Origin of the sequence: Pseudomonas sp. NFACC37-1, from assembly GCF_900101575.1 — a bacterium.
Lineage (GTDB): Bacteria > Pseudomonadota > Gammaproteobacteria > Pseudomonadales > Pseudomonadaceae > Aquipseudomonas > Aquipseudomonas fluorescens_AA.
In genome coordinates, this window is the sequence record NZ_FMUZ01000008.1 from 56,186 (window position 1) to 111,832 (window position 55,647).

Annotated in this window: 55 protein-coding genes (2 of these 55 only partly in view); 34 read left to right on the forward strand and 21 right to left on the reverse strand. The window is 60.4% G+C overall.

The annotated features are described in order from the left end of the window. From prlC to BLP82_RS11835, 3 genes are all read left to right on the forward strand, one after another. Positions 1 to 638, forward strand: partial view of an oligopeptidase A gene (gene prlC, locus BLP82_RS11825; RefSeq protein WP_162491244.1) — the 3' portion only. Its footprint begins 1,441 nt before the window's first position; the window shows 638 of its 2,079 coding nt (coding positions 1,442-2,079); its start codon lies off the left edge, out of view; the stop codon is at positions 636 to 638. Then, on the forward strand, positions 635 to 913 hold the full coding sequence (locus BLP82_RS11830; protein WP_092167698.1) for a YheV family putative zinc ribbon protein: 279 nt from the start codon (positions 635 to 637) through the stop codon (positions 911 to 913). The genes prlC and BLP82_RS11830 overlap by 4 nt, the downstream gene beginning before the upstream one ends. Positions 914 to 1,029: 116 nt before the next feature. Next, positions 1,030 to 3,081, forward strand: coding sequence for a M3 family metallopeptidase (locus BLP82_RS11835; protein WP_092167701.1), 2,052 nt, complete (start codon positions 1,030 to 1,032; stop codon positions 3,079 to 3,081). On the opposite strand, the gene BLP82_RS11840 is transcribed toward BLP82_RS11835, so the two are convergent. Continuing rightward, a complete protein-coding gene (locus BLP82_RS11840; protein ID WP_092167704.1) occupies positions 3,023 to 3,703 on the reverse strand; it encodes a phosphatase domain-containing protein in 681 nt (226 codons plus the stop codon). The genes BLP82_RS11835 and BLP82_RS11840 overlap by 59 nt on opposite strands. Positions 3,704 to 3,885: 182 nt before the next feature. On the opposite strand from BLP82_RS11840, the gene BLP82_RS11845 reads away from it, so the two are divergent. From BLP82_RS11845 to BLP82_RS11855, 3 genes are all read left to right on the forward strand, one after another. Next, positions 3,886 to 4,944, forward strand: a complete 1,059-nt coding sequence (locus BLP82_RS11845) for a PA0069 family radical SAM protein (RefSeq protein ID WP_092167706.1) — start codon at positions 3,886 to 3,888, stop codon at positions 4,942 to 4,944. A gap of 205 nt (positions 4,945 to 5,149) precedes the next feature. Beyond that, on the forward strand, positions 5,150 to 5,881 hold the full coding sequence (locus BLP82_RS11850; RefSeq protein WP_060739823.1) for a carbonic anhydrase: 732 nt from the start codon (positions 5,150 to 5,152) through the stop codon (positions 5,879 to 5,881). Positions 5,882 to 5,973: 92 nt separating this feature from the next. Next, complete coding sequence (locus tag BLP82_RS11855; RefSeq protein WP_092167709.1) at positions 5,974 to 7,503, forward strand: SulP family inorganic anion transporter; 1,530 nt, start codon at positions 5,974 to 5,976, stop codon at positions 7,501 to 7,503. Positions 7,504 to 7,624: 121 nt separating this feature from the next. On the opposite strand, the gene BLP82_RS11860 is transcribed toward BLP82_RS11855, so the two are convergent. Then, positions 7,625 to 8,275: a hypothetical protein gene (locus tag BLP82_RS11860; protein WP_092167711.1), complete on the reverse strand. Its 651-nt coding sequence runs from the start codon at positions 8,273 to 8,275 to the stop codon at positions 7,625 to 7,627. 374 nt (positions 8,276 to 8,649) lie between these two features. On the opposite strand from BLP82_RS11860, the gene coxB reads away from it, so the two are divergent. The 4 genes from coxB to BLP82_RS11880 all read left to right on the forward strand — a co-directional run bounded on the left by coxB (position 8,650) and on the right by BLP82_RS11880 (position 13,047). Then, positions 8,650 to 9,777, forward strand: coding sequence for a cytochrome c oxidase subunit II (gene coxB, locus BLP82_RS11865; protein ID WP_092167714.1), 1,128 nt, complete (start codon positions 8,650 to 8,652; stop codon positions 9,775 to 9,777). A gap of 82 nt (positions 9,778 to 9,859) precedes the next feature. After that, positions 9,860 to 11,452 carry a cytochrome c oxidase subunit I gene (gene ctaD, locus BLP82_RS11870; protein ID WP_092167716.1) on the forward strand — a complete coding sequence of 531 codons (1,593 nt, stop codon included), beginning with the start codon at positions 9,860 to 9,862 and terminating at the stop codon, positions 11,450 to 11,452. A 131-nt stretch (positions 11,453 to 11,583) separates the two neighbouring features. Then, the gene (locus tag BLP82_RS11875) at positions 11,584 to 12,135 is read left to right on the forward strand and encodes a cytochrome c oxidase assembly protein (protein WP_092167719.1); all 552 of its coding nucleotides are present in this window, start codon (positions 11,584 to 11,586) and stop codon (positions 12,133 to 12,135) included. 24 nt (positions 12,136 to 12,159) lie between these two features. Next, positions 12,160 to 13,047 carry a cytochrome c oxidase subunit 3 gene (locus BLP82_RS11880; RefSeq protein WP_092167722.1) on the forward strand — a complete coding sequence of 296 codons (888 nt, stop codon included), beginning with the start codon at positions 12,160 to 12,162 and terminating at the stop codon, positions 13,045 to 13,047. Between the two features lie 8 nt (positions 13,048 to 13,055). Here the strand turns inward: BLP82_RS11880 and BLP82_RS11885 are convergent, their stop codons facing one another. Then, the gene (locus BLP82_RS11885; protein WP_014335867.1) at positions 13,056 to 13,259 is read right to left on the reverse strand and encodes a twin transmembrane helix small protein; all 204 of its coding nucleotides are present in this window, start codon (positions 13,257 to 13,259) and stop codon (positions 13,056 to 13,058) included. Between the two features lie 70 nt (positions 13,260 to 13,329). Here BLP82_RS11885 and BLP82_RS11890 point away from each other — a divergent pair, with 70 nt between their 5' ends. The 6 genes from BLP82_RS11890 (at position 13,330) to BLP82_RS11915 (ending at position 18,348) form a co-directional block, all read left to right on the forward strand. Next, on the forward strand, positions 13,330 to 14,067 hold the full coding sequence (locus tag BLP82_RS11890) for an SURF1 family protein (RefSeq protein WP_092167724.1): 738 nt from the start codon (positions 13,330 to 13,332) through the stop codon (positions 14,065 to 14,067). Further along, on the forward strand, positions 14,033 to 14,626 hold the full coding sequence (locus BLP82_RS11895) for a hypothetical protein (RefSeq protein WP_092168001.1): 594 nt from the start codon (positions 14,033 to 14,035) through the stop codon (positions 14,624 to 14,626). Before BLP82_RS11890 ends, BLP82_RS11895 begins: the two co-directional genes overlap by 35 nt. 10 nt (positions 14,627 to 14,636) lie before the next feature. After that, positions 14,637 to 15,716 (forward strand): COX15/CtaA family protein, encoded by a 1,080-nt coding sequence (locus tag BLP82_RS11900; RefSeq protein ID WP_092167727.1) that lies wholly within the window; start codon positions 14,637 to 14,639, stop codon positions 15,714 to 15,716. Continuing rightward, positions 15,704 to 16,603, forward strand: coding sequence for a heme o synthase (gene cyoE / locus BLP82_RS11905; protein WP_072347596.1), 900 nt, complete (start codon positions 15,704 to 15,706; stop codon positions 16,601 to 16,603). Before BLP82_RS11900 ends, cyoE begins: the two co-directional genes overlap by 13 nt. Beyond that, positions 16,600 to 17,235 (forward strand): SCO family protein, encoded by a 636-nt coding sequence (locus BLP82_RS11910; RefSeq protein WP_092167730.1) that lies wholly within the window; start codon positions 16,600 to 16,602, stop codon positions 17,233 to 17,235. The genes cyoE and BLP82_RS11910 overlap by 4 nt, the downstream gene beginning before the upstream one ends. 750 nt (positions 17,236 to 17,985) lie before the next feature. Then, on the forward strand, positions 17,986 to 18,348 hold the full coding sequence (locus BLP82_RS11915) for a DUF6124 family protein (protein ID WP_092167732.1): 363 nt from the start codon (positions 17,986 to 17,988) through the stop codon (positions 18,346 to 18,348). Positions 18,349 to 18,613: 265 nt separating this feature from the next. Here BLP82_RS11915 and BLP82_RS11920 read toward each other — a convergent pair whose 3' ends face one another. The 4 genes from BLP82_RS11920 to BLP82_RS11935 all read right to left on the reverse strand — a co-directional run bounded on the left by BLP82_RS11920 (position 18,614) and on the right by BLP82_RS11935 (position 23,859). Then, entirely contained in the window at positions 18,614 to 20,941 is a 2,328-nt protein-coding gene (locus tag BLP82_RS11920; protein ID WP_092167735.1) for an ATP-binding protein, read from the reverse strand. Beyond that, entirely contained in the window at positions 20,916 to 21,590 is a 675-nt protein-coding gene (locus BLP82_RS11925; RefSeq protein WP_092167738.1) for an ABC-three component system middle component 1, read from the reverse strand. Before BLP82_RS11925 ends, BLP82_RS11920 begins: the two co-directional genes overlap by 26 nt. Then, entirely contained in the window at positions 21,583 to 22,806 is a 1,224-nt protein-coding gene (locus BLP82_RS11930) for an ABC-three component system protein (RefSeq protein ID WP_092167740.1), read from the reverse strand. The genes BLP82_RS11925 and BLP82_RS11930 overlap by 8 nt, the downstream gene beginning before the upstream one ends. A gap of 213 nt (positions 22,807 to 23,019) precedes the next feature. Beyond that, positions 23,020 to 23,859, reverse strand: coding sequence for an SDR family oxidoreductase (locus BLP82_RS11935; RefSeq protein ID WP_092167742.1), 840 nt, complete (start codon positions 23,857 to 23,859; stop codon positions 23,020 to 23,022). A gap of 86 nt (positions 23,860 to 23,945) precedes the next feature. Here BLP82_RS11935 and BLP82_RS11940 point away from each other — a divergent pair, with 86 nt between their 5' ends. The 3 genes from BLP82_RS11940 (at position 23,946) to BLP82_RS11950 (ending at position 26,329) form a co-directional block, all read left to right on the forward strand. Continuing rightward, positions 23,946 to 24,356 carry a winged helix-turn-helix transcriptional regulator gene (locus tag BLP82_RS11940; RefSeq protein ID WP_256576588.1) on the forward strand — a complete coding sequence of 137 codons (411 nt, stop codon included), beginning with the start codon at positions 23,946 to 23,948 and terminating at the stop codon, positions 24,354 to 24,356. A gap of 358 nt (positions 24,357 to 24,714) precedes the next feature. Continuing rightward, positions 24,715 to 25,863, forward strand: coding sequence for a helix-turn-helix domain-containing protein (locus tag BLP82_RS11945; RefSeq protein WP_092167744.1), 1,149 nt, complete (start codon positions 24,715 to 24,717; stop codon positions 25,861 to 25,863). Further along, positions 25,850 to 26,329, forward strand: a complete 480-nt coding sequence (locus BLP82_RS11950) for a DUF4411 family protein (RefSeq protein WP_092167746.1) — start codon at positions 25,850 to 25,852, stop codon at positions 26,327 to 26,329. Before BLP82_RS11945 ends, BLP82_RS11950 begins: the two co-directional genes overlap by 14 nt. A 66-nt stretch (positions 26,330 to 26,395) precedes the next feature. Here BLP82_RS11950 and BLP82_RS11955 read toward each other — a convergent pair whose 3' ends face one another. The 9 genes from BLP82_RS11955 to def form a co-directional block, all read right to left on the reverse strand. Beyond that, positions 26,396 to 26,638 (reverse strand): hypothetical protein, encoded by a 243-nt coding sequence (locus BLP82_RS11955; protein ID WP_256576589.1) that lies wholly within the window; start codon positions 26,636 to 26,638, stop codon positions 26,396 to 26,398. Beyond that, positions 26,616 to 26,909: an antibiotic biosynthesis monooxygenase family protein gene (locus tag BLP82_RS11960; protein WP_092167749.1), complete on the reverse strand. Its 294-nt coding sequence runs from the start codon at positions 26,907 to 26,909 to the stop codon at positions 26,616 to 26,618. The genes BLP82_RS11955 and BLP82_RS11960 overlap by 23 nt, the downstream gene beginning before the upstream one ends. A 31-nt stretch (positions 26,910 to 26,940) precedes the next feature. Next, complete coding sequence (locus tag BLP82_RS11965) at positions 26,941 to 27,915, reverse strand: zinc-dependent alcohol dehydrogenase family protein (RefSeq protein WP_092167751.1); 975 nt, start codon at positions 27,913 to 27,915, stop codon at positions 26,941 to 26,943. A gap of 64 nt (positions 27,916 to 27,979) precedes the next feature. Further along, on the reverse strand, positions 27,980 to 28,282 hold the full coding sequence (locus tag BLP82_RS11970; protein WP_003177098.1) for an ArsR/SmtB family transcription factor: 303 nt from the start codon (positions 28,280 to 28,282) through the stop codon (positions 27,980 to 27,982). Between the two features lie 129 nt (positions 28,283 to 28,411). Continuing rightward, complete coding sequence (locus tag BLP82_RS11975; protein WP_092167753.1) at positions 28,412 to 28,723, reverse strand: tetratricopeptide repeat protein; 312 nt, start codon at positions 28,721 to 28,723, stop codon at positions 28,412 to 28,414. A 141-nt stretch (positions 28,724 to 28,864) separates the two neighbouring features. Continuing rightward, entirely contained in the window at positions 28,865 to 30,238 is a 1,374-nt protein-coding gene (gene trkA, locus BLP82_RS11980) for a Trk system potassium transporter TrkA (RefSeq protein WP_060739847.1), read from the reverse strand. A gap of 24 nt (positions 30,239 to 30,262) precedes the next feature. Beyond that, the gene (gene rsmB / locus BLP82_RS11985) at positions 30,263 to 31,573 is read right to left on the reverse strand and encodes a 16S rRNA (cytosine(967)-C(5))-methyltransferase RsmB (RefSeq protein WP_092167756.1); all 1,311 of its coding nucleotides are present in this window, start codon (positions 31,571 to 31,573) and stop codon (positions 30,263 to 30,265) included. Further along, entirely contained in the window at positions 31,570 to 32,529 is a 960-nt protein-coding gene (fmt, locus tag BLP82_RS11990; RefSeq protein WP_092167758.1) for a methionyl-tRNA formyltransferase, read from the reverse strand. Before fmt ends, rsmB begins: the two co-directional genes overlap by 4 nt. A gap of 71 nt (positions 32,530 to 32,600) precedes the next feature. Continuing rightward, the gene (gene def / locus BLP82_RS11995; RefSeq protein ID WP_092167761.1) at positions 32,601 to 33,107 is read right to left on the reverse strand and encodes a peptide deformylase; all 507 of its coding nucleotides are present in this window, start codon (positions 33,105 to 33,107) and stop codon (positions 32,601 to 32,603) included. Between the two features lie 170 nt (positions 33,108 to 33,277). Here def and BLP82_RS12000 point away from each other — a divergent pair, with 170 nt between their 5' ends. The 3 genes from BLP82_RS12000 (at position 33,278) to BLP82_RS12010 (ending at position 36,097) form a co-directional block, all read left to right on the forward strand. Further along, positions 33,278 to 34,303 carry a LysM peptidoglycan-binding domain-containing protein gene (locus BLP82_RS12000; RefSeq protein WP_060739850.1) on the forward strand — a complete coding sequence of 342 codons (1,026 nt, stop codon included), beginning with the start codon at positions 33,278 to 33,280 and terminating at the stop codon, positions 34,301 to 34,303. Positions 34,304 to 34,383: 80 nt separating this feature from the next. Next, positions 34,384 to 35,478, forward strand: a complete 1,095-nt coding sequence (gene dprA, locus BLP82_RS12005; protein ID WP_092167764.1) for a DNA-processing protein DprA — start codon at positions 34,384 to 34,386, stop codon at positions 35,476 to 35,478. Positions 35,479 to 35,539: 61 nt separating this feature from the next. Then, positions 35,540 to 36,097, forward strand: a complete 558-nt coding sequence (locus tag BLP82_RS12010) for an L-threonylcarbamoyladenylate synthase type 1 TsaC (RefSeq protein WP_014335849.1) — start codon at positions 35,540 to 35,542, stop codon at positions 36,095 to 36,097. Positions 36,098 to 36,251: 154 nt separating this feature from the next. On the opposite strand, the gene BLP82_RS12015 is transcribed toward BLP82_RS12010, so the two are convergent. Continuing rightward, positions 36,252 to 37,229 carry an NADPH:quinone reductase gene (locus BLP82_RS12015; RefSeq protein WP_092167766.1) on the reverse strand — a complete coding sequence of 326 codons (978 nt, stop codon included), beginning with the start codon at positions 37,227 to 37,229 and terminating at the stop codon, positions 36,252 to 36,254. Between the two features lie 163 nt (positions 37,230 to 37,392). Here BLP82_RS12015 and hemF point away from each other — a divergent pair, with 163 nt between their 5' ends. Together hemF and aroE are read left to right on the forward strand one after the other, a co-directional pair. Continuing rightward, positions 37,393 to 38,307, forward strand: coding sequence for an oxygen-dependent coproporphyrinogen oxidase (gene hemF / locus BLP82_RS12020; protein WP_092167769.1), 915 nt, complete (start codon positions 37,393 to 37,395; stop codon positions 38,305 to 38,307). 13 nt (positions 38,308 to 38,320) lie between these two features. Further along, positions 38,321 to 39,142 carry a shikimate dehydrogenase gene (gene aroE / locus BLP82_RS12025; protein ID WP_092167772.1) on the forward strand — a complete coding sequence of 274 codons (822 nt, stop codon included), beginning with the start codon at positions 38,321 to 38,323 and terminating at the stop codon, positions 39,140 to 39,142. Between the two features lie 131 nt (positions 39,143 to 39,273). Here the strand turns inward: aroE and BLP82_RS12030 are convergent, their stop codons facing one another. From BLP82_RS12030 to betC, 3 genes are all read right to left on the reverse strand, one after another. After that, positions 39,274 to 40,842, reverse strand: coding sequence for a SulP family inorganic anion transporter (locus BLP82_RS12030; RefSeq protein ID WP_092167775.1), 1,569 nt, complete (start codon positions 40,840 to 40,842; stop codon positions 39,274 to 39,276). Positions 40,843 to 41,157: 315 nt separating this feature from the next. Next, positions 41,158 to 42,078: a choline ABC transporter substrate-binding protein gene (choX, locus tag BLP82_RS12035; RefSeq protein ID WP_092167778.1), complete on the reverse strand. Its 921-nt coding sequence runs from the start codon at positions 42,076 to 42,078 to the stop codon at positions 41,158 to 41,160. Between the two features lie 15 nt (positions 42,079 to 42,093). Then, the gene (gene betC, locus BLP82_RS12040) at positions 42,094 to 43,608 is read right to left on the reverse strand and encodes a choline-sulfatase (RefSeq protein ID WP_092167781.1); all 1,515 of its coding nucleotides are present in this window, start codon (positions 43,606 to 43,608) and stop codon (positions 42,094 to 42,096) included. 114 nt (positions 43,609 to 43,722) lie between these two features. Between betC and BLP82_RS12045 the strand changes: the two genes are divergently transcribed. Next, positions 43,723 to 44,673, forward strand: a complete 951-nt coding sequence (locus tag BLP82_RS12045; RefSeq protein WP_092167784.1) for a choline sulfate utilization transcriptional regulator — start codon at positions 43,723 to 43,725, stop codon at positions 44,671 to 44,673. An 84-nt stretch (positions 44,674 to 44,757) separates the two neighbouring features. On the opposite strand, the gene BLP82_RS12050 is transcribed toward BLP82_RS12045, so the two are convergent. Beyond that, entirely contained in the window at positions 44,758 to 45,417 is a 660-nt protein-coding gene (locus tag BLP82_RS12050) for an NAD(P)-dependent oxidoreductase (protein ID WP_092167788.1), read from the reverse strand. An 84-nt stretch (positions 45,418 to 45,501) separates the two neighbouring features. On the opposite strand from BLP82_RS12050, the gene BLP82_RS12055 reads away from it, so the two are divergent. From BLP82_RS12055 to BLP82_RS12095, 9 genes are all read left to right on the forward strand, one after another. Continuing rightward, positions 45,502 to 45,840: a DOPA 4,5-dioxygenase family protein gene (locus BLP82_RS12055; protein ID WP_092167792.1), complete on the forward strand. Its 339-nt coding sequence runs from the start codon at positions 45,502 to 45,504 to the stop codon at positions 45,838 to 45,840. 382 nt (positions 45,841 to 46,222) lie between these two features. Further along, positions 46,223 to 47,530 (forward strand): CitMHS family transporter, encoded by a 1,308-nt coding sequence (locus tag BLP82_RS12060; protein WP_092167797.1) that lies wholly within the window; start codon positions 46,223 to 46,225, stop codon positions 47,528 to 47,530. Positions 47,531 to 47,605: 75 nt separating this feature from the next. Continuing rightward, on the forward strand, positions 47,606 to 48,373 hold the full coding sequence (locus tag BLP82_RS12065; protein WP_060739863.1) for a TerC family protein: 768 nt from the start codon (positions 47,606 to 47,608) through the stop codon (positions 48,371 to 48,373). Positions 48,374 to 48,732: 359 nt separating this feature from the next. Beyond that, positions 48,733 to 50,391: a Na/Pi cotransporter family protein gene (locus BLP82_RS12070; RefSeq protein WP_092167802.1), complete on the forward strand. Its 1,659-nt coding sequence runs from the start codon at positions 48,733 to 48,735 to the stop codon at positions 50,389 to 50,391. A 202-nt stretch (positions 50,392 to 50,593) separates the two neighbouring features. Beyond that, on the forward strand, positions 50,594 to 51,976 hold the full coding sequence (locus BLP82_RS12075) for a M16 family metallopeptidase (protein WP_092167807.1): 1,383 nt from the start codon (positions 50,594 to 50,596) through the stop codon (positions 51,974 to 51,976). Between the two features lie 197 nt (positions 51,977 to 52,173). Beyond that, the gene (locus BLP82_RS12080) at positions 52,174 to 53,199 is read left to right on the forward strand and encodes a DUF5924 family protein (RefSeq protein WP_092167812.1); all 1,026 of its coding nucleotides are present in this window, start codon (positions 52,174 to 52,176) and stop codon (positions 53,197 to 53,199) included. Between the two features lie 52 nt (positions 53,200 to 53,251). After that, on the forward strand, positions 53,252 to 54,400 hold the full coding sequence (locus BLP82_RS12085) for an ABC transporter permease (protein WP_092167816.1): 1,149 nt from the start codon (positions 53,252 to 53,254) through the stop codon (positions 54,398 to 54,400). Next, positions 54,397 to 55,200 carry an ABC transporter ATP-binding protein gene (locus BLP82_RS12090; RefSeq protein WP_092167820.1) on the forward strand — a complete coding sequence of 268 codons (804 nt, stop codon included), beginning with the start codon at positions 54,397 to 54,399 and terminating at the stop codon, positions 55,198 to 55,200. Before BLP82_RS12085 ends, BLP82_RS12090 begins: the two co-directional genes overlap by 4 nt. Before the next feature lies 1 nt (position 55,201). Then, positions 55,202 to 55,647: the start of an MlaD family protein gene (locus tag BLP82_RS12095; RefSeq protein ID WP_092167824.1), read on the forward strand. It continues 493 nt past the right edge of the window; 446 of the gene's 939 nt are visible here — the first part of the coding sequence; its start codon is at positions 55,202 to 55,204; its stop codon lies beyond the right edge, outside the window.

Below are 55,647 nucleotides of genomic sequence, written 5' to 3' on the forward strand. Positions count from 1 at the left end.
TCGGCCATGGCCTGCACCACCTGCTGACCCGTGTCGAACACGCTGGCGTGTCCGGCATCAACGGCGTGGCCTGGGATGCGGTGGAACTGCCGAGCCAGTTCATGGAGAACTGGTGCTGGGAGCCCGAAGGCCTGGCGCTGATTTCCGGCCACTACGAAACCGGCGAACCACTGCCCCAGGACCTGCTGGAAAAAATGCTCGCGGCAAAAAACTTCCAGTCTGGCCTGATGATGGTTCGCCAACTGGAGTTCTCGCTGTTCGACTTCGAGCTGCACGCCACCCACGGCGATGGCCGTAGCGTGCTGCAAGTGCTCGAAGGCGTGCGCGACGAGGTGTCGGTCATGCGCCCACCGGCCTACAACCGCTTCCCCAACAGCTTCGCCCACATCTTCGCCGGCGGGTACGCGGCGGGTTACTACAGCTACAAGTGGGCGGAAGTGCTATCGGCCGATGCCTTCTCCAAGTTCGAAGAGGACGGCGTGCTCAACGCCGACACCGGTCGCGCCTTCCGCGAGGCGATCCTGGCCCGTGGCGGCTCCCAGGAACCGATGGTGCTGTTCGTCGACTTCCGTGGCCGTGAGCCATCGATTGACGCACTCTTGCGCCATAGCGGCCTGAGTGAGGACGCGGCAGCATGAGTGAGGGGCCTGTGATTACCAAACGACGCTTCATCGCCGGGGCGGTCTGCCCGGCGTGCAGTGAGCCGGACAAGTTGATGATGTGGAACGAGGACGGCGTGCCGCACCGCGAATGCGTGGCCTGCGGTTATTCCGACACGCTCAACGAACAAGGCCTGTCGGTACCCAAGGAATTGGGCACCCGTGTGAACACCCCGGCGCTCAAGGTGCCGGACGCCAAGGTCCAGGCGGTGCAGTTTTTCCCCAACCCCAAGTTGAAGAAAAAGACCGACTGACATCTGCGGCATCACCTTCCGGGCCGCCCGGCCCGGAAGCGATACATATTTACCGCCGGGCCCGGGCCCTTCTTTTCCAGACTGTCCAGCCAGTACAGACTGACAGGAAGGTTCCCATGCTCGACGCTGACAATCCGCTGTTGCAGGCCTATGACCTGCCCCCGTTTGCCCACATCCAGGCCCGTCATTTCTCCCCGGCCCTCGACCGGATCCTGGTGGAAAGTCGCGCTCAAGTGGCCGACATCATCAAGACCCAGCCCCCCTTTCCCACCTGGGATGACCTGGTGCTGGCCATGGACGAAATCCATGGGCGCCTGGAGAATTTCGGCTACCTGCTGCATCTGCTGACCACGACTCGACCTGGGGCGGCCTGGGCGCAAGCTTCCCTGGAGTGCACTGAACGGCTGCATGACTTCCAGGTTGAACTCAAACAACACCCCACGCTGTTCACGCTTTACCAGCGCTTGGCAGACAGCCAGATCGCCGAACATTTCGCCCCGGCCCGCAAACGGGTCCTGAAAAAAATCCTCGGCCAGTTCCACCGGAACAGGTCGCCAGAGTACCTGTCGGCCGACCTGAATCTGTTGAAGTTGCGCATCGACGAACTCCAGGGGTTATTCCTGGAGAACCTGCACATGGCCAATCAGGCCTGGAGCAAGGCGTTTGACGATGAAGCCGCGCTGAGCGGCCTGCCGTCGCGCTTCAAACAACAGATGGCCCAGCGGGCACGCGATGCCGGGCGCACGGGATGGTTGCTGACGCTCAGCGAGGAATCGTTTGGCGTCGTCACTCAATACGCCGACAACCGCGCCCTCCGTCAGCACATGTACGAGGCCTACAGCACCCGCGCATCGGATCAGGGCCCCCAGGCAGGCCATTTCGACAACAGCGACATCCTCAGGCAGTTGTTGGAAGACCGTCATCGGTACGCCACCGCCCTGGGCTATGCGGATTTCGCTCAAATGGCGATCGAGAACGAGCAAGCCGTGTCCACCGAAGAAGTCCTGGCGTTCCTGCGGGCCCAACTCAAACGACAGCACGGCACTTTCGAGCGGGACGCGCGCCAGCTCAAGGCCTTTGCCACGCAACAGGGTTTCAACGAACTCCAGCCATGGGACTACCCCTACCTGGCGAATCAACTTCGCCAGCAGGCCGCGGGCCTTTCCAAGGAGGCGCTGAGCGTCTGGTTCCCCCTGGAATCCACCTTCGCACAAATATTGCTGATGGCGACGGAGCTGTTCGGGGTGAGCTTCGCCGAGCGACATGACGTGGCGACCTGGCACCCGGATGTGCGCCTTTTCGAAGTCAGCGAATGGGGAGCGGTCATTGGCTACCTCTATTTCGATCCGTTTGCGGATGCAAGTCGAGACGGTTACCCCAATACCACCACCCTGCGCAGCCGCCGCATCACCGCCGAGGGACGCCCCCGACACCCCATTGCGACGCTGCATGCCTGGCTACCGCGTAGCGTAGGGGCGGCCCCGGTCCTGCTCGATCATCTGCAACTGCGCATTCTTTTCCATGAGTTCGGTCATTGCCTGCAGCATGTCCTGACCCGTGCCGAGTACCGTGACCTGTCGGGCGTCTCTGGCCTGTCCCGCGACACCGCCGAGTTTGCCGGGGTGTTGTTCGAGCAATGGTGCTTCTCCAGGCAATGCCTGGTGCGGGTCTCCAGGCACTATCAAACCGGGGCGACGATGCCTGACAAGGTCGCCGGCCAACTGCTGGCCTTTGCCACCACCCAGGCCAGTTGGGAAACCGCCGTCCTGTTGCGCAACGCGTTATTCGATATGGAGCTGCACCGCACCCACGGCGATGGGCGAACCGTCCAGCAGGTGTTCGATCAAGCCAGTGCGCAGGTGGGGCATTTGCCGGTGTCCGCGAACGAGCGCTGGCCCAATGGCTTGGATTACCTGGTGACCGGCTATGGCGCGCGGATCTATGCCTATGCCTGGTCGAAGGCACTGGCCGCCAGTGTGTTCCAGCGATTCCAGCGTGACGGGCTGTTCAACCCGGCAACAGGGCGGGCACTGCGCGAAACCATTTTTGCCCCGGGCGACTTGCGACCGTTGTCCGAATCCATCGCCGCCTTTACCGGCACGCCGCCGATCAACGCCGCGGCAGCGCCACCTGGGGGTCGAGGTGCTGCGCCGGCGTCGTTGAATTGACCCAACTTTCCAGGGAGCAAAGGGCAAAGACGCTGGTGCTGCAATCGCCGTTCGCCAGCGCCGTGCGGAGTTTGTCGATGTCGGCCTGCATCATGTAGCGCACCCCGTCCTTGAAGTGATGACTGTCACCGAAGCCACCTTCGGTCATTTCGTTCAGGGCGTCTTCTTTGCTCCAGCCCTGGACCACCACCCGGTACATGGCGGCCACCAGCCCGGTGCGGTCCGAGCCGTGCTTGCAGTGCATCAGCACCGGCCCCTTGGCTTCGGCCGCCTGGACGGCGCGCAAGGCCCTGAGGATGTCGCTGTCATCGACGTGATTGGTGCGATAGGGCAACTGCACCTGCTCGATGCCGGGGGTGGACAGCCAGCGCTTGTCCGACTCCGGCAGGAAGGTGATGACCGTGCCGATCCTGAGCTTCGTCAGCAAGGGCACCGCCCCGCCGTCCGGCAGGGAGCTGCGGTAGAGCGTGGGGGACATCTGGTAGAGGTTGTAGTCCTTTTCCACCGGCTGCGCCCATTCAGTAGGCCTCGTCTCAGGGGAATCGGCCGCTTGGGCGGGCGCCTCGACCAACCCGGTGAGCAAGGCCAGGCAGAGCAACGAACGGGAGCAGAACTTGAGCATGCACGGACGACCGAAAGTGAAGAAACACGGGAGGCTCAGTCTCGTCTCGCTGCGGTTAAAAGCCTGTGAGGAGAACGTCAAAGCCGTGTGAACGCCGATCCGGTATTTGGGCTGCTGAATGGCACTGGCCTTAATCGAACACAGCGAATACTGTATGCGCATACAGCCTTCGGAGTATTCCCATGCCAGCCCCCCTTCCACCGCGCGGCCGCGGCACCGCGACCAACCCGCACAACCGCTTCGCCCCGAGTCGTTCGGTGGCCGAAGATGACGGCTGGTATCAGGAAGTCCCACAAACCCAGGGCACCGAAGTGCGCATCGAAACGGCGAAGACCATCATTACCCGCAACACCTCGTCCGATATCCCGTTCGACCGCTCGATCAACCCGTACCGAGGCTGCGAGCACGGCTGCATCTACTGCTATGCACGACCCAGCCATGCCTATTGGGACCTGTCGCCGGGGCTGGATTTCGAAACGAAGCTGATCGCCAAGACCAACGCCGCCGATGTGTTGGAAGAGCAATTGTCCCGGCGCGGCTATCAATGCGCACCGATCGCGCTGGGGTCCAACACCGATCCCTATCAGCCTATCGAACGCGAACAACGGATAACCCGCCGGATTCTCGAGGTGCTGCTGCGTTATCGGCATCCGGTGACCATCGTCACCAAGGGTTCGCTGATCCTGCGCGACCTGGACCTGCTGACCGAGCTGGCGCAACAACGCCTGGTGCACGTGATGATCAGCCTCACCACCCTGGACGATGAACTCAAGCGCATTCTCGAACCCCGCGCGGCAGCACCCAAGGCGCGGCTGCGGGCGATCAAGGTCATGCGCGAGGCGGGGATTGCCGTGGGGGTGTTGTGCGCACCGATGATCCCGATGATCAACGACAGAGAGATCGAGAGCCTGCTGGCCGAAGCCCACGCCGCCGGCGCGCAGAATGCCGCCTACGTCATGCTGCGCCTGCCGCTGGAAGTCGCGCCGCTGTTCGAGCAGTGGTTGCAGGCGCATTACCCGCAACGCGCCGCCCACGTGCTGAGCCTGGTGCGCCAGAGCCGCGGTGGTGAACTGTATGACAGCCGCTTCGGGGCGCGGATGCGCGGCGAAGGCCCGTTCGCCGACCTGCTGGCCCAGCGATTTGCCAAGGCACTCAAGCGCCTGGGACTGGACCGCCGCGACGGCTACAATCTTGACTGCGATGCCTTCTGTCCGCCGGGCCGACAGATGTCATTGATTTGATTAAAGTTGACCCTGTAACGGCTACTGGACATGAACTGCGCCAGCGTTTCGCCACCCCTGAAATCATTGTCCTAGAGCCTTCGATTTCAGTTTGAGTTAAGTTTCGGCCGCTACCTTGTTCAGCGAGTGACTGACAGGTCGAACACCCCGACCTGGACGTATTTTAACCAGCCACTGGCGTCATACCGTCAAAAGAGGATGAATCATGAGTGACAAGGATAAACAGCCGTTGGCTGCGTCGGCTTCAGCCCAACCCGAGGCGGAAACCGCCGATGCAGCGCTGCAGCATATTGTTGACGGCTTTTTGCATTTCCATCACGAGATCTTTCCGCAACAGGAAGAACTCTTCAAGAAACTCGCCACCGCCCAAGCGCCCCGGGCGATGTTCATCACCTGCGCCGATTCGCGCATCGTGCCCGAGTTGATCACCCATAGTTCCCCCGGCGACCTGTTCGTGACCCGTAACGTCGGCAACGTCGTGCCGCCTTACGGGCAGATGAACGGCGGCGTCTCCACCGCCATCGAATACGCCGTGCTGGCCCTCGGTGTGCAACACATCATTGTCTGTGGCCATTCCGACTGCGGCGCCATGCGTGCGGTGCTCAACCCCGACACCCTGGAAAAAATGCCCACGGTCAAGGCCTGGCTGCGCCACGCCGAAGTGGCCAAGACCATGGTCCATGACAACTGTCCGTGCGGCGACGAAAAACAGACCATGCCCATCCTCACCGAAGAGAATGTGATCGCGCAGCTGCAGCATTTGCGAACGCATCCCTCGGTAGCGTCGCGCATGGCCAGCGGTCAGTTGTTCATCCATGGCTGGGTGTACAACATCGAGACCAGCGAGATCAAAGCCTTTGACGCGGACCAAGGACGTTTCCTGCCGCTCGATGGCAGCCATCCGATACCGGTGGCGACGCCCAAAGCGCGCTTCTAACCACTCCTAATCATCCTTGCATGGTTCAAGCCTTACCGCTGTTTACGCGGTAGGGCCTCGCCATGCCTGAAGAAAACTTCGGGAGAGTCGCCATGCGTGCTGCTCAATTAAAAGCTGTACTGCCACGGGAGCTGTTGGCTTCGGTGGTTGTGTTTCTGGTGGCCCTGCCTTTGTGCATGGGCATCGCCATCGCCTCTGGCCTGCCGCCGGCCAAGGGCCTGATTACCGGCATCATCGGTGGTTTGGTGGTGGGTTTCCTGGCCGGCTCGAAGCTGCAAGTCAGCGGCCCGGCCGCCGGCTTAGCGGTGTTGGTCTTCGAACTGGTGCGCCAGCATGGCGTGGCAATGCTCGGGCCGATCCTGTTGCTGGCCGGTCTGCTGCAACTGTTGGCCGGGCGTTTTCGCCTGGGCTGCTGGTTCCGGGTCACCGCGCCGGCCGTGGTGTACGGCATGCTCGCGGGTATTGGCGTGCTGATCATACTGTCCCAGGTCCATGTGATGCTCGACGCCGCGCCCAAGCCCTCCGGGCTGGATAACCTGGCGGCGTTCCCGGCGGCAGTGGCCCAGGCCCTGCCGTCCTTCGGCTGGCAGGCGGGCCTGCTCGGTCTGTCGACGATTGCGGTGATGTGGCTGTGGGAAAAGTTTCGCCCCCACCGTCTGCGCTTCATTCCTGGCGCCTTGCTGGGTGTCGGCCTGGCGACCGTCGCCAGCCTGCTGCTGGCCTTGCAGGTCAAGCGGGTGGAAGTGCCGGAGAACATGGCCGAAGCCATTGATTGGCTGCGCCCGGCGGACCTGCTGAACCTGGCCGACCCCACACTGCTGATCGCCGCGTTCGCGGTGGCTTTCATCGCCAGCGCCGAAACCCTGCTGTCAGCGGCCGCTGTCGATCGCATGCACAGCGGTGAACGGGCGGACTTCGACCGGGAACTGTCGGCCCAAGGTATCGGCAACATGCTCTGCGGCCTGCTCGGCGCCTTGCCAATGACCGGGGTGATCGTGCGCAGCTCGGCCAACGTCCAGGCCGGGGCCACCACACGGATGTCGACGATTTTCCACGGCCTGTGGTTGCTGCTCTTCGTCTTGTTGCTGTCCAGCGTGCTGCAAAGCATTCCGGTGGCGAGCCTGGCGGGTGTGTTGGTGTACACAGGCTTCAAACTGGTGGACCTCAAGGCGTTTCGCAGCCTGGGCCGTTATGGCCGGATGCCGATGTTCGTTTACGCCGCGACGGCGTTGGCGATCATCTTCACCGACCTGCTGACCGGCGTGCTGATCGGTTTCGGCCTGACCCTGGCGAAACTGGCCTGGAAAGCCTCGCGCCTGAAAATCAGCCTGATCGACCTGCCCCAGGAAGGCGAGATGGAACTGAGATTGGTCGGGGCGGCCACCTTCCTCAAGGTGCCGGCATTGACCCAGGTACTGGGCACCATACCGACCGGCGCGACCGTGCACGTGCCGCTCAACAACCTGAGCTACATCGACCACTCGTGCCTGGAGTTGCTGGAAGAATGGGGCCGGGCGAATGCCAGCAAGGGTTCGAAGCTGCTGATCGAATCCCGCGGGCTCAAGCGTAGGTTGGAGGGGCGGTTGCGCACGACCGTGGGGGTTGGCGCGGCGTCCGCCTGACCCTGCCTTTGTGGGAGCGGGCTTGCCCGCGAAGGCGTAGTGTCAGGCAACTCATTCGTTAACTGATACACCGCTTTCGCGAGCAAGCCCGCTCCCACAGAGGGTTGTGTGTTCTGATGGATCAAGCCGCCGGCTGATCCAGCTCCAGCCCCACGCCCAGACGACGGGACATGCACGGCCAGCGCTTCCAGGCCGCGCCGGTTTCCGGGCTGCTGAGCTTCTCGCGGTAGGTTTCTACCGACTCCAATGCAAACGTCTCGTCGTTGAGCATCTCATCGAACGTGTGATGGACCACTTCATCGAGTTGGTTGGCAAATGCCTCACCGATCAACTGGTGGGCGATCAGGTTGGCGACCGTCATGTCCAAGGGGATCAATGGCTGGCCGAAATGCTTGATGTACAGGTCGTTGACCTCTTCGACGAACCGATGGGCCAGGTAGGCTTCGTCCAGGAGGCTGTCGAGCCCGACATGCCCGGCCATGATGGTCGGCGGCTGGAGGAAGTACTGTTCGGCAATCTTCAATACCGGTTTGATCTGCGACTCGATACCCGCCTCCCTGGCGACATCATTGGCTGCATCCAGCAGGTCGGGGACTTCATCAATGTAGGCGGCGACAAAACGCGCCAGGACGTCGTTGGCGTCCGCGTCCGGCAATTGAATGGCTCGGTGCAGGTTCGGCAGTTGGGCCGTCAACTGACGGCTCAACTGGCCGGTCTCGGCTTCGTGTTGTTGGGCTTTTTGGATCTGCTCGCGCAATGCGGCGGTGTTCATGACAACTCCAGGAAACAAAGGCAAAGAAATAGGGAAGACATAACTTAGCTGGCCCAAAAACACTCCTAAGACCTATTTTTCATAACCGCCTCATCCTTGCTGCGGCGCAGTTATATCGGTTTGCCATTACTCAGGCTCGCATCCTTCTCCATTCGTGGGCTCTAGCGCAAGCCCCGGCTGTTTCAAACGATTTACGCCATCGCGTTGCGAGGTTGCAGGTGCTGTCTATACTCGGGTTGGAATGGAGTTAGCTGATGACACCCGATTGCATGTGCAGCAAGGCGCGGCGGTTCAAGTTGGTAGTCTGAAGTAGCCGATCCCTTGCCGCAGGCGTTACGCCTACGGGATAACAAGAACGATAAGGGGAACCCGCAATGACGCGACATCCACACGTATGGATGGGCCTCCTGTTGTGGTCGATTTTCAGCCAGGCACAAGCGGCCTGGACTGTGAATATGGCGCCTGGAGCGACACAGATCAGCAACGCAGTGTTCGACCTGCACATGACCATTTTCTGGATATGTGTGGTCATCGGCATCATCGTCTTCGGCGCCATGTTCTGGTCGATGATGATGCACCGCCGTTCAACCGGCCAGAATGCCGCGCACTTCCACGAAAACACTCGCGTCGAAATCCTCTGGACCATCGTGCCCTTCGTGATCCTGGTGCTGATGGCGATTCCCGCCACCGCCACCTTGATCAAGATGTACGACTCCAGCGAGTCGGACATCGATATCCAGATCACTGGCTATCAATGGAAATGGCACTACAAGTACCTGGGCCAGGACGTCGAGTTCTTCAGCAACCTGGCCACCCCCGCCGAACAGATCCATAACCAAAGCGCCAAGGGCGAGCATTACCTGCTGGAGGTCGACAAGCCGCTGGTGCTGCCGGTCGATGCCAAGGTGCGCTTTCTGGTGACCTCCGCCGACGTGATCCACTCCTGGTGGGTGCCGGCCTTCGCGGTCAAGCGCGATGCGATCCCCGGGTTCGTCAACGAAGCCTGGACCCGTGTCGACAAGCCCGGCCTGTACCGCGGCCAATGCGCCGAGCTGTGCGGCAAGGACCACGGTTTCATGCCGATCGTGGTGGAGGTCAAGAGCAAGCCCGACTATGAAAAATGGCTGGGCGAACGCAAGGCCGAAGCCGCGCAGCTTAAAGAGCTGACCAGCAAGGAATGGACGCGCGAAGAACTCGTTGAGCGTGGCGACAAGGTCTACCACACCACCTGCGTGGCCTGTCACCAGGCCGAAGGCCAGGGCCTGCCGCCAATGTTCCCAGCGCTCAAGGGCTCGAAGATCGCCACCGGGCCGATCAAGGATCACCTGAACATTGTCTTCCACGGCAAACCCGGCACGTCCATGGCCGCGTTCGGCAAGCAGCTGTCGGAAGTCGATATCGCCGCGGTCGTGACCTATGAACGCAACGCCTGGGGCAACAACAAGGGCGACATGGTTACGCCTAAAGAAGTGCTGGAACTCAAACAGGCGGAAAGCAAATGAGCCGGCCTGACGTGTGTTCCCGTAACCGGTCGGGGCTCATCGCCCCGCGCCGTCCAGCCCACTCGTTCGAAGGAGACAGGACATGAGTGCTGTGATCGATGACCACGGTCATGCCGGCGCCGACCACGCCCACGGCCCCGCCAAGGGCCTGATGCGCTGGGTGCTGACCACCAACCACAAGGATATCGGCACGCTGTACCTGTGGTTCGCCTTCTCGATGTTCCTGCTGGGCGGCTCGTTCGCCATGGTGATCCGCGCCGAGCTGTTCCAGCCCGGCCTGCAGATCGTGCAGCCGGAATTCTTCAACCAGATGACCACCATGCATGGCCTGGTGATGGTCTTCGGCGCGGTGATGCCAGCGTTCGTCGGCCTCGCCAACTGGATGATCCCGCTGATGATCGGCGCGCCGGACATGGCCCTGCCGCGCATGAACAACTTCAGCTTCTGGCTGCTGCCGGCGGCGTTCCTGATGCTGGTGTCGACGCTGTTCACACCGGGGGGAGGGCCGAACTTCGGCTGGACCTTCTATGCGCCGCTGTCCACTACCTATGCGCCGGAAAGCGTGACGTTCTTCATCTTTGCCATCCACCTGATGGGCATCAGTTCGATCATGGGCGCGATCAACGTGGTCGCCACCATCCTCAACCTGCGCGCCCCCGGCATGACCCTGATGAAGATGCCGCTGTTCGTCTGGACCTGGCTGATCACCGCGTTCCTGCTGATCGCGGTGATGCCGGTGCTGGCCGGCTGCGTGACGATGATGCTGATGGACATCCACTTCGGCACCAGCTTTTTCAGTGCCGCCGGTGGCGGTGACCCGGTGCTGTTCCAGCACGTGTTCTGGTTCTTCGGCCACCCCGAGGTGTACATCATGATCCTGCCGGCCTTCGGTGCCGTCAGCTCGATCATCCCGGCGTTCTCGCGCAAGCCGTTGTTCGGCTACACCTCGATGGTCTACGCCACGGCCGCCATCGCGTTCCTGTCGTTCATCGTCTGGGCGCACCACATGTTCGTGGTGGGCATTCCACTGGTGGGCGAGCTGTTCTTCATGTACGCCACCCTGCTGATCGCCGTGCCCACCGGGGTGAAGGTGTTCAACTGGGCCAGCACCATGTGGCAAGGCTCGCTGACCTTCGAGACGCCGATGCTGTTCGCCGTGGCGTTCGTGATCCTGTTTTCCATCGGCGGTTTCTCCGGGCTGATGCTGGCCATCGCCCCGGCGGACTTCCAGTATCAGGACACCTACTTCGTGGTGGCGCACTTCCACTACGTGCTGGTGCCCGGCGCGATCTTCGGGATCTTCGCCTCGGCCTACTACTGGCTGCCGAAATGGACCGGCCACATGTACGACGAAACCCTCGGCAAACTGCACTTCTGGCTGTCGTTCATTGGGATGAACCTGGCGTTCTTCCCGATGCACTTCGTCGGCCTGGCGGGCATGCCCCGGCGGATTCCCGACTACAACCTGCAGTTCGCCGACTTCAACATGGTCTCGTCCATCGGCGCGTTCATGTTCGGCACCACGCAGATCTTCTTCCTGTTCATCGTGATCAAGACCATCCGCGGCGGCGAGCCGGCACCGGCCAAACCGTGGGATGGGGCCGAAGGGCTGGAGTGGAGCGTGCCGTCGCCGGCGCCGTATCACACCTTTACCACGCCGCCGGAAGTGAAATGAGATGACACAGAGGACCTGTGTGGGAGCGGGCTTGCTCGCGAATCAGACGACGCGGTCTAACAGAAACACCGCGTCATCGTTCTTCGCGAGCAAGCCCGCTCCCACAGGGTTCGGTGCAAGGAGCCGCATCCATGGCTGATTCGATTTCGATGAAAAAACTGGTCACCCGCCTGCTGCTGGTGGTGGTGGCCATGTTCATCTTCGGGTTTGCCCTGGTGCCGATCTACGACGTGATGTGCAAGGCGTTCGGCATCAACGGCAAGACCGCCGGGCAGTACGAAGGCGAGCAGACCGTCGATGAATCACGCCAGGTTCGCGTGCAGTTCCTGTCGACCAATTCGGTGGACATGCCCTGGGACTTCTACCCCAAGGGCGACCAGTTGGTGGTCCAGCCGGGGGCGGTGAACGAAATGGTCTTTGTCGCCCACAACCCCACCGACCGGCCGATGAGTGCCCAGGCGGTGCCGAGCATCGCGCCGAGCACCGCGGCGGCGTATTTCCACAAGACCGAATGTTTTTGTTTTACCCAGCAAGTGCTGCAACCCGGCGAACGCATCGAAATGCCCATGCGCTTCATCGTTGACCGGGACATGCCCAAGGAAGTGAAGCATCTGACGCTGTCCTACACGCTGTTCGACATCACCGCTCGTCATCCACCGGTGGCTTTAAACACTGACCGATAGCGTGCCCGATAAGGAGAACAATAAATGGCAACTCACGAACACTATTACGTTCCGGCCCAGAGCAAATGGCCGATCATCGCCACGGTCGGGATGTTCGTCACGGTGTATGGCCTGGCGACCTGGTTCAACGACCTGAAAGCCGCCCGGCCCGAATCCCACGGCCCGCTGATCTTCTTCGTCGGCGGCCTGCTGGTGGCCTACATGCTGTTCGGCTGGTTCGGCGCGGTGATCAAGGAAAGCCGCGCCGGGCTGTACAGCGCCCAGCTCGATCGCTCGTTCCGCTGGGGCATGAGCTGGTTCATCTTTTCCGAGGTGATGTTCTTCATCGCGTTCTTCGGCGCCCTGTTCTATGTGCGCATGATCTCCGCACCGGGCTTGGCGGGTGAAGGCACCAAGGGCCTGTCACACATGCTCTGGCCGAGTTTCGAGTTCGCCTGGCCGTTGCTGAACAACCCCGATCCGAAACTCTTCCCGGCGCCCAAGGACGTCATCAGCCCCTGGGGCTTGCCGCTGCTCAACACCATCTTGCTGGTCAGCTCCAGCGTCACGGTCACCATCGCCCACCATGCCCTGAAAAAAGGTCATCGCGGCGCGCTGAAGATCTGGCTGGCCATCACCGTCCTGCTGGGTTGTGCCTTCCTGGGCTTCCAGGCCGAGGAATACATCCACGCCTACAAGGGACTGGGCCTGACCCTGGGCTCCGGTGTCTACGGGGCGACGTTCTTCATGCTCACCGGTTTCCACGGCGCCCACGTCACCATCGGCACGATCATCCTGTTTGTGATGCTGATGCGGATCATGCGCGGGCACTTCGACAACGAGCATCAGTTCGGCTTCGAGGCGGCGAGCTGGTATTGGCACTTCGTCGATGTGGTGTGGATCGGCCTGTTCATCTTCGTCTACGTGCTCTGAAGCAAACGCTACCAGGGCGCGTGGGACACCAACTGGCCGCTGAAAAAACCCCAGGCGATCAAGCCGACGGTGGCGGCGGCCAGGCTGACCCGAATCGCCAAGGCGATGACCAGGCGATTGGAACTGCTGTCGTCCTTGACCAGAAAAAACAGACCGCTGAACAGGCTGGCAATCGTGGCAATCAGCATCAGGACGATGGCTGCTTTTAGCATCAGGAACACTCCGGGGGGACGCGATGCACGTGAGTATAGCTATCCCGTTCGACGGCTTTCGGACGGCGCCATGAAACACTTTCGGCCGGGCATCCTGCCGTCGCTGGTGGTCGCCGTTCTGGTGCCGGTGATGGTGTGCCTGGGGTTCTGGCAACTGAGCCGGGGCGAACAGAAACGCGTGCTCATGGAGAGTTACGCCGAGCGCCGCGTGGCGCCGCCGCTGGACAGCACCGAGCTGTCGCACACCACCGATCCGGCCTTTCGAGCGGTCATGCTGCAGGGCCAGTTCGATGCAGAGCACAGCCTCCTTCTGGATAACCGCCAACACGACGGCAAAGTCGGCGTCGAGTTGCTGCAACCGTTCCTCGACCACCGCACCGGGCTGTGGCTGCTGGTCAATCGCGGCTGGTTGCCCTGGCCGGACCGACGCACCCCGCCGGTCTTCAACACGCCGGAAGCACCGGTGAGCCTGCAAGCCTGGGTCTATGTGGCCCCTGGCGCGACGTTCCAACTGCACGCCGATCCGGCCGGGGCAGCATGGCCGCGAACGGTCACCGCCATCGAGCCCGACAAACTCTGGGCCGACCTGGGCCGCAACGGCTTCGCCTATGAAATGCGCCAACAAAGCGGCCCCGGCGCCTACCGGACCGATTGGCCGGTGGTAGCCATGGGCCCCGAAAAACACCTCGGTTATGCCGTGCAGTGGTTCGCCATGGCGGCGGCCCTGTTCGGCCTTTTTCTTTATCTCGGATGGCACAACGCAGGGAGACACCATGGGAAGCACCATGAATCCAACCAACACGTCTGAGGCGCCCGCGGCACACAACCGTCGCAAGGGCCGCGTGCAATTGCTGCTGATCGTGCTCGGGGTGATCGGCCCGATGATCCTGGCCACCGTCATGTACAAATTCCAGTTCTGGGTGCCCGACAGCCGCAGCTACCACGGCGAACTGATCGGCACCGGCCAGACCCGCGCCGAAATTGGCGTGCAGGCCGATGAACAGCGCTGGCAGATCCTGGTCACGGCGCCACAGGAATGCTCGGTGGATTGCCGACAACTGGTGTACCTGGCCCGGCAAGTCCAGATCAGCCTGGGCCGCGAAGCCTCTCGCGCCAGCCATGCCCTGGCGGTGGCGCAACCGTTGGACGCCGAGTACGACGCTCAACTGCAGCGCGAATACCCGCAATTGCAACGCTACCCACTGGACCTGCCGGCCTATCAGAAAGGCGCCCAGGGCTCCGGCGGTGCGCAGCTGTGGATCATCGACCCCCACAGCAACCTGGTGCTGCGCTACGACGCCCGGGTCAAGGGCAAGGACCTGCTCAACGACCTGCGCCACCTGCTGAAACTGTCGAACATCGGATGAGGGCATCGACATGGCCAAACCAGGATTTCGCCTCGCGCTGTTTGCCACGCTGCTGGCACTGATCGTCGTATTGCTGGGCGCCTACACCCGGCTCACCCACGCCGGCCTGGGTTGCCCGGACTGGCCCGGTTGCTACGGGTTCATCAGCGTGCCCAAGAGCGAAGCCCAACTGGCCCATGCCGAGTTGCACTTTCCCGACACCCCAGTGGAAGCCCACAAGGGCTGGAACGAGATGGTCCATCGCTACTTCGCCGGGGCCCTAGGCTTGATGATCGTAGCGTTGGCGGCTCGGTCCTGGATGAACCGCCACCGCCCGGGTCAGCCGTTGAAATTGCCGCTGTTCCTGCTGGCGGTGGTCTTCGCGCAAGCGGCATTCGGCATGTGGACCGTGACCCTCAAGCTCTGGCCCCAAGTGGTGACCGGGCATTTGCTGGGCGGGTTCGCGACGTTGAGCCTGCTGTTCCTGCTGACCTTGCGATTGTCCGGCGTACTGCCGGCACTGACCGTGCCCAAACGCCTGCAACACTGGGCCACCGCCGGGCTGCTGCTGGTGATCGGCCAGATCGCCCTCGGCGGCTGGGTCAGCTCCAATTACGCCGCCGTGGCCTGCATCGACTTCCCCACCTGCCACGGCCAATGGCTGCCACCGGCCGACTTTGCCAACGGCTTCCACCTGACCCAGCACATCGGCCCCAACTACCTGGGCGGGCAACTGGACAGCGACGCCCGCACCGCCATCCACCTGACCCACCGCATCGGCGCCTTGCTGGTGACCGTGGTGCTGATGGGGCTGGCCTGGCAATTGAAGACCGTCGGCATGACCCGCCTGGCCGGGTTGGTACTGACGGCACTGGCGGCGCAGATCACCCTGGGCATCAGCAATGTGTTGTTCCACCTGCCGCTGCCGGTGGCCGTGGCCCACAACGCCGGGGGCGCCGCGTTGCTGCTGACCCTGGTATTGGTCAACTATCACGCCCGTACCAGCCTGGTCCGGGTCAAGCATCAAGTCCCGCTGCGCTGGCGGTTCAACCCGCATAAACACAGCGCCAGCCCCATAACTATAAAAGGAGAGATGCCATGGCAACCTTGACCGGTGAACGCCACAGCCAAGCGATCTGGCGCGATTACCTGGAGCTGACCAAGCCCAAAGTGGTGGTGCTGATGCTGATCACCTCGCTGGTGGGCATGTTCCTCGCCACCCGCGCCGGCGTGCCGTGGACGGTGCTGGTCTTCGGCAACCTGGGCATCGCCCTGTGTGCCGGCGGCGCGGCGGCGGTCAACCATGTGGTGGACCGACGCATCGACGCAGTCATGGCACGCACCCACAAACGGCCACTGGCCGAAGGGCGGATCTCCCCTGCCGCCGCCCTGACCTTCGCCCTGGCCCTGGCCGTGATCGGCCAAGCCTTGCTGCTGGCCTTCACCAACCCACTGACAGCCTGGCTGACCCTCGCTTCATTGCTGGGTTATGCGGTGGTCTACACCGGCTTCCTCAAGCGCGCAACGCCGCAAAACATCGTCATCGGCGGCCTCGCCGGCGCGGCGCCGCCGCTGCTGGGCTGGGTAGCGGCCACCGGGCATGTCAGCGCCGAACCGCTGCTGCTGGTGCTGATCATCTTCGCCTGGACCCCACCGCATTTCTGGGCCCTGGCGATTCACCGCAAAGAGGAATACGCCAAGGCCGACATCCCGATGCTGCCGGTGACCCACGGCGAGCACTACACCAAGATCCATATCCTGCTGTACACCCTGGTGCTGCTGGCGGTGAGCCTGATGCCGTTCGTGATCCATATGAGCGGGATGCTCTATCTTGTTTGCGCGCTCGTATTGGGCGCCAGGTTCCTGCAATGGGCCGTGGTGTTGTACCGTGGCACTCGGCCGCACGCGGCGATCAATACGTTCAAGTACTCTATCTATTACTTGTTCCTGCTGTTCATCGCCCTGCTTGTAGATCATTACTTACTGTTGAGCCTATGACTCGAACCCAGAAAACCGTCTTCATCCTCGTGGCCGTGATCGCACTGATCCTCGGCCTGACCATCAACAAGGTGCTGTCGGGCAAAGGCCAGGGCGACCCGACCGCGCTGATCGACGCCGGCATCATCCTGCTGCCCCAGAGCCGCAACCTGCCGGACGTGAAAATGACCGACCAGGACGGCCAGCCCGTGGCAATCGATGGCTTGAAGGATAAATGGAGCCTGCTGTTCTTCGGCTACACCTTCTGCCCGGACATCTGCCCCACCACCCTCGCCCAACTGCGCCAGATCAAAAGCGAGTTGCCGAAAGAGGCTGTGGATAAGTTGCAGATCGTACTGGTGAGCGTCGACCCGAACCGCGACACGCCCAAGCAGTTGAAGCAGTACCTGGGGTACTTTGATCCGCAGTTCGTAGGCCTGACCGCGTCATCCGTCGAAGACCTGCAGAAACTGGCGAATGCGGTGAGCATTCCGTTTATTCCGGCGGATACCAGTAAGCCCAATTACACCGTCGACCACAGCGGTAACCTCGCAGTGATTGGCCCGGACGGTACTCAGCGTGGCTTCATCCGCGCGCCGTTAAACAACCAGAAACTGGTGGCGCAGTTGCCGGAGATGCTCAAGCGCAAATAGCGCCTCCAGGAGCATGCCGCTCCGCTAAGCCATGCCCATTCCTTGTGGTGAGGAAGTCCCCTTGTGGTAAGGAAGTCCCTTGTGGCGAGGGGATTTATCCCCGCTGGGCTGCGCAGCAGCCCCCCAAAAGGCTGAATGCGATCTACATGGCACAACGCGGTGGCTGGGTTCAGGACGATGGGCCTCCTGCCCCCAATCTCTCTGTGGGAGCGGGCTTGCTCGCGAAAGCGGCGGGTCAGCTTGCATCAATATTGAATGTGCCGCCCTCTTCCCGAGCAAGCCCGCACACACCGGGTGTTGGTGAACACAGCATCTGCAACAGCCCCCAATCCCTGTGGGGAGCGAGCTTGCTCGCGATGAAATCGACACGGTTCCAGACCAAAACAAGCCTCCCGCATCGCCGGCCAACCCTGCTCCTACAGACCCTGGCTACACACCTCCACCAACCCACGCATCCTTGCGCCTTTGCCTACAACTACGCCAGAATCCGCCCGCTTGTGCGCCTTGTTCCTGGGTTCTATTGTCGTTCCTGCCACTGCCCATCAGTGGTCGGGTTTAGTAGCCCGGATGACATATCGGTCGCATGAGTCTCGTCAGTCAGGCATTCGCCTGCACTCAATGGTGGCTGTGCGCATGGCGCCCTCGGGCGCGCCGGTTTAGGTATGTCACCGGTCTACTAACCTGCGCACAGCCGCCTCCCTACCGTTTAGTAGCGGGATGGTCGCGGCCTCATCGAGGAATGACATACCTATGTTCAAAGTAACTCCGAACCCACCAGAACCTGGGTCCACCGCACAATCCGCAAAATCCAAAGCCAAGCAGCAAGACGAAACCACCAAACGCGTACTCAATCACTACTTGCAGCCCAAGCCTGATCAATCCAAAGACGAACCGAAACCGGGGCAGGTTTTCACCGTTGTGAAAGGCCTCGATAACGAATGCCTGCTCGCCAACCTCACTGAAACGCTGGCGTCAGCCGATGCCATGGTCGCTGACCTGGCGTTCGACCTGAAAGGCTCACGACGTCATTTGGCGATGGGGATTCAACAGTTGATTGAGCTGAGCTCGTTGTTGGCGAATCAGGTGTTGGATAATGTGGAGCCGGGGCGGTAGGTAGACCCTCCCTATGAAACCCGGCGTTCCGCGCCGGGTTTTGATTTTTCCATCCGCGAAGCGGACGAATACTCTTAAGTTCTTTTCCGCCCGCCCGTCCTTCTAGCGAGGTCTGAAATAGCCAGAAGCAATCATTGAGGAACTATGAAGCCAGAGACGAGACAGCGATCATCACCGAGGTCAAGCAGTAGTTTCCAGATCTCCGTTCAAAATCCAAGATGCGATCAGCGTTGGCTAACTAAGGTATTTAGCCGTTGAACATTAATTACCCCCTGATCCTGTTCAGGCTTTGCATATTGAATGTCATGGGCAATAGACCTGCCCTTGTAAATCGATACCTCATATACGAAGAGATGTCGTCTTCATGAGAGGAGACTATAAGCTGTCTATCTTTGAGCTCGCAGCGGAGAAGGTCTGTCAGAGAAGCAATATTTATCTCATCTAGAGATTGAGACGGATCGTCAATCATAATTATAGGAACATCTGAGTAAACTCTATTTAGCGATAGAAAAAACGCGAGGCTCAATGCTGATATCTGGCCAGAACTCATGGATAGCATCGCGTCGTGATCTGAATATTCGGCGGTCGCAAATCTCAGCTGATTACCCTCCTTGCTCTCAATGAATAGCCCGAGCCCACGTTGATAATTTTGAATTAACCTTCCGCTATATACATGGAATATAAGTTCTATTTCAGATATGGTGTGATCGGAGTAAGCTTTTTCTACACGCTCCAAGGTCCCGCGCAAGAATGTAACTCGGTCCTTGATCCTTGTTATCGCCGTATTTTCCTTTCGTATAGTGTCCAACCTTTGGGTAATTTTTATTAGAGTTGAGCTTTTTGCCTCGTTTGCTTTAAGTGAAATGTACCTTATTTTTATCTCTAGCGCGTCGCGCTCAACCACATAAAAATCTGCCTCGTCTTTGAAAGCGGTGGTTATCACAGACTTCCAATGATCTGGAATATCTACAGTTTCTTCTTGCTTTTGAGCGCGAAACGAAGAAATCAAATCCGCTAGTCGTACCTCCTCTTCTTCAGGATCTACCGTGTACGTGTCCGGGTAGAGAATTCCTCGTTTAGTAAGCTGTTCACCGAGAGCTTGTATTCGTTGAAGTATCACTTTGTGCTGACGAAGTAACTTGTGTAGGTCTGGATCATAATTTGATTGATGGAATTTCAAATCATTGTTTATGCGAACAATCAAAACTGATAACACTTTTTCTATCGATTCGATCACCTGCACAAGTTTTTTTCCGTCCTCGCTTAGGCTTTCAGATAGACTTTCGGCTCTTTTTTCTATCGCAGATATTAACTCCTCATGCGTGCCCCAATCTTGCGAGCAAAGTGGACACGCACTGTCATTAGGGGAAATTTTGAAATGCGTTTCGAGGAGTTCGTTTTTTAGCTTGATGATTTCGGCAATCGCTGTGGCGTTCGCTGACGAGGATGAGTTTAGTAAGTCGCGACTTTTGATCTGCTCTTCAATGTTGAGAAATTCGCCAGATTGCCAGCCTGGGCTGGTACGGAGCTCTTCAATCCCGATATTCGCCGCACCCTTTTCCAACATTGAAAGAGACAATAATAGAGAGTCGATATTGGATTTTGCTACAGATAGTGCGGTGAGCTCTCCAGTGGTCTTGCCAACTTGAATAAGAGCTCGTAAAAGACTGCTGTTATTGGAAATATAGGTCTCGATTCTTTCATTAGAGATTCTAATCTTAATGGCTTGCTTTAATGGCAATAGGTCGATTATGCCGCGTACTTCTGCCATGTATGCATCATGGCTTTCTTTTGAGTATCCAGAAAATAGTACTTCCTTGTCCCAGCCCGGCTGAATTTCGGCGGTGCTAAGTTTCTCGTATGCAGCATCTTCAAGCCCGCTCTCTAGTACCGCGCGGAGCACTTGGCCTTCTCTATCCAGTCGAGCCTCCTCTTCTTGGCGCTCTTTACTGAGCCTCTGGCTTAGTTTTTTCTCCAGTCGCTTGCATTTTGCGATCTCTGAAACTATAGCGCCTGATTGGATTAGGCTTTCAAGCGCCTTTTTTCGGTTGTTCAGGCTCGTCGAAAACAGATACTCATTCTGACCTTGCTCTAAGTAGTTGAGGAACGAGTAATTTTCTTGGAAATTTTGCCCAAAAAGCTCTGCTATGAAACTTTCACTTTTCAAATTCTCATCGATGAAATCGATAGACTCAAAGCTGTCTAGCTTGTAGAGCTTAAACAGTGAAAAATCGTTCGCTTTGTTCTTGTCTTTTGGCCAAAGGCTTTCGTTCGGCGCATATCTAGCAAGAACTATTTGCTCATCGTTTGATTTGAATTCTATCTTTATATGAAGGTCGTTACCTTGTGATCGTACATTCCAGAATAGATTATCCTCATATTTCTTCTTCGTCCCCATCATAACTTTATCGAAAAGGCGCTGGATTCTCTCTATTCTTCCTGTTAGAAGTAGTTCGATCGCATCAAAAATACTGGTCTTCCCGAAGCCGTTTGGGCCATCTAAAGTTAAGAGTGAGGCGGACTCTAAATCCAAAGAAATATTCTTGAATGCCTTAAAGCTGGCAATCTCAATTCGGGATATTTTCCAGTTCATTTTCTATCAGCTCCTTGATTAGCTCATCTGTGGCAACATCATCAACTTCAGGCAGACTTTGCACTTTTTTATAAATATCTGTTAACTCTGATTCTGCTACCGCGGCCTCTGCCTGAAGTTTTAATGGAACGAGTTCGCGCTTTTCATGACTCAATATGAGGAATGGAATTTTTATGAAAATTTTTGCGGCAATACTGTAGGTAGATGAAGAAAGAGGCGATTTTTTGTACGAGTCAAATTGGCTTTTGTCGGATATTGTGCGCAAGAGGTCTGCAAATTTGAATCCAGCTAAGCAATCTTCCTCTTCTTTGGTATAGTAAAGTACGTACTTCTTGTAGTAATACGCATCTTCTTCAATGGCAAAAAATCTGTCCTCTAGCTCTTTGAATTCTGCAAGCTTCCCTAGTCGCAACAGACAAATTAAGTCGCAATTTTTTTTGAAAGCAGGGTGTTCGACGAGCTCTTTGGGGGCATCAAGAGAGACCGCTTCATTTAATGCTTCCGGAGAATGCAGCTCTCTCATTTCATGCACAATCGCAAAACGAGCTGCATCCCCGTTTAAACGAGAAAAATAAGAGGACTGCTCCGACTCATGAATTAAAGAGAAGTCCTGCTCAGTTAATGCATTGCTGATTATTCCTTTAAGCATTTAATTTCCCTTCCGCATCCAGCTTTGTTATTATATTGATGCTTAATTTGCGCGTAATTTTGCTGTCTTGGCTTTCGACTTCATATTTAGGGTCCGAGCCATCGTTCTCGGTAATTTTCGTCTCGACGCAGAATGAGTTTAGAGCGGAGAATGCAATTAAGTTTTGGTACTCGAAAAGCAGGGGTTGCAGTCTCCTATTGCTCTTTACCTCCTCTTTTATTCTGTCTACGCATGCGCGGCACTCACGATCACTTAATAATGTTAGTGCCGTTGGCAGATAGAAATTCAGTTCTGAATCTATGTAATGCGGCAGACGCTGGAGGATTGGGGCGATACAAAAGTTCTGAATTAGATCAGAATATCTTCCGATGTCTTCGTGTTGAATCTTCGAAAAACTTTCGGAAGGCTTCATGACTTGGCAGAAGCGTTGGAGATCTTCCGAGTTTAAATTATGCAGATATGTAAATAGGTCTTTGGCTCGAAGAAACTGCTGATCATTCATCTCCGGAAGCAGGTCATCAAGTGTTTTTTCGAGATGGTCAAAGAGATTCTTTCTTAGTTCTATTGCAAAATATTCGACGTCACTTTGCAGCCCGTCGGATAAAATGGCGACTAAAAGTTTGGAGACGTGTATACGGTTCTCAAAAGCTGCTCTATTCTCAGAAACTCTATCAATCTGATTTATTTTATGGATTTCAATGGCCTTGCTACTGATGCTTTCCGACACAAGGCTGTAATTCTGATCGGTGAGGCGCTCGCTTGGTGGGAAACCCTTGGCGTCATTAAATATGGTTCTTATGAGATTTTTGGTAATTTTTTCTATTTCATCGAGCCCGCAGTACTTTTTCCCGTTGTACTCGTAAAATTTTACCGTCTCACCGTTTCCTGATTTGTAGTCCGATGTGTCGTCTATTTTTACAGATACGTGAAAGTACCGATTGGTTCCGGCTTTTCTATAATCATCAATTTCTGCGGATTTTATTAGCGCTTTAGAGTAACTGCCTCTAGTTGATCCAACCTTTGCTTTGACTTGATGAGCACTAATTAGTGTTCCGTTTTTATATATCGCAAAGTCATCGGTGCTATCTAACTGCAGCTCGAAATCGATTTCATTTTCAATTATTAATTTTAGAGAATGGTAAAGGGCTACTTTCCCCTGATATACAAACCCACTCCATGAGGAAATTGCGCTATTTGGCTCAGTTAATTCGCTCAATGTGGAATCCCTTCGGTTGCTGCCTAGTGTCGTGATGATATCACCATGAGCTTAGGTGCCAATCAGCGCTTTGGTTGTAGATCAGATGACCCGCCCAAGGCGTCCAAACGGCAAACACAGCTAAGACTCCGTCCACGAACCGCACCACCAGCGCCGCGTGCCGGTTTATCTCGACCGGCACGCGAATCCATTTTCCTGCCTTGGTTTGGCTACTTAACTAAAAGACTCCCCAACCGACGCAGTCCCCCGCCCAATCAACCGCCCCAACACCCCACTCTCATCAAACAACGCCCCTTTCGCCGCCGCCGCATCAGAATCCGCCAGCAACGCCGCCAATCCCGCCGGCAGCCCCACACTGATCAACACCGCCTCAAACTCAGCCTGCGGCAGGTTCTGATAAACCACTGGCTTACCAGTTTTCTGGCTGATCAACGCAGCCAGCTCAGTCAACGTGTAGCTGCTATCCCCCGCCAGTTCATAGACTTTGCCCGCCTGCCCTTCAGTGGTCAGCACCACCGCCGCGGCTTGGGCGTAGTCGGCACGGGGGGCGGAGCTGATTCGGCCCTCCCCGGCGCTGCCGAGCAGGACGCCATGTTCCACGGCGCTCGGTACGTTCGCCAGGTAGTTTTCGCTGTACCAGCCGTTGCGCAGTAATACGTGGGGCACGCCCGAGGCTTTCAGGGCGGCTTCGGTATCGCGGTGTTCAGCGGCCAAGCCCAAGGTGGAGGTGTCGGCGTGCAGGACGCTGGTGTAGGCCAGGAGCGTGACACCCGCGGCCTTGGCGGCATCGATCACGGCGCGGTGTTGGGCGGCGCGGTTGCCCAGTTCATTGGAGGAGATCAACAGCAGTTTATCGACGCCTTTGAGCGCGGCAGTCAATGTGGCCGGTTGGTTGTAGTCGGCGGTGCGTACCACCACGCCCTGGGCGGCCAGGACCTGGACCTTGCCAGGGTCTCTGACCAGGGCGACGATTTGCTCGGCTGGCACGCGTTCAAGCAGGGATTGGATAACGAGACGGCCCAGTTGGCCGGAGGCTCCGGTGATGGCGATCATGACAAATACCTTGATGGGAAAAGGAGGTGAAGTCATCCTAGGGCCCTAAGTAACTTTTTGTAAGTACGTACATAAAGGTAAGTATCGTGGACATCACCACCGAAATTTCCGAGCCGTTTAGCGCCGCTGTCCAACGCGGCGATGTCCAGAGCGCCGACTGCCCTTCTCGGGAGGTCCTCAAGCACATGACCAGCCGCTGGGGCGTGCTGGTGTTGGTCATGCTGCTGGGCGGGATGCACCGTTTCAGCGAGCTGCGCCGCAAGATCGGCGGGGTCAGTGAGAAGATGCTTTCGCAGACGTTGCAGGAGCTTGAGGCGGATGGGTTGGTCAACCGCAAGTCGTTACCGGTGGTGCCGCCGCATGTGGAGTACCGCTTGACGCCGTTGGGTCGGGAGGCGGCTGAACATCTTGAGGTGATGGTGAATTGGATCGAGGAGAAGATTCCGCGGATTATGGCGGTGCGGCGGAGTCGGTTGGGGGGGGAGGCGCAGGAGTGATTGGGGCTGCTCGGCGACAAGAGACAGGTCTATATTCAAGGGGGGCCCCCCTTCAATAACATTCGCGTGGATGCTTGCTCCTGCTTCTCCACCTTCTGAGAGTCAAGCCTGGGCCTGACCACCGCACCTCCAAGCCACATATCCTTGCGCCTTTGCCTACAACCGCACCAGAATCCGCCGGCTTTTCAGACTTGCCCTCGGGCTCTATCGTTTCCTTAACACTGGCCGAGCCGGCATCGATGACACTCAGGCATGCTAGCTCCCCTCGGGAAAGTCATAGGCCCGGCCGCATCAAGCTTTCGGCAGCTAGCTTTGGTGGCTCATGTTCACCGGTACACACCGTCTATATACTCAAATCATGGAACGTATCCAATCAATCAATCTCGCGCGGATAGACTGGTGTTGTACCGATCACGGTATGACGCGGGACGAGCTCGCCCGTGAGATTGGTATAGCACCTGCCAGCTTTGAAAAAGTGATGGCCGGCGAGACGGGACTGACCTTCAACCAGTTGCGTAAGCTGGCGGCCGTTTTCGGGCGAGGCACCTTGTTTTTCATGGAGCCGGGGCCGGTCAACGAGGCAAAGGTGCACTCGCCGCAGTTCCGCACCTTGAGCAATCAGAAACCGGAACTTTCGCACCGCCTGAAGCTGCTGGTTGAGCGAGTGGAGCGTCAGCGCGCAGTGTTCCTTGCACTGCGTGAGGAGCTTGAACCGACGGAGGTCGTGCGCTTCTCGCCGCCCGACCTGGCAGGCCTGAGCATCCCCGATGCGGCCAGCCGTGTGCGTGAATGGCTGGGGCTGGCGAACCGTAACAATTTCGACAGTTATCGTAAGGCCATCGAAGCGCGCGGCCTGTTGGTCTTCCGCAGCAATGGCTACAACGGTAAATGGCAGATTGCGAAGGAAAGCCCGATCCTCGGTTTTTCACTCTACGACCCTGAATGCCCGGTAATCGTCATCAAGAAGCAGGATGCAGATACCCGCCAAAGCTTCACGTTGATGCATGAGTTGGGGCACCTACTTATTCATCGGGCAAGCTCAATTGACGATGAAGAGGATTTGTATTCGGCGGACGATGAAGAGCAAGAGGCGAATGCCTTTGCCGGCCATCTGTTGGTCCCCGATCAGTTTCTGTTAAGCATTCATGACGATGAGCGCCCTGTTGAGGCGGCCGAATTTGATGGCTGGCTGGAACCACAACGCAGGGCGTGGGGTGTGAGCGGCGAGATGATCCTACGGCGTCTGATGGATGCCGGACGTTTGCCAAGCGAAGCGTATGCCGCATACCGACGGTGGAACAAGCAACGAGCGATGCCTGAAAACGAGGGTGGCAGCCGAGAGCACCGCAATCGCGAACCCCGGCACATTTTTGGCGATGGTTACGTGCGCACAGTGCTGGATGCCATGAACGCTCGTCGTATCACTCTCGCCAAGGCAAGCAGCTATCTCGACAACCTTAAGATCTCGGACCTGCACAAGCTGGAACGCTTCTATGCAGGTGTTTGATGCCTCATCCATGCTCTACGCGTGGGATAACTACCCTATCGCGCAGTTTCCGGGGCTTTGGGCATGGATGACGGATCGAGTGATGCAAGAGGTGATTCGGATGTCCGAGGTTGCCGCCGAAGAAGTTGGACACAAAGCACCGGAGTGCGTGACCTGGCTGAAGGAGGCAGGTCTGCAAAAGATGCCCGTGACCGAGGCGATCCTATTGGAAGCCTTTCGTATCAAAGGATTGCTTGAGATCGAAGAAGACAAATACGGTGCTGGGGTTGATGAAAACGATCTATATATCATTGCTACCGCGAAGCTACATGGCTGCGAGTTGGTCACGGATGAGGCGTTTCAGCCTTCTGCGAACAAGCACAAACGCAATTGGAAGATTCCTGCTGTTTGCAATATGGAAAGTGTGCAGACCCCCTGGATCAACTTCCTCGACTACATCAAGCGATCCCAAGCAGTTTTCGGATGATGACTTCAGTCATTTGAGTACAAAATCGGACTGATCTTCTGATATTTAGCTTACCCCTTCTTATCCTCAGTCAACCTGCTCAAACCGCCGCCGCTTCATGAACAACCCCATCCCCATAGCCACAGCAAAGACCGAGAGCAGCCCCAGATCAAATCCCAGCAGTCGGATCTGACTGGCCGCGACGCAACCGACCGCACCCACCAGCGCCAGCCCTAGCCACTTGCGCAGCAGGTAAGGCTTGAAAAATAGGGGGGCCAGATTTATTTTCTGCCCCCCTTCGTCAGCCCTAAAAGCTGCCCCCTTCAACATGGTAAACCCTCGGTTCCTCCGAAAAATATTCCTCCAACCCCATCATGAACAGCCGATGGTCGTCACTCTCTTCGAAGCCCGGTGTGTGATCCTCGAGTGATTGCCATCGCACGATCAGGTTGAACTGCTCGGGCGTTTCGATCCCTTGCCCCAGCATGTGGCCGCCGTAACCCTTCGCCCGTGTAAGCAAAGGAGCGACTTCGGCAAATGCGCGTCGAAACGTTTCAATGCGTTCTTTGTGAACAGGAAGCACAGCGATTTCGTAAACCATGACGCACCTCTGAATTGGTTAAAGTCGGCACTTACGGAATGAGCGATGGCTCGACGGCAATGGCGATTTTTCCTCGAAGACCGTTGTTGGCGCTTTCCAGCCGGGCATGGGCCAGGGGAATGTCGGCCAGCGAATAGACGGCGCCGACATGGGGGCGCAGTTGACCGCGGGCTATCAATGCGCTCAGCTCATCGAGCTTGCCGCGGTTTTGCCGGGTGAACACGAAGTGATAGCTCGCGTTCTTGCCCCAGGCCTGGACGAGGTTTTGTGGCTGGGCGATGTCCACGATCGAGACGACGCGGCCCAGTTGGGCGAGGACGTCGGGGCTGCGGGACAGTGTGTTGCCGCCGATGGTGTCGAATACGACATCCACGCCGTGGCCAGCGGTTTCCCGAAGGACAGCGTCGACATAATCTTCTTTCTCGTAGTCAATGATCACGTCGGCCCCCAAGTTGCGGGCGAACTCAGCGTTTGCTTCGCGCACGGTGGTAAACACCCGGGCGCCCATGGCTTTCGCCACCTGGATCGCGACGTGCCCGACGCCTCCAGCACCGCCGTGGACAAGAATGCTCTCCCCGACCCTGAGCGCCGCGCGCACCACCAGCGCTTCCCACACCGTCCCGCCCACCAGGGTCAGGCTTGCGGCCTCAAGATGGCTCAGCTCGGGCGGTTTCTTCCCGACAATGCTCTCGGCCGCGACGTGGTACTCGGCATAGCTGCCTGACCCTTCAAATATTTGCGGGGTGTACCAGACTTCGTCTCCTGGCGCGAAGGAAGTCACGTCAGGCCCTACGGCTTCGACCACGCCGGAGACGTCGTGGCCGGTGATGGCCGGCAGTGGCACCAGGTCGGAATAGTCGCCGCGTCGAACCTGGTAATCCAACGGGTTGATGGAAGTGGCGTGTACGCGGACCAAGACTTGTCCCGCTTGCGGAACGGGCTTGGGCACATCGCGGAGTTCGAACGATTCAGGACCGCCGAATGATTTAAGCATCATCGCTTTCATAGTAAATCCTCGTATCGATAAAAAGGGATATCGAGATATCTCGATATCATGTGATAAAAAAACGCTACAGGTCTTTCCCAATGATCTCGGCGAGAGCACTGATGGTTGCTTCATTGCGTTTGTAATAGGTCCACTGGCCGATGCGCCTGACTTCGACCAGACCCACCCGTTGCAACGTGGCCAGATAACCGGACACCGTTGACTGCGACAGGCCGATCCCTTCCTGGATACTGCTGACGCAGACGCCGACCGTGTGAACGTCACCCTCATCCTGCGGGGGGAAGTTCTTTGCCGGATCCTTCAAACCTTTCAGGATTTGGAGACGTGTCGGGTTTGAGAGGGCTTTGAATATTTCGAGTAGGTCCATGCGGCGAGGATATCGAGATTTTTCGATATGTCAATACGTGAATTGAGATAGCTCATGAGCGGGGGTTTTGAGGCTGCTTCGCAGCCTGGCGGGGATAAATCCCCTCGCCACAGGGGGCTTGGGGCGGGATCAGGCGTGGCGATCCAGTTTCTTGAGGAACACAGTCATTTCTTTTTCGGCCTGTTTGTCGCCGTGGGCGCGGGCGGCTTCAAGGCCTTGTTCCCAGGCTTGGCGGGCAGCCGGGAGGTCGCCTTGGCCTTGGTGGGCCTTGCCCAGTAGTTTCCAGGCGGCTGAATACTTGGGGTCGAGTTCGACGCAGCGTTGGAAGTGTTCGGCGGCGCGGGGGAATTCGCCGAGGTCGAGGTAGCCTTTGCCCAGGCCAAAGCGGAGCAGGGCGTTGTCCACGCCTTTGGCGAGCATTTTTTCCAGGGAATCGAGCATTTTAAAAACTCCTCATGACTAAGATCGTTCCCGCGCTCCGCGTGGGAATGCCTCCACGAACGCTCTGCGTTCAGCTCTTGAGGGGATGCGGAGCGTCCCAGGCTGCATTCCCACGCGGAGCGTGGGAACGATCAGTGGTGGTCAGAAGAAGCTCAACCCCACATGGAACAGCTTCTCGACATCGCGAATGTGCTTCTTGTCCACCAGGAACAGGATGACATGGTCGCCGGTCTTGATCGTGGTGTCGTCGTGGGCGATCAGGACTTCTTCGTCGCGGATGATCGCGCCGATGGTGGTGCCGGGTGGCAGGCCGATGTCGCGGATGGCTTTGCCGATCACTTTGCTGGACTTGGCATCGCCGTGGGCAATGGCTTCGATGGCTTCGGCCGCGCCGCGGCGCAGGGAGTGGACGCTGACGATGTCGCCGCGGCGCACGTGGGCGAGCAAGGTGCCGATGGTCGCCAGTTGCGGGCTGATGGCGATGTCGATGTCGCCGCCCTGGATCAGGTCGACGTAGGCCGGGTTGTTGATGATGGTCATCACTTTCCTCGCCCCCAGGCGCTTGGCCAGTAGCGACGACATGATGTTGGCTTCGTCGTCGTTGGTCAGGGCCAGGAAGATGTCGGCGTCGGCGATGTTTTCTTCCAGCAGCAGGTCGCGGTCGGAGGCGCTGCCTTGCAGCACCACGGTGCTGTCGAGGGTGTCCGAGAGGTAGCGGCAGCGGGCCGGGTTCATCTCGATGATCTTGACCTGGTAGCGGCTTTCGATGGCTTCGGCCAGGCGCTCGCCGATCTGTCCGCCGCCGGCGATGACGATGCGCTTGTAGTTCTCGTCGAGGCGGCGCATTTCGCTCATCACCGCGCGAATGTTCGCTTTGGCGGCGATGAAAAATACTTCGTCGTCGGCTTCGATCACCGTGTCGCCCTGGGGCAGGATCGGCCGGTCACGGCGGAAAATCGCCGCGACTCGGGTTTCCACATTCGGCATGTGTTCGCGCAATTGGCGCAGTTGCTGGCCCACCAGCGGCCCGCCGTAGTAGGCCTTGACCGCCACCAGTTGCGCCTTGCCTTCGGCGAAGTCGATCACCTGCAGGGCACCGGGGTGCTCGATCAGGCGCTTGATGTAGTTGGTCACCACCTGCTCGGGGCTGATCAGCACGTCCACCGGGATCGCTTCGTTGTCGAACAGGTCGGCACGGGTCAGGTAGGCGGCTTCGCGCACCCGGGCGATCTTGGTCGGGGTGTGGAACAGGGTGTGGGCGACCTGGCAGGCGACCATGTTGGTTTCGTCGCTGTTGGTCACGGCCACCAGCATGTCGGCATCGTCGGCACCGGCCTGGCGCAGCACCGTGGGCAACGAGCCCCGGCCTTGTACAGTGCGGATGTCGAGGCGGTCGCCGAGGTCGCGCAGGCGTTCGCCGTCGGTGTCGACCACGGTGATGTCGTTGGCCTCGCTGGCCAGATGTTCCGCCAGCGAACCGCCGACCTGCCCTGCGCCGAGGATGATGATTTTCATCCAGTCACTCCTATCGAATCGGTCTTAACCGCGTGCGGCGGCGATCTTGATCAGTTTGGCGTAGTAGAAGCCGTCGTGCCCGCCTTCCTGGGCCAGCAACTGGCGGCCGTGGGGCTGCTTCAGGCCGGCCTGGCTGGCGATGTCCAGTTCCCGGGCACCCGGGGTGCGGGCGAGGAAGGCCTCGATCACGTCGGTGTTCTCGGTGGGCAAGGTCGAACAGGTGGCGTAGAGCAACATGCCGCCCACTTCGAGGGTTTGCCACAGGGCATCGAGCAGTTCGCCTTGCAACGTGGCCAGTGCGGCGATGTCGTCCGGCTGGCGGGTGAGCTTGATGTCCGGATGACGACGGATCACGCCGGTGGCCGAGCACGGCGCATCCAGCAGGATGCGCTGGAACGGTTTGCCGTCCCACCAGGTTGCGGTGTCGCGGCCATCGGCGGCGATCAGTTGGGCGTCCAGGCCCAGGCGTTCGAGGTTCTCCTTCACCCGCACCAGGCGCTTGGCCTCCAGGTCCACCGCCACCACGCCGGCCAGCTTCGGCTCGGCCTCGAGGATGTGACAGGTTTTGCCGCCGGGCGCGCAGCAGGCGTCCAGCACCCGTTGCCCGGGCGCCAGCTCCAGCAGGTCGGCGGCCAGTTGCGCGGCTTCGTCCTGGACGCTGATCCAGCCTTCGGCGAAGCCCGGCAACGCACGTACGTCACCCGGGGTTTCCAGCACGATACCGTCGTGGCTGTACTGGCACGGGATGGCCGGGATGCCCGCCTCGCCCAGCAACGCCAAGTAGGCGTCGCGGGTATGGTGGCGACGATTGACCCGCAGGATCATCGGCGGGTGGGCGTTGTTGGCCGCGCAAATGGCTTCCCATTGCTCGGGCCAGAAGGCCTTCAGGGATTTCTGCAACCAGCGCGGGTGGGCGGTGCGCACCACCGGGTCGTGTTCCAGCTCGGCCAGCAGGGCTTCGCTTTCCCGTTGGGCACGGCGCAACACGGCATTGAGCAGGGCCTTGGCCCAGGGCTTTTTCAGCTTGTCGGCGCAGCCCACGGTTTCGCCGATGGCAGCGTGGGCCGGAACGCGGGTGTAGAGCAGTTGATAGAGCCCCACCAGCAGCAGCGCCTCGACGTCGGCATCGGCGGCCTTGAATGGCTTCTGCAACAGCTTGGCCGCCAGGGCCGACAGCCGCGGCTGCCAACGGGCGGTGCCGAACGCCAGGTCCTGGGTGAAGCCGCGATCACGGTCTTCCACCTTGTCCAGTTGGGTCGGCAGGGAACTGTTCAGCGAGGCTTTCCCGCTGAGTACCGCGGCAAGGGCCTTGGCGGCGGCCAGACGCGGGTTCATGAGGCGTCCGTCGCTTGGCCGAGGACGGTGCCGACGGCAAACTTCTCACGGCGGCTGTTGAACAGGTCGCTGAAGTTCAGCGCCTTGCCACCGGGCAGTTGCAGGCGCGTCAGGCACAGCGCCTGCTCACCGCAGGCAACGACGAGACCGTCCTTGCTGGCGCTGAGGATTTCACCCGGTGCGCCCTTCCCTTCGGCGTAATTGGCCGCCAGCACTTTCAGGGCTTCGCCGTTCAAGGTGCTGTGGCAGATCGGCCACGGGTTGAAGGCCCGCACCAGGCGCTCCAGCTCGACGGCCGGGCGGCTCCAGTCGATGCGGGCTTCGTCCTTGTTCAGTTTGTGGGCGTAAGTGGCGAGGCTGTCATCCTGCACTTCGCCTTCCAGCGTACCGGCAGCCAGGCCGGCGATGGCCTCGACCACGGCGGGCGGGCCGATGAGTGCGAGTCGGTCGTGCAGGCTGCCACCGGTGTCTTCGGCGCTGATGGGGGTGCTGACCTTGAGCAGCATCGGCCCGGTGTCCAGGCCGGCTTCCATGCGCATCACCGTCACGCCGCTCTCGGCATCACCGGCTTCCACCGCACGCTGGATCGGCGCCGCACCGCGCCAGCGCGGCAGCAGCGAGGCGTGGCTGTTGATGCAACCCAGGCGCGGGATATCCAGCACCACTTGGGGCAGGATCAGGCCGTAGGCGACCACCACCATCAAGTCCGGCTGCAGCGCGGCCAGTTCGGCCTGGGCTTGCGCGTCCCGCAGGGTCGGCGGCTGCAACACCGGGATGCCGTGTTCCAAGGCAAGCTGCTTGACCGGGCTGGGCATCAGTTTTTGCCCGCGCCCGGCCGGCCGGTCCGGCTGGGTGTAGACCGCGACGATGTCGTGGGGGCTGGCCAGCAGGGCCTTGAGGTGTTCGGCGGCAAATTCGGGAGTGCCGGCAAAGACGATGCGCAGGGGCTCAGTCATGGGAAGCTCTCAATTACAAAGCGGTCGCAAAAAGAAAAAGGCTTGCCGTGGCAAGCCTTTGAAAGGAGGCATCAAGCATTCTGGCGATGAAGTTTTTCCAGTTTTTTCTTGATCCGGTCACGCTTGAGGGTAGACAGGTAATCCACGAACAGCTTGCCGTTGAGGTGGTCGCACTCGTGCTGGATGCACACCGCCAGCAAGCCTTCGGCGATCAGTTCATAAGGCTGGCCGTCACGGTCCAGGGCCTTGATCCTGACCTTCTGCGGACGGTCGACGTTTTCATAGAAACCCGGCACCGACAGGCAGCCTTCCTGGTACTGGTCCATCTCGTCGGTCAGGGTTTCGAACTCGGGGTTGATGAACACCCGTGGCTCGCTGCGGTCTTCGGAAAGGTCCATCACGACGATGCGCTTGTGCACGTTGACCTGGGTCGCGGCGAGGCCGATGCCTGGCGCCTCATACATTGTTTCAAACATGTCATCGACCAACTGACGCACTTCGTCGTCCACTACGGCCACCGGTTTGGCGATAGTGCGCAGGCGCGGGTCCGGAAATTCGAGAATGTTCAAAATGGCCATAAGCTTGATAAATGCACGTGTGAGGTAAAGTCGGGTGGCTGGCCTGGCGTGTCTTGGGATGCAGGCTACCGTTGTAAAACGTTGCCCTTGGGGGAAACAGCTCCGCAGGGCAGCGAGCCACGGGGGCTCTGGCGTTTTACGCGAACGCACATAATAAAGGGATTCACCGCATGAGGAAATCACTACTCGCCCTGCTGCTCCTGGCTTCGGCCGGTATCGCGCATGGGCAAGTGCAACTTCGGGAAGGTTTTCCCCAGCAATACACGGTGGTGACGGGGGACACATTGTGGGACATTTCCGGCAAATACCTGCGCGAGCCGTGGAAATGGCCGGAGCTCTGGCAGGCCAACCCGCAGATCGAAAACCCCAACCTGATCTATCCGGGCGATACCCTGTCGCTGGTCTACGTCAACGGCCAGCCGCGCCTGACCCTCAATCGCGGCGCCTCCCGCGGCACCATCAAGCTGTCGCCGCGCATCCGCAGTTCGCCGGTGGCCGACGCCATCCCGAGCATTCCACTGCAAGCCATCAACAGCTTCCTGCTGAGCAACCGCATCGTCGACACGCCTGAGGATTTCGACAAGGCGCCCTACGTCGTCGCCGGCAATGCCGAGCGGGTGCTCAGCGGCATGGGGGATCGGGTCTTTGCCCGTGGCACATTCGACTCGAACCAGTCGGCCTATGGCATCTTCCGCCAGGGCAAGGTCTACACCGACCCCGAGACCAAGGAATTCTTGGGCATCAACGCCGACGACATCGGTGGCGGCGAAGTGGTCGCCACCGAGGGCGATGTCACCACCCTGGCCCTGCAACGCACCACTCAGGAAGTGCGCCTGGGTGATCGCCTGTTCAGCGGCGAAGAGCGCTCGATCAACTCGACCTTCATGCCCAGCGCGCCAAAATCGGACATCAACGGGTTGATCCTGGACGTGCCCCGGGGCGTGACCCAGATCGGCGCGCTGGACGTGGTCACCCTGAACAAGGGCCGCCGCGATGGGCTGATCGAAGGCAACGTGCTGGCGGTGATGAAGACCGGTGAAACCGTGCGCGACCGCATCACTGGCGAGCCGGTGAAAATCCCCGATGAACGGGCCGGCCTGCTGATGGTGTTCCGCACTTACGACAAGCTCAGCTACGGCTTGGTGCTGTACGCCTCGCGCTCGCTGTCGGTGCTGGACAAGGTTCGTAATCCATAACGGGTCTCACAAGTTACCAACAGAGTTATCCACAGCTTGTTCCCGTTTGTACGGGGCTCATAACGGTCAAGGATGATCGCATGTCATTACCTGAATCTGCTCCGGTTTCCCCTGCGGAACTGGAGGCCCGGCTACGCCTTCACCGCTTGCCCGAACTCGGTCCCAAGCGTTTCATGACCTTGATGGAGGCCTTCGGCTCGGCCTCCAAAGCCCTCAGTGCACCGGCCAGTGCCTGGCGAGCGTTGGGCCTGCCCATCGCCTGCGCCGAGGCGCGACGCAACCCGGATGTGCGTGACGGCGCCGCCCATGCATTGGCCTGGCTAGAGCGTGCGGGCCAGCATTTACTGATGTGGGACCAACCCGACTACCCGGCGCTGCTGGCACAGATCAGCGACGCGCCGCCGCTGCTGTTCGTCGCTGGCGACGCCACTATTCTGGAAAAACCGCAGCTGGCGATGGTCGGCAGTCGCCGGGCATCGCGGCCGGGCATGGACACTGCGGCGGCGTTTTCCCGCAGCCTGGCCGGGGCCGGGTTTGTCATCACCAGCGGCCTGGCCCTGGGCATCGATGCGGCGGCCCATCAGGCGGCGCTGGACGTTGGCGGGCGCACCGCCGGCGTGTTGGGCACCGGCCTGGAAAATTTTTATCCACAGCGCAATCGTCGGCTGGCGGACGCGATGATTGCCCAAGGCAGCGCGGTGCTGTCGGAGTTTCCGTTGGACGCGCCGCCCCACGCCAGCAACTTTCCACGCCGCAACCGGATCATCAGCGGCTTGTCCCTGGGGGTGCTGGTGGTGGAAGCCAGTGTCGCCAGCGGCTCGCTGATCACCGCCCGACTGGCGGCGGAACAGGGCCGCGAGGTGTATGCCATTCCTGGATCGATCCATCACCCCGGCGCCCGGGGCTGCCATCAGTTGATCCGCGACGGTGCGGCGCTGGTGGAAACCGTCGAGCACATCCTCGAAGCGTTGCGCGGTTGGCAACGGTTACCGCTGGCCGCAACGCCTGAGCCGGTGACCCATCCGCTGCTGCGCCTGCTGCATGCCGCGCCGTTGAGCAGCGAGGCCTTGGCCGACGTCAGCGGCTGGGGCTTGCCCAAAGTGTTGGCGGCGTTGACCGAGCTGGAAATGGAAGGACGCGCCACCTGTGACAACGGACGCTGGTTTGCACGCTAGGTTTTATGGGGAAGATCGGTAAACTGCCCACAGCCTTATTTGCGTTGCGGGAGAAACTTTCATGGTCAACAGTTGGCGTGTGCAACAAGCCGCGCGAGAAATTCGCGCCGGGGCGGTGATTGCCTATCCAACCGAAGCGGTCTGGGGCCTGGGTTGTGACCCGTGGAACGAGGAGGCGGTGGAGCGCCTGCTGGCGATCAAGTCGCGGCTGCCCGACAAAGGCCTGATCCTGGTGGCTGACAACATCCACCAGTTCGACTTCCTGTTCGAAGACTTTCCCGAAACCTGGATGGACCGCATGGCCAGCACCTGGCCGGGGCCCAACACCTGGCTGGTGCCACACCAGAACCTGCTGCCGGAATGGATCACCGGCGTGCACGACACCGTCGCGCTGCGGGTCAGCGATCATCCCACCGTGCGCGATTTGTGCTCGTTGGTCGGGCCGCTGGTGTCCACCTCGGCCAACCCCCAAGGGCGCCCGGCGGCGCGCACGCGGATTCGCGTCGAGCAATATTTCCGTGGGCAGATCGACCTGGTGCTCGGCGGCAACCTGGGCGGGCGCAAGAACCCCAGCGTGATTCGTGACCTGGCGACCGGCAAGGTCGTGCGCCCGGACTGAGCCCGGATACAAACTCTGCATGATCGTTCCCACGCTCTGCGTGGGAATGCCGCCAGGGACGCTCCGCGTTCCGCTTCTGGAAGGTGACGCGGAGCGTCACGGGATGCATTCCCACGCAGAGCGTAGGAACGATCAATTACAAACACCCTGTAATTCAAGGCAGGAGAATGGTCGACCCCGTCGTCCGCCGCGCCGACAGCTCGGTCTGGGCCTTGGCCGCTTCCGCCAGTGGATAACGCTGGTTGATGTCCACCGTGAGCTTGCCGCTACTGATCATCCCGAACAGTTCATCGGCCATGCACTGCAGGTTTTCGGCATTGTTGGCGTACGTCGCCAGGGTCGGGCGGGTGACGTACAGCGAGCCCTTGGCCGCGAGAATCCCCAGGTTCACACCGTCCACCGCCCCCGAGGCATTGCCGAAGCTCACCACCAGGCCACGGGGGGCGACGCTGTCCAGGGAGGTCAACCAGGTGTCCTTGCCAACGCCGTCGTACACCACGGGCACCTTCTTGCCGTCAGTCAATTCCAGCACGCGCTGTGCGACGTTTTCCTTGCTGTAGTCGATGGTTTCCCAGGCGCCGTGGGATTTGGCGATGGCGGCTTTTTCCGGCGAGCTGACGGTACCGATCAGCTTCACGCCCAAGGCCTTGGCCCACTGGCAGGCCAAGGAGCCCACGCCACCGGCGGCGGCGTGGAACAGGATGGTTTCGCCCCCCTTGAGTTCGTAGGTCTGGCGCAACAGGTATTGCACGGTCAGGCCCTTGAGCATCACGCCGGCGGCCTGTTCGAAACTGATGGATTCGGGCAGATGCACCAGGTTGGCTTCGGGCAACACATGTACATCGCTGTAGGCCCCCAGCGGTCCGCTGCCGTACGCCACCCGGTCGCCGACCTTGAACCGCGTGACGCCTGGACCAATGGCCTCGACCACACCCGCGCCCTCGGCGCCCAGGCCCGAAGGCAGCGCCGGTGGCGGATAAAGACCGCTGCGGTAGTAGGTGTCGATGAAATTCAGGCCGATCGCCTTGTTGCTGACGCGTACCTGCTGCGGGCCCGGCTCGGCCGGCTGATAGTCGACATACTGGAGTACTTCGGGACCGCCGTGGGAACTGAACTGGATACGTTTGGCCATCTTCACTTTCTCCTTGTCGCAGACTTTTTACCAAGCCTGCTATCGGACTCCTAAGCTTGACCGTCGTCAACTGTGGCGTGGGCAAGTGCGGTGGTATCCTGTGCGCCCATTTGCCACCGGCCCGCTATACGCCGCGTAGCGTAGCCCTGATCAAGGTGACGTCATGTCCACTCGTACCGAGGCCGTGAAAGCCTATCTGCTCGACCTGCAAGACCGCATCTGCGCCGCCCTGGAAGCCGAGGACGGCGGCACGCGCTTCGTCGAAGATGCCTGGACCCGGCCGGCCGGGGGTGGCGGTCGCACGCGGGTGATCGAAAACGGCACGGTGATCGAAAAGGGCGGCGTCAACTTTTCCCACGTCTTCGGCAGCGGCCTGCCACCCTCGGCCAGCGCCCATCGGCCGGAACTGGCCGGACGCGGCTTCGAAGCCTTGGGCGTGTCGCTGGTGATCCACCCGCACAACCCACACGTGCCGACCTCCCACGCCAACGTGCGTTTCTTCATCGCCGAAAAGGAAGGCGAAGAGCCCGTCTGGTGGTTTGGCGGTGGCTTCGACCTGACCCCTTACTACGGCGTAGAAGAGGATTGCGTGCATTGGCACCGCGTCGCCGAGCAAGCCTGCGCGCCGTTCGGCCCCGAGGTGTACCCGCGCTACAAGGCCTGGTGCGACAGCTACTTCCACCTCAAGCATCGCAACGAGCCCCGGGGCATCGGCGGCCTGTTTTTCGACGACCTGAACGAGTGGGGTTTCGACACCTGCTTCGCCTTCATTCGCGCCATCGGCGACGCCTACATCGATGCCTACCTGCCCATCGTGCGTCGCCGCAAGCATGACGCGTTCACCGCCAAGCAACGGGAGTTCCAGGAGTTTCGCCGTGGACGCTACGTGGAATTCAACCTGGTCTACGACCGCGGCACCCTGTTCGGGCTGCAATCGGGCGGGCGTACCGAATCGATCCTGATGTCCCTGCCGCCGCAAGTGCGCTGGGGCTACGACTGGAAAGCCGAGCCGGGCAGCGAAGAGGCGCGGCTGACCGAGTACTTCCTGCAGGATCGCGATTGGCTGGCAACGGCCTGAACGGGGATATTCCATGGATCGCTACGTTGTAATGGGTAACCCGATCGGCCACAGCAAATCGCCGTTGATCCATCGCCTGTTTGCCGAGCAGACCGGGCAGGTGCTGGACTACACCACGCTGTTGGCGCCGTTGGAGGATTTCGCCGGTTGCGCCCGGGCATTTTTCCGCGAGGGCCGTGGGGCGAACGTCACCGTGCCGTTCAAGGAAGACGCCTTCCGCCTGGCCGACACCCTGACCGAGCGGGCTCAGCGGGCCGGGGCGGTCAATACGTTGAGCAAACTGGCCGACGGCCGCCTGTTGGGTGACAACACCGACGGCGCCGGGCTGGTCCGGGACCTGACCGTCAACGCCGGCTTCAGCCTCCAGGGCAAGCGCATCCTGTTGCTGGGGGCCGGCGGCGCGGTGCGCGGCGCCCTGGAGCCGCTGCTGGCCGAAGCGCCGGCCTCGGTGATCATCGCCAACCGCACGGTGGAAAAAGCCGAATGGCTGGCCGAGTCGTTCGCCGACCTGGGCCCGGTCTCGGCCAGTGGGTTCGATTGGCTGCAAGAGCCGGTGGACTTGATCATCAACGCCACCTCCGCGAGCCTGTCGGGGGAGGTACCGCCGATTGCCGCCAGCTTGATCGAGCCCGGCAAGACGGTCTGCTACGACATGATGTATGGCAAGGAACCGACCTCATTCTGCCGTTGGGCCAGTGAGCACGGGGCGGCGGTGTCGATGGATGGCCTGGGCATGTTGGCCGAGCAGGCGGGCGAAGCGTTCTACCTGTGGCGCGGGGTACGCCCGGACACCGCGCCGGTGCTGGCCGAGTTGCGCCGCCAATTGGCGCTGTAGGCTTCAGGCTGTTGTGGCGAGGGGATTTATCCCCGTTGGACTGCGAAGCAGTCCCAAAAAAGCGGGGCCGCTTCGCGTCCCAACGGGGATAAATCCCCTCGCCACAGATGTGCCTCAAGTCCCCCCAGTTTTTAATCCTCAAAGTGGATCGGGCAATGCTCCGGTCCTTCCAGCTTCAACAACTCCTCCACCACCTGGGGCCTGGCCTTGCGCAAGGTCAGGCTACGCCCCTGGGCGCGCAGGCGCCGGGCTTCCTGGTGGAGCATTTCCACCCCGGAGTAATCGATGAAGTTGATCTGCTGGGCATCGATGACCACCCGTTGCGCCTGCAACCGTTGCAGGCGTACTTGCAGGTAATGGCTGGCACCGAAAAAGATCGAGCCACCCACCCGCAGGATCTCCGCCTCCTCCTCGCGAAAGTGCTGCACCCGCGGCTGTGAAGTGCGCTTGAGGTAAAAGAACAACGAGGCTAGCACTCCGGCATAGATGGCGGTTTGCAGTTCCAGCAGCAACGTGGCCAGGCAGGTCAGGCTCATCACCATGAATTCGGCGCGGCTCACGCGGTACAACGCCCGGATACCACGGTGGTCCACCAGCCCCCAGGCGATCAACAGGATGCTGCCGGCCATGGCCGGGATCGGGATGTGCGCGATCAGTTTCGCCCCGGCGACCGCAAACAACGCCACCCACAAGGCCGAGAACACCCCGGCCAGGGGCGAGCAGGCCCCGGCTTCATAGCTGAGGCCGGAACGGGTAAAGGAGCCGGCCGACAAGGATCCGGAGAAAAATCCGCCAACGAGGTTGGAAAGCCCCTGCGCCCTCACCTCCTGATTCGCATCGAGCAATTGCCCGGAACGTACCGACAACGAACGGGCGATGGACAGGCTGGTGACCAGCCCGAGCATACCCACCGCGACGGCCCCAGGCAGCAAGCGCAGGATCAGCTCCAGGTCCAGCGGCAGCAGCGTCAGCGGTGGCAGGCGCCCGGCGAAGGCGCTGACCAGCGCCACATGCCCGAACATCGCCGGCCACCACCAGACCACCAGGCTGCTGATGACTAAAGTTATCAACAGGCTCGGCCAGCGCGGCAGCAGGCGCTTGAGCACCACGCCCAGCAGCAGCGTGCCCAACCCCAGCAGCAACGACGGCTTATCCACAGCCCCGATGTGCTCGACCAGCACCAGCAGGCCCCTCAGTGCCGTGGCTTCGTTCGGCAAGTCGAGGCCCAGCAGGTTCGGCAACTGCCCCAGGGCAATGACTACCGCCGCGCCCAGGGTGAAACCCAGCACCACCGAGTGGGAGACGAAATTCACCAGCGCACCGAAACGCAACAGTCCCAGCAGCCACTGGAAAATCCCCGCCAGCACCGTCAGCAGCAGGATCAAGGTGATGTAGTCCTGGCTGGCGGGCACGGCCAGCGGACTGACGGTGGCGTACAAGACGATGGAGATTGCCGCCGTAGGACCGCAGATCAAGTGCCAGGACGAACCCCACAGGCAGGCGATCAGCACCGGCACGATCGCTGCGTACAAGCCGTACTCGGGGGGCAAACCGGCAATCAGGGCGTAGGCAATGGATTGCGGCAACGCGAGAATCGCGCCGCTCAGGCCGACGATCAGGTCGCGGCCGACACTGGCGCGAGTCTGTCGAGGCAGCCAGCTCAGGAAGGGAAAGAGTGAATGGCGGGTGGGGATTGCCATGGGGCCTCAAGGATCGGGTTTGGCACAAGAGTATCAGGCGAGTGATCACCCGTGGCGAAGGCGCAAACGCTCATGGAACAAAGTGGTGAAGCGCGGACTGATCGTTCCCACGCTCTGCGTGGGAATGCATACCCTGACGCTCTGCGTCACCTGGCAGAAGCGGAACGCGGAGCGTCCCTGGCGGCGTTCCCACGCAGAGCGTGGGAACGATCTCAAATCTGAGACGGCACGACACCGTATCGGTTTAGGGAGGGCTTCGCCCTCCAGCGGGAGCAAGCTCCCTCGCCACAAGCGCAACTCACCGGCACATCGGCTTTACAGCTTGGCCTTCACCGCTGCCAACGCATCCTTGCCATCCAGGGTCTTCACACCGTCCAGCCACTTGTCCAGCACTGCCGGGTTGGCCTTGATCCAGGCCTTGGCCGCATCGGCGTTGCTGACTTTGTTGTTCACCACCTCGGCCATGATGCTGTTCTCCATTTCCTGGGTGAAGCTCAGGTTGGTCAGCAGCTTGCCGACGTTCGGGCAGGCCTGTGCATAACCCTTGCGGGTCAGGGTGTAGACGCTGCCGGTGTCGCCGAAGTATTTCTCGCCACCCTTGAGGTAGTGCATTTTCAACTGCACGTTCATCGGGTGCGGCGTCCAGCCGAGGAAGGTCACGAACTTCTGTTTCTTCACCGCCCGGGAGACTTCCGCCAGCATTGCCTGCTCGCTGGACTCCACCAGTTTCCACTCGCCCATGCCGAAGTCATTGGTCTTGATGATTTCTTTCAGGGAGAGGTTGGCCGGGGCGCCGGAACCGATGCCATAGATCTTCTTGTCGAACTTGTCGGCGAATTTGTTCAGGTCGGCAAAGTTATGCACACCGGCGTCCCAGACGTAGTCCGGGACCGCCAGGGTGAACTCGGTGCCGTCCAGGTTCTTGGCCAGTTGCGTGACGTCGCCAGTGGCCACGAACTTGTCATAGAAGCCCTGCTGCGCCGGCATCCAGTTACCCAGGAACACATCCACCTGGCCGTCCTTGAGGCCACCGAAGGTGATTGGCACCGCGAGGGTATCGACCTTGGCCTTGTAGCCCATGCCGTCCAACAGGAAACCGGTGATGGCGTTGGTCGCGGCGATGTCACTCCAACCCGGGTCAGCCATTTTCACGGTTTCGCAGCTCTGCTCGGCCCAGGCCGAAACACTGCTCAACGCCAACAGCCCAGCGGTCAGTACTGTGGATAACTTTTGCATGTGCTTCCCCTTACGTTATTGGTTTTGGCAGGGTTGTGGATAACGGGCCTTGCGCTCCAGATCGTCGAGATCGATGTGGTTACGCATGTACTGCTGGCTGGCGTCCACCAGCGGCTGGTGGTCCCAGCTCTTGAGTTTGCCCAGGGTCAGCGCCTGGGCGACAAAACGGCGACGGCGCTGGCTGGCGAGCACCTGTTGGTGAATAGCCGGAATATCCCACTTGGCCCGCGCCTCGGCGAGAAAATCGGCGAACAGGGTTTGATGCTCGGGAGATTGGCGGAGATCTTCCAGCTCCTTGGGATCGTTGCGCACGTCGAACAGCAGGCACGGGTCATCTTCGCTGTAGATGAATTTCCACGGGCCACGACGGATCATCATCAAGGGGCTGATGGTGCCTTCGGCCATGTATTCACCGAAGACTTCGTCATGCCCGCCCTGCCCTTGCAGATGCGATACCAGCGAACGACCATCCAGTGGCAAGCCGGGTTCCAGGGTACCGCCGGCCAGTTCCACCAGGGTCGGCAGCAGGTCGGCGGTGGACACCGCCGCGCCCACCCGGCTGCTGGCGAACTGTCCCGGTGCGCTGATGAGCAACGGTACACGGGCCGCCATTTCGAACCAGTGCATTTTGTACCACAGGCCCTTTTCGCCGAGCATGTCTCCATGATCGCCGGAGAAGACGATGATCGTGTCGTCCAGCAAACCGGTGTCTTCCAGGGTTTGCAGTAGCTTGCCGACGTTGCTGTCGATGTAGCTGCACGCGCCGAAATAGGCGCGGCGGGCATCACGGATCTTATCCACAGGCAGTGGTTTGTCCCACAGGTCATAGACCTTCAGCAGCCGCTGGGAATGTGGATCCAGGTCCGTTTGCGCCGGTGTCTGCGGCAACGGAATGTCGTTGTCGTCATACAAATCCCAGAATGCCTTGGGAATCGTGTACGGGTCGTGTGGGTGGGTCATCGACACGGTGAGGCAGAACGGTTGGTCACCGTCTTCGCGGATGTGGTCGAACAGGTACTGTTGGGCCTTGAACACCACTTCTTCATCGAAATCCAGCTGGTTGGTGCGCACGCAAGGGCCGGCCTGCAACACCGACGACATGTTGTGGTACCAGCTCGGCCGCACGTCCGGCTCGTCCCAGTTCACCGACCAGCCGTAGTCGGCCGGGTAAATGTCGCTGGTCAGGCGCTCTTCGTAGCCGTGCAGTTGGTCGGGACCGCAAAAGTGCATCTTGCCGGACAACGCCGTGCGATAGCCGAGGCGACGCAGGTAATGGGCGTAGGTCGGCACGTCCGCAGGAAAATCCGCCGCGTTATCGTAGGCGCCGATCTTGCTGGGCAACTGGCCGCTCACCAACGTGAAACGCGACGGCGCGCACAGCGGGCTGTTGCAATAGGCGGCGTCGAACACCACGCCCTCGGCGGCCAGGCGCGACAGGTTCGGCAGCTTGATCGGCGAAGGACCGTAGATCGGCAACATTGGCGCGGCCATTTGATCGGCCATGATGAAAAGAATGTTCTTGCGCTTCATGTATTCGCGGCATTCCATAGTAGGCAGTTATGCGACATTGCTGCGATTGAGCATGTAGCCCCCGGGTTTTGGGGTAAAGCCCATGCAGGATAATGACTAGGATAAGCACAGCTTATGTATGACGCCTTGGGTAACCTGTCCCTGGAATTGTTCCGTGCCTTTGAAGCCGCGGCCCGCCAACAAAGCTTTACGGCGGCGGCGATTGAGTTGGGCACTACGCAGCCGGCCATCAGCCAGCAGATCAAGCGTCTGGAAGAGCAACTGGGTACACGGTTGTTCGACCGGATCTACCGTGGCATCGAACTGACCGAGGCCGGGACAATCCTGTTCGAGCAGGTGCAGGCCGGTTTGCAAAGCATCGATGCCGGGCTGAGCGCGATCACCGCCCAACACCAGCATGAGGTGCTGCAGGTCGCCACGGACTTCGCCTTCGCCGCTTACTGGCTGATGCCGCGCCTGCATCGCTTTCACGCCGCCAACCCCCAAGTGGACGTGAGTCTGGTGACCAGCGAACGCAACCACAACATGTTGCGGACCGATATCGACGTTGCCGTGCTGTTCGGCGACGGTCGCTTCAAACAAGGCGAAAGTCGCTGGCTGTTCAGCGAAGAAGTCTTTCCGGTCTGTAGCCCGCTGCTGCTCAAGGATCGCCCCCTGCCCCTGCCCGCCCAGGCCTTGGCGGAATTTCCATTGCTGCACCTGCGCGCGAGCAACAGCAACAGCTGGTTCGACTGGAGCGGCGTATTCCGCGAGCTGGGCATCACCTCGCCGCCCGCCCCCGGGCAATTGCGCTTCGACAACTACACGCTCCTCATCCAGGCGGCGATTGGCGGCCAAGGCGTCGCCATCGGCTGGCGACACCTTGTGGATAACTTATTGGCCCAGGGGCTGCTGTGTCGTCCGATCGCCGAAACGGTGCTGTCGCGGCTGGGGTATTACGTGGTCTTGCCCCAGCGGAAACGACGCGGTGTGCTGATCAGGCAATTCGTCGATTGGCTGATGGAAGAACAAGCCAACAGTGCTGAATCGCTCACGGGGTTGCCGTTGCCTTCGATTGCGGTTTGAGGCCGTGGCGAGCGCCATGTTTTTGGGGCTGCTTCGCAGCCCAGCGGGAGCAAGCTTCCTCGCCACGAATGTGGATGTCGACAGCTAGCGAGCAGCCACAAAGCTGACATGCTCGCCCACATGCAGCTTCAGGTGCAGCTCATCGGCGATGCCGACCGCCACGCGGTTGAGCCGCTCCAGGGATTCGGCCAGGCCGGGTTCCAGGCTGGTACTGACCTGGCTGAAATGCTCGATGCCCAGGCCTGGCGCAGCGTAAGGGGCGTTGACCAAGGTCCATTGCAAGGTGCTGTTCTTCAGGGCGTCGAGCACTTCTTCGGCGGCATGGCGTTGCAAATCGTCGTCGGCCTGGTCTTCGTCGAGCACGGCGAAGTCGCCGATCAGGAACAACCGGGGCACGTTCACCGCTTGCATGCCGGCGATCAGTGCATCCACCGCCAGGACTTGCTCCACTGGGCCGGGAATCAAGGTGCGCTCCACTTGTTCGCTGTTCATCGGCAACCCCGGCGCGTTCAACAGGCACACCACGGCGCTGGCGCCGGCAACGCTTTGCTTGACCCGCTCCGGGTCGAAAAGATCGCCGGTCTTGGTCCGCAGGCCCGGGCGTGGAGCCAGGGCGGTAAGATCGTCGAGAATCGCAATGACCTCATGCTGGCGCCGCAGCATTTCAGCCATCAACGCACTGCCGAGGCTGCTCATGGCACCATAGAGCACCACTTTGATGACCGGGGTTTCGGCGTTTTTCATGGCTGTTTTCCTCTTTAACGCGCATGTAAAGGCTCTGACCCGCGGCAAACGGCGAGGGTTCGGCCTCTTTTCCAAGGAGTACAGATGCAGCGGATCAAGGGCTACCACGCCCATGTGTATTTCGACGCCAGCACCCTCGACCAGGCGCGGGCCCTGTGCGAGGAAGCGGCGCAGCTGTTCCCGCTGAAGATGGGCCGCGTCCACCAACGTCCGGTCGGCCCGCACCCTGACTGGAGCTGTCAGTTGGCGTTCGATCCGCAGTACATCGGCGTGGTCCTGCCGTGGCTGGCGCTGAATCGCAAGGGCCTGGTGATTTTCCTGCACCCGGAAACCGGCGACGACCTGACGGACCACACCGAGCATGCGATCTGGATGGGCGCGGTGCGGCCGTTGAATCTTTCGGTATTTGCCGCAAAACCTTGACTCGATCGTTCCCACGCTCCCGCGTGGGAATGCCGCCAGGGACGCTCCGCGTTCCGCTTCTGAAAGGTGACGCAGAGCGTCACGGGATGCATTCCCACGCAGAGCGTGGGAACGATCAACGCGACTCGTCACCCATTTACCCTGCGAAAGCTTGCTGAAAGCTAGCGCGATTAGGATCACCTCACTTCCGGCAAAAGACCGGTCGGCCAAACGCGGAGTTTTCAAGACTCGTTCGGCCCTTTTAACAACAACAATGGTGATTCTGATGTCCGCTGCTACCCGTCCCGCTGCACCCACTCCATCCGTCCCCCTCGTGCTTTGCATTTCGCGCTGACCTGTCCGGTTCGCCTTCCATAGCCGCGCCACGCCTGGAGTATTTCCCATGCTGACTTTCCTTGGCTTCGCCATGGTCATCACGTTCATGTTCCTGATCATGACCAAGCGCCTGTCCGCGCTGATCGCCCTGATCATCATCCCGATCCTGTTCGCCCTGTTCGGTGGCTTCGCACCGAAGATCGGCCCGATGATGCTCGAAGGCATCACCAAGCTCGCCCCGACCGGGGTGATGCTGATGTTCGCGATTCTGTATTTTGCCCTGATGATCGACTCCGGCCTGTTCGACCCGGCCGTGCGCAAGATCCTCAAGCTGGTCAAGGGCGACCCGTTGAAAGTTTCGGTCGGTACCGCCGTTCTGGCGCTCGTCGTTTCCCTCGATGGTGACGGCGCGACCACTTACATGATCTGCGTGGCCGCGATGCTGCCGCTCTACAGCCGCATCGGCATGAGCCCACGCATCATGGCCGGCCTGATCATCCTCGCCGGTGGCGTGATGAACATGACCCCGTGGGGCGGCCCGACGGCCCGGGCAGCCAGTGCGCTGCATGTGGACCCGTCCGACATCTTCGTGCCGATGATTCCCGCCATGTTGGCCGGCGTCGTGGCGATCCTGGCGATCGCCTACATGTACGGCAAACGCGAGCGCGCACGCCTGGGTGAGTTGCACCTGGCGGGCGACGAGATCGACCACAGCGAAATCAGCGTGTCCCAGTTCCCCGACGCTCGCCGTCCGAAGCTGATCTGGTTCAACGGCGCACTGACCCTGGCCCTGATGTGCACCCTGATCGCTGGCCTGTTGCCGCTGCCGGTGCTGTTCATGGTGGCCTTCAGTATCGCGATGATCGTCAACTACCCGTGCCTGCAACAGCAGAAAGACCGCGTCGCGGCCCACGCCGGCAGTGTGTTGGCGGTGGTCGGGCTGATTTTCGCGGCGGGGATCTTCACCGGTATCCTGTCCGGCACCGGCATGGTCGACGCCATGTCCAAGAGCCTGCTGGCAGTCATTCCGGAGTTCCTCGGTCCTTACCTGGCAGTCATCACTGCGCTGGTGAGCATGCCTTTCACCTTCTTCATGTCTAACGATGCATTTTATTACGGGGTGTTACCGGTTCTCGCCGAAGCCGCCAGCCATTACGGCATCACCGCCGTTGAAATGGCCCGTGCCTCCATCGTCGGCCAGCCCGTCCACCTGTTAAGCCCGCTGGTTCCGTCGACCTACCTGCTGGTAGCCTTGGCCGGGATCGAGTTCGGCGATCACCAGCGCTTCACCTTGAAGTGGGCAGTACTGGTTTGCCTGTGCATAATGTTCGCCGCCTTGCTGATGGGGATTTTTCCGCTGTTCAGCACTCTATAAAAGCAACGCTCGCTGTGCCGTGCCTATCCGACAAGAAGGCGCGGCTCGGCCTAACACTCGCTCAAAGGAACTCACATGGAATGGCTGACCAACCCGGAAATCTGGGTTGCCTTCTTTACCTTGACCGCCCTGGAAATCGTCCTGGGCATCGACAACATCATCATGATCTCGATCCTGGTCAGCCGCATGCCCAAGCACATGCAGGCGCGCACCCGGATCTTCGGCCTGGCGCTGGCCATGATCACGCGGATCCTGTTGCTGCTGTCCATCACCTGGGTCATGCGCCTGACGGCGGATTTGTTCGAAGTGTTCGGCCAGGGCATCTCCGGTCGTGACCTGATCCTGTTCTTCGGTGGCCTGTTCCTGCTGTGGAAAAGCTCCCAGGAGATGTACCACGCGCTGGAAGGCGAAGATGAAACCAACGACGAACCTTCGGGCAAGGGCGGCAACTTCATCTACACCATCATCCAGATCGCGATCATCGACATCGTGTTCTCCCTGGACTCGGTCATTACCGCGGTCGGCATGGTCTCCCATGTACCGGTGATGGTTGCCGCCATCGTCGTTGCCGTACTGGTGATGATGCTGGCTTCGGGCACCATCAGCACGTTCATCGACAAGCACCCGTCGTTGAAGATGCTGGCGCTGTCGTTCCTGCTGGTGGTGGGTACCGTGCTGATCGCCGAGTCGTTCGACGTACACGTGCCAAAAGGCTACGTCTACTTCGCCATGGCGTTCTCCCTGGCGGTGGAAGCGGTCAACATCAAGATGCGTACCGCGATCGCACGCAAGCGCAAGCAGCAGGATCCGGTGAAACTGCGCAAGGATGTACCCGGTCAGTAATGACATGGGGCAGTGAATAAAGGGGCTCTTTGGAGCCCCTTTTTCATGCTGGTATGAAAGTGGCCTAGTGCATGACCTGTGGGAGCGGGCTTGCTCGCGAAGAGGCCAGAACAGTCAATCCTTTGTCGCCTGACAGAATGCATTCGCGAGCAAGCCCGCTCCCACAGGTCCGCGTTTGCCTGATCAATAGGAGGCTTCAAGATCGTCGGGGTGTTTTTTATGACAGTTTTGTTTCAATCGATTCTTTAGCTGTGCAATGCTGGCGCTCGAACCATTAGCCAACTACAGCTTAAGTACATACCTAAAAATGATGTGGCGCTGTCACTTTGTCCCTTTGGGACGCTAACAGGGGGCCTCTCATGCTGACCCTGCTGAATTTGCTCTCCGCCGTGGCCCTGCTGATCTGGGGCACGCATATCGTGCGTACCGGCATCTTGCGGGTCTATGGCTCGAACTTGCGCCATGTCATCGGCCAGAACATGTCCCGGCGCTGGCTGGCGTTTATCGCAGGGATCATGGTCACGGCCATGGTCCAGAGCAGTAACGCCACGGCCATGCTCGTCACCTCGTTCGTTGGCCAGGGCCTGATGGCGCTGACGCCGGCCCTGGCGACCATGCTGGGCGCCGATGTCGGCACCGCGCTGATGGCCCGGGTGCTGACCCTCGACCTGTCGTGGCTGTCGCCGCTGCTGATTTTCCTCGGGGTGATTTTTTTCCTTTCCCGCAAACAGACCCGCGTCGGGCAAATGGGCCGGGTCGGCATCGGTCTGGGGCTGATCATCCTGGCCCTGCAATTGATCGTCGAAGCCGCCGCACCCATCACCCATGCCCAAGGCGTGAAAGTGATCTTCGCCTCGCTGACCGGCGACATCCTGCTCGATGCGCTGGTCGGCGCGCTGTTCGCGATGATTTCCTATTCCAGCCTGGCCGCCGTACTGCTGACCGCGACACTGGCCGGTGCTGCGGTGATCAGCCTGCCGGTGGCTATCGGCCTGGTGATCGGCGCCAACATCGGTAGCGGCGTATTGGCGTTCCTCAGCACCAGCATGCAGAACACCGCCGGACGCCAGGTGGCGCTGGGCAGCCTGCTGTACAAACTGATCGGGCTGTTGTTGATCATTCCGGTGCTCGACCCGCTGGTGGGCTGGCTCGACAGCCTGGATTTCAGCCCCCAGGAAACGGTGATCGGTTTTCATCTGCTCTACAATGCCGTGCGGTGCCTGGTGCTGCTGCCCAGCGTCGGCCCGATGGCCAGGCTCTGTGCCTGGCTGCTGCCGGAACGGCCCGAGACCAACGGCACGGCCAAGCCCCGCCACCTGGACCCCACGGCCCTCGCCACCCCGAGCCTGGCGCTGGCGAATGCGGCCCGTGAAACCCTGCGCATTGGCGACCTGATCGAGAACATGCTCGAAGCCATGCTGGACGTGCTGCGCGGCCAGCAGACCGCGGTGACCCAGGACGTGCGGCGCATGAGCGATGACGTCGAGGCACTGTGCAGTGCAATCAAGTTGTACATGGCGCAAATGCCCCGTGAAGACCTCAGCGAACAGGACAGCCGCCGCTGGGCCGAGATCATCGAACTGGCGATCAACCTCAAGCTCGCCAGCGACCTGATCGAGCGCATGTTGCGCAAGGTCCAGCAGCAGAAGACCTCCCAGCGCCGCTCCTTTTCCGATGTGGGCCTGGAAGAATTGGCGGGGCTGCACAGCCACTTGATCGCCAACCTGCGGCTGGGGTTGTCGGTATTCCTCAGCGCCGACCGGGAAAGCGCCCGCCAGTTGCTGCGTGAGAAACGTCGTTTTCGGGCCCAGGAACGGCGCATGGCCCATGCCCATGTCAGCCGCCTGCAACGCAAAGTCGTCCAAAGCCTGGAGACCAGTTCCCTGCACCTGGAGCTGATTGCCGACATGCGGCGCCTCAATTCGCTGTTTTGCGGCAGCGCCTATGTGGTGCTGGAGACGGCCGAGATCGGTGCGCTGGCGGCGGATGAAATTAGCGACATTACCCATTCGCCTTGAACAACTGGCGCATTGGTCAGTCAGTAACAATGTCAGCCAGTAACAATGGCTCGGGCCTGAAACCGTTCACCGGCCCGCCTGCTCCTGTTGTCATGAATACCCCATAGATTCGATAGGGGGAGCGAGCCAACTCCGGGCGCGATCCGCCGATGACGGCCTGCCCCGGCACCATGGACCCTCACTCAGCCGCCAGGAAGCCCTTATGCGTTGTCTGTTGCTCGCCTTTCTTTTGCTCGGCTCGCTACCCGTGGTTGCCCTGGACCGGTTCCAGGTCGAAGGCTATACGCTGCCCAACGGCATGCAGCTGATGCTCAAGCCCGGCACCGAGCGCGGGCATGTGGCGATCCGGCTGGTGGTCGGCGTGGGCCTGGACGATTTCAGTTGCGCCGACAAGGAACTGCCGCACCTGCTCGAACACCTGCTGTTCAGCGGCGTCGATGACAGTGGTGAAGGCGGCCTGGAAGAGCGCATGCAGGCCTTGGGTGGCGAGTGGAATGCCTTCACCAGCAACGCCGACACCACGTTCGTCATCGAGGCGCCGGCGCGCAATCAACGCAAGGTGCTGGACCTGCTGCTGACGCTGTTGACCCGCACCCGTATCGACGAAAAAGCCCTGGAGGCGGCCAAGCGAGTGGTGGAGCGCGAGGACGGTGGTCACTACACCCACCTGCAACGCTGGCTCGATCACCAGGACCTGGGCCATAAGGCCAGCAACCAACTGGCGGTTGAGTTGGGCCTGCGCTGCGCGGAACGGGCCGAGGTCCAGCGCCATACCCTCGCCCGCCTCGAACAAGTGCGCAAGGCCTGGTACGCGCCGAACAACATGACGCTGATCGTGGTCGGGGATCTCGACCGACTGCTGCCCGCCTACCTGGAACGTGCCTTTGGCGAACTCGAGCCGGTGGAGCCCAGTGCCCACGAGGCGCTGCCGCAGATCCGCTACAAGGCGGTCACCAAGCGCAACCTGATCCGTGGCCTGGCCGGCGACAGTGCCAAACTTCACTGGCTGTTCCCGGAACCGGTGCTGGACGAGCAGCATGACGAAACCTTCGACCTGCTCAAGGACTACCTAGATTGGGCACTTTATCGCCAGCTGCGCCTGGCCCGCGGCCTTTCCTACGGGCCATGGACCGAGCGCGAAGTGTTCGGCGGCGTCGGCTTCTTCAGCCTGAATGCCGACCTGTCCCGCGAAGACTTGCCCGAAGCCGAACAGGCGCTGGAAGAACTGCGCAAGACCTTGCTCAAGGATGGCCTGGACCCCGCCAGTTTCGTGCGCATCAAACGCGCGGCCATCGCCCATCAGTCCTGGGCAGTCCAAGGTAACAGCGCACTGGCCGATTACTACTGGGGCGCCTTGGGCGACTACGAAGACGGTCGCTTCGCCAACCCGGCCGTGCGCCTGCAGGAGGTGAGCCTGGAACAGGCCAACGTGGCCCTGCGCGAACTGCTCAAGGACCCGGGTTACCTGCGCATCGAGAAGCCGTTGCTCAGTGACGATGAGCTCGTCTGGGGGCTGGGCGGCTTGCTGGGGTTGCTGCTGCTCGGCTTGGTGATGTGGCAGGTACGCCGACAACGTAGGAGCTGACGAGTGCAACGAGGCTGCGATCTTTCCCCTGGCATTTGAGGCGCAAGCGAAAGATCAGAAGATCGCAGCCTTCGGCAGCTCCTACAGGGTAGTGCGGCGTTTCGCTAAATTCCCTCACCACAAGAGTGCTCGTCACATCGATGTCCTGGCGATACTCTGTCAGGGATATTTCCTACGACTTACTGTGAAACTACCGAATGCAAAACCTGACGGTCTATATCCAGCGCCTCCTTGAACTGATGAAGCGCTATCCAGGGGTCATTGCGCTCGGTGGTTTCATCTCCGGGGTCGGCAGTTTCATGCTGGTGGACCGCCAGCAGGGCCTGGCCACCTGGATCGCCATCATGATGCTGGTGAGCTGGCTCTGGCTGATGGTCGAGAACAGCATGACCCGGCTGTTCACGCGGATTTTCAAGCGGGAGATCCCCCAGCCACTGTTGCGCTACGCCACGCAGATGATTCATCAGGAAAGCCTGTTTTTCGTCCTGCCGTTTTTCTTCATCACCACCACCTGGAACAGCAGCCAACTGATTTTCACCGGTCTGCTGACGGTCGCGGCGCTGATCTCGATCACCGATCCGCTGTATTACAAATGGCTGGCGCCACGGCGCTGGGCGTTCCTGGCGTTGCACACGCTGACCCTGTTCGCCGCCCTGCTCACCGCGTTGCCGGTCATCCTGCACCTGACCACCGACCAGAGCTTCAAGCTGGCCCTGGGCATTGCCATGCTGCTGTCGTTTCCCAGCCTGGCCTCGATCTTCCCGATCCGCACCGTGCGCAACGCCCTGGCCATTTTGTGTATCACCGTCGGGATTGGCGCCGCCGGCTGGGTGCTGCGCTCCTGGGTACCGCCAGCGACATTGTGGATGACCGAGGTGGCGATCAGCACCCAACTGGAAGACCGCACCCCCGGGGCCAGCCTCAAGGAAGTCAGCGCCGCCCAGATCCGCGGCAACGGCCTGTACGCCTACACGGCGATCAACGCGCCACGCGGACTCGACGAGCGGATCTATCACGTCTGGCAGTTCAACGGTAAGGAAGTGGATCGTATCGCCCTGGACATCCATGGCGGACGCAAGGAAGGCTATCGCGCCTGGACGCACAAACAGAACTTCCCGGACGACCCGACCGGCAAATGGCAGGTGCGGGTGCTGACGGAAAATGGCCAGATGATCGGAGTGCTGCGTTTCAACGTGAACGCCGCTGTACCCGAAGCAAAATGATGGCGATTGTGCTATCAGGTAGCGCTGTTCAAGCCGAACGAGCATGGAGCTTATGACCCCCAGCCCCCACATGGGCAGCGCCCGACTCGACACGTCCGGCTCGCCGGCGCAGCTGTGGATCAGCGGCGACTGGACGCTGGCCCATTACCCACAGCTCAAGCGCCTGGGCGAATCGCTGCGCGGCCAGTACGACGAAAACACCCGGATCGACCTCAACGGCCTCGGGGTCCTCGACACCGCCGGGGCCTCGTTATTGGTGGAACTGCTGGGTTCCGAACGGCTGGGCAAGACCACCGAACACCCGGACTGCAGTTTGCCGGCTGCCGAGCGCGCGTTGTTGCAGACGGTGTACTGCTCGCTGACGGATTTCTGCGTACCGGACAAAGAACCGAAAGTCAGCGTCGTGACCCAGTTGCTGACGCGCATCGGCCGCGCCGTGGAGAAGGTCTGGCAGGACACCCTGCAATTGCTCGGTTTTGTCGGCCTGATCCTGGAAACCCTGGCCCGCGGGCTGTTTCACCCGCGGCGCTGGCGCATTACGCCAATGGTCGTACACATCGAGCAGACCGGCCTGGACGCGGCGCCCATCGTGGCCTTGCTGACGTTCCTGGTGGGCGCGGTGGTGGCCTTTCTCGGGGCGACGGTGCTGGCGGATTTCGGCGCCAGTATCTTTACCGTGGACCTGGTGGCGTTCTCGTTCCTGCGGGAATTCGGCGTGTTGCTGACGGCGATCCTCATGGCGGGCCGCACCGCCAGCGCGTTCACCGCGCAGATCGGCTCGATGAAGGCCAACGAAGAAATCGACGCGATCCGCACCCTTGGCCTCGACCCCGTCGAGCTGCTGGTGGTGCCACGGGTGCTGGCCCTGCTGGTGGCGCTGCCCATGCTGACGTTCGTGGCGATGCTCTCGGGCATTATTGGCGGCGGTGTCGTGTGTGCGCTGTCGCTGGGCATTTCCCCGGCGATGTTCCTGTCACTGCTGCAATCGGACATCGGCGTGCAGCATTTCGTGGTGGGGATGGTCAAGGCGCCGATCTTTGCCTTCCTGATCGCCGCCGTGGGCTGCCTGGAAGGCTTCAAGGTCAGCGGCAGCGCCGAATCGGTCGGGGCCCACACCACCTCCAGCGTGGTGCAGTCGATTTTCGTGGTGATTGTGCTGGATGCCGTGGCCGCGCTGTTTTTCATGGAGATGGGCTGGTGAGTCGACCTTCCAGAGCGCCCACTGAGGCGGTCATTCAGGTACGTGGCTTGTGCAACCGCTTTGGCCGCCAGAGCGTGCACGAAAACCTCGACCTGGACGTGTACAAAGGCGAGATCCTCGCCGTGGTCGGCGGTTCCGGCAGCGGCAAGTCGGTGCTGCTGCGCAGCATCGTCGGTTTGAACCAGCCCAGCGAGGGTTCAGTGCGGGTGTTCGGCCAGGACTTGCCAAGCCTGCCTCAGGAACAACGTTCACGGATTGAGCGGCGCTTTGGCGTGCTGTTCCAGAAAGGCGCGCTGTTTTCGTCCCTGACCGTGACAGAAAACGTCGCCCTGCCCCTGATCGAGCACGCTGGCCTCAGTCGGGCCGATGCCGAACACCTGGCGGCGGTGAAACTCGCCCTGGCCGGGCTGCCGCTCTCGGCGGCGGACAAATACCCCGCCTCGCTGTCCGGCGGCATGATCAAGCGGGCCGCCCTCGCCCGTGCGCTGGCCCTGGACCCGGACATCCTGTTTCTCGACGAACCCACCGCCGGCCTCGACCCCATCGGCGCCGCGGCGTTCGACCAGTTGATCCTGACGCTGCGCGACGCCCTGGGCCTGAGTGTGTTTCTGGTCACCCATGACCTGGATACCCTCTACACCATCACCGACCGGGTGGCGGTGCTGGCGCAGAAAAAAGTGCTGGTGGCCGATGTCATCGACAAGGTGTCGGAAACCGACGACGCCTGGATTCATGAATACTTTCATGGCCCTCGCGGCCGCGCGGCTTTATCCGCCGCTACACCGTCCAACGAGGTTTGACATGGAAACCCGAGCCCATCATGTGCTGATCGGCCTGTTCACCGTCATTGTGGTGGTCAGCGCCCTGCTGTTCGGCCTCTGGCTGGCCAAGTCCAGCGTGGACAGCGAGTTCAAGGATTACGAAGTGGTGTTCAACGAGGCCGTCAGCGGCTTGTCCAGGGGCAGCTCGGTGGAATACAGCGGCATCAAGGTCGGCGACGTGGTGAACCTGCGCCTGGACCCGAACGATCCGCGCCGGGTGCTGGCGCGGGTGCGCTTGAGCGGTGAGACACCCATCAAGCAAGACACCCAGGCCAAGCTGGCGCTGACCGGCATCACCGGCACCTCGATCATCCAGCTCAGCGGCGGCACGCCCCAGAGCCCACCATTGACCGGGCACGACGGCGAACCGCCGGTGATCATCGCCGCGCCCTCGCCGATCGCCCGCCTGTTGAACAACAGCGATGA

Bases quoted from the DNA above. Each gene is read 5' to 3' on its own strand.
- BLP82_RS11830 (WP_092167698.1), top strand. From the start codon at position 635: ATGAGTGAGGGGCCTGTGATTACCAAACGACGCTTCATCGCCGGGGCG.
- BLP82_RS11835 (WP_092167701.1), top strand. From the start codon at position 1,030: ATGCTCGACGCTGACAATCCGCTGTTGCAGGCCTATGACCTGCCCCCG.
- BLP82_RS11840 (WP_092167704.1), bottom strand. From the start codon at position 3,703: ATGCTCAAGTTCTGCTCCCGTTCGTTGCTCTGCCTGGCCTTGCTCACC.
- BLP82_RS11845 (WP_092167706.1), top strand. From the start codon at position 3,886: ATGCCAGCCCCCCTTCCACCGCGCGGCCGCGGCACCGCGACCAACCCG.
- BLP82_RS11850 (WP_060739823.1), top strand. From the start codon at position 5,150: ATGAGTGACAAGGATAAACAGCCGTTGGCTGCGTCGGCTTCAGCCCAA.
- BLP82_RS11855 (WP_092167709.1), top strand. From the start codon at position 5,974: ATGCGTGCTGCTCAATTAAAAGCTGTACTGCCACGGGAGCTGTTGGCT.
- BLP82_RS11860 (WP_092167711.1), bottom strand. From the start codon at position 8,275: ATGAACACCGCCGCATTGCGCGAGCAGATCCAAAAAGCCCAACAACAC.
- coxB (WP_092167714.1), top strand. From the start codon at position 8,650: ATGACGCGACATCCACACGTATGGATGGGCCTCCTGTTGTGGTCGATT.
- ctaD (WP_092167716.1), top strand. From the start codon at position 9,860: ATGAGTGCTGTGATCGATGACCACGGTCATGCCGGCGCCGACCACGCC.
- BLP82_RS11875 (WP_092167719.1), top strand. From the start codon at position 11,584: ATGGCTGATTCGATTTCGATGAAAAAACTGGTCACCCGCCTGCTGCTG.
- BLP82_RS11880 (WP_092167722.1), top strand. From the start codon at position 12,160: ATGGCAACTCACGAACACTATTACGTTCCGGCCCAGAGCAAATGGCCG.
- BLP82_RS11885 (WP_014335867.1), bottom strand. From the start codon at position 13,259: ATGCTAAAAGCAGCCATCGTCCTGATGCTGATTGCCACGATTGCCAGC.
- BLP82_RS11890 (WP_092167724.1), top strand. From the start codon at position 13,330: ATGAAACACTTTCGGCCGGGCATCCTGCCGTCGCTGGTGGTCGCCGTT.
- BLP82_RS11895 (WP_092168001.1), top strand. From the start codon at position 14,033: ATGGGAAGCACCATGAATCCAACCAACACGTCTGAGGCGCCCGCGGCA.
- BLP82_RS11900 (WP_092167727.1), top strand. From the start codon at position 14,637: ATGGCCAAACCAGGATTTCGCCTCGCGCTGTTTGCCACGCTGCTGGCA.
- cyoE (WP_072347596.1), top strand. From the start codon at position 15,704: ATGGCAACCTTGACCGGTGAACGCCACAGCCAAGCGATCTGGCGCGAT.
- BLP82_RS11910 (WP_092167730.1), top strand. From the start codon at position 16,600: ATGACTCGAACCCAGAAAACCGTCTTCATCCTCGTGGCCGTGATCGCA.
- BLP82_RS11915 (WP_092167732.1), top strand. From the start codon at position 17,986: ATGTTCAAAGTAACTCCGAACCCACCAGAACCTGGGTCCACCGCACAA.
- BLP82_RS11920 (WP_092167735.1), bottom strand. From the start codon at position 20,941: ATGAACTGGAAAATATCCCGAATTGAGATTGCCAGCTTTAAGGCATTC.
- BLP82_RS11925 (WP_092167738.1), bottom strand. From the start codon at position 21,590: ATGCTTAAAGGAATAATCAGCAATGCATTAACTGAGCAGGACTTCTCT.
- BLP82_RS11935 (WP_092167742.1), bottom strand. From the start codon at position 23,859: ATGATCGCCATCACCGGAGCCTCCGGCCAACTGGGCCGTCTCGTTATC.
- BLP82_RS11945 (WP_092167744.1), top strand. From the start codon at position 24,715: ATGGAACGTATCCAATCAATCAATCTCGCGCGGATAGACTGGTGTTGT.
- BLP82_RS11950 (WP_092167746.1), top strand. From the start codon at position 25,850: ATGCAGGTGTTTGATGCCTCATCCATGCTCTACGCGTGGGATAACTAC.
- BLP82_RS11955 (WP_256576589.1), bottom strand. From the start codon at position 26,638: ATGTTGAAGGGGGCAGCTTTTAGGGCTGACGAAGGGGGGCAGAAAATA.
- BLP82_RS11960 (WP_092167749.1), bottom strand. From the start codon at position 26,909: ATGGTTTACGAAATCGCTGTGCTTCCTGTTCACAAAGAACGCATTGAA.
- BLP82_RS11965 (WP_092167751.1), bottom strand. From the start codon at position 27,915: ATGAAAGCGATGATGCTTAAATCATTCGGCGGTCCTGAATCGTTCGAA.
- BLP82_RS11970 (WP_003177098.1), bottom strand. From the start codon at position 28,282: ATGGACCTACTCGAAATATTCAAAGCCCTCTCAAACCCGACACGTCTC.
- BLP82_RS11975 (WP_092167753.1), bottom strand. From the start codon at position 28,723: ATGCTCGATTCCCTGGAAAAAATGCTCGCCAAAGGCGTGGACAACGCC.
- trkA (WP_060739847.1), bottom strand. From the start codon at position 30,238: ATGAAAATCATCATCCTCGGCGCAGGGCAGGTCGGCGGTTCGCTGGCG.
- rsmB (WP_092167756.1), bottom strand. From the start codon at position 31,573: ATGAACCCGCGTCTGGCCGCCGCCAAGGCCCTTGCCGCGGTACTCAGC.
- fmt (WP_092167758.1), bottom strand. From the start codon at position 32,529: ATGACTGAGCCCCTGCGCATCGTCTTTGCCGGCACTCCCGAATTTGCC.
- def (WP_092167761.1), bottom strand. From the start codon at position 33,107: ATGGCCATTTTGAACATTCTCGAATTTCCGGACCCGCGCCTGCGCACT.
- BLP82_RS12000 (WP_060739850.1), top strand. From the start codon at position 33,278: ATGAGGAAATCACTACTCGCCCTGCTGCTCCTGGCTTCGGCCGGTATC.
- dprA (WP_092167764.1), top strand. From the start codon at position 34,384: ATGTCATTACCTGAATCTGCTCCGGTTTCCCCTGCGGAACTGGAGGCC.
- BLP82_RS12010 (WP_014335849.1), top strand. From the start codon at position 35,540: ATGGTCAACAGTTGGCGTGTGCAACAAGCCGCGCGAGAAATTCGCGCC.
- BLP82_RS12015 (WP_092167766.1), bottom strand. From the start codon at position 37,229: ATGGCCAAACGTATCCAGTTCAGTTCCCACGGCGGTCCCGAAGTACTC.
- hemF (WP_092167769.1), top strand. From the start codon at position 37,393: ATGTCCACTCGTACCGAGGCCGTGAAAGCCTATCTGCTCGACCTGCAA.
- aroE (WP_092167772.1), top strand. From the start codon at position 38,321: ATGGATCGCTACGTTGTAATGGGTAACCCGATCGGCCACAGCAAATCG.
- BLP82_RS12030 (WP_092167775.1), bottom strand. From the start codon at position 40,842: ATGGCAATCCCCACCCGCCATTCACTCTTTCCCTTCCTGAGCTGGCTG.
- choX (WP_092167778.1), bottom strand. From the start codon at position 42,078: ATGCAAAAGTTATCCACAGTACTGACCGCTGGGCTGTTGGCGTTGAGC.
- betC (WP_092167781.1), bottom strand. From the start codon at position 43,608: ATGAAGCGCAAGAACATTCTTTTCATCATGGCCGATCAAATGGCCGCG.
- BLP82_RS12045 (WP_092167784.1), top strand. From the start codon at position 43,723: ATGTATGACGCCTTGGGTAACCTGTCCCTGGAATTGTTCCGTGCCTTT.
- BLP82_RS12050 (WP_092167788.1), bottom strand. From the start codon at position 45,417: ATGAAAAACGCCGAAACCCCGGTCATCAAAGTGGTGCTCTATGGTGCC.
- BLP82_RS12055 (WP_092167792.1), top strand. From the start codon at position 45,502: ATGCAGCGGATCAAGGGCTACCACGCCCATGTGTATTTCGACGCCAGC.
- BLP82_RS12060 (WP_092167797.1), top strand. From the start codon at position 46,223: ATGCTGACTTTCCTTGGCTTCGCCATGGTCATCACGTTCATGTTCCTG.
- BLP82_RS12065 (WP_060739863.1), top strand. From the start codon at position 47,606: ATGGAATGGCTGACCAACCCGGAAATCTGGGTTGCCTTCTTTACCTTG.
- BLP82_RS12070 (WP_092167802.1), top strand. From the start codon at position 48,733: ATGCTGACCCTGCTGAATTTGCTCTCCGCCGTGGCCCTGCTGATCTGG.
- BLP82_RS12075 (WP_092167807.1), top strand. From the start codon at position 50,594: ATGCGTTGTCTGTTGCTCGCCTTTCTTTTGCTCGGCTCGCTACCCGTG.
- BLP82_RS12080 (WP_092167812.1), top strand. From the start codon at position 52,174: ATGCAAAACCTGACGGTCTATATCCAGCGCCTCCTTGAACTGATGAAG.
- BLP82_RS12085 (WP_092167816.1), top strand. From the start codon at position 53,252: ATGACCCCCAGCCCCCACATGGGCAGCGCCCGACTCGACACGTCCGGC.